Annotated in this window: 42 protein-coding genes; 22 read left to right on the top strand and 20 right to left on the bottom strand. The window is 71.9% G+C overall.

The genetic code is table 11. The features are described from left to right. Window positions 1–186: 186 nt before the first annotated feature. The 7 genes from VFW71_05155 to VFW71_05125 are packed head-to-tail and all read right to left on the bottom strand — an operon-like array spanning window position 187 to window position 9,087. On the bottom strand, window positions 187–2,601 hold the full coding sequence (locus VFW71_05155) for an FtsX-like permease family protein (GenBank protein ID HEU5002151.1): 2,415 nt from the start codon (window positions 2,599–2,601) through the stop codon (window positions 187–189). Continuing rightward, on the bottom strand, window positions 2,601–3,329 hold the full coding sequence (locus VFW71_05150) for an ABC transporter ATP-binding protein (GenBank protein ID HEU5002150.1): 729 nt from the start codon (window positions 3,327–3,329) through the stop codon (window positions 2,601–2,603). Before VFW71_05150 ends, VFW71_05155 begins: the two co-directional genes overlap by 1 nt. Then, window positions 3,326–3,928: a PadR family transcriptional regulator gene (locus tag VFW71_05145; GenBank protein ID HEU5002149.1), complete on the bottom strand. Its 603-nt coding sequence runs from the start codon at window positions 3,926–3,928 to the stop codon at window positions 3,326–3,328. The genes VFW71_05150 and VFW71_05145 overlap by 4 nt, the downstream gene beginning before the upstream one ends. 54 nt (window positions 3,929–3,982) lie before the next feature. After that, window positions 3,983–6,568, bottom strand: coding sequence for an FtsX-like permease family protein (locus VFW71_05140; GenBank protein HEU5002148.1), 2,586 nt, complete (start codon window positions 6,566–6,568; stop codon window positions 3,983–3,985). 25 nt (window positions 6,569–6,593) lie between these two features. Beyond that, entirely contained in the window at window positions 6,594–7,331 is a 738-nt protein-coding gene (locus tag VFW71_05135; protein HEU5002147.1) for an ABC transporter ATP-binding protein, read from the bottom strand. Next, window positions 7,328–8,260, bottom strand: coding sequence for a hypothetical protein (locus VFW71_05130; GenBank protein ID HEU5002146.1), 933 nt, complete (start codon window positions 8,258–8,260; stop codon window positions 7,328–7,330). The genes VFW71_05135 and VFW71_05130 overlap by 4 nt, the downstream gene beginning before the upstream one ends. A 14-nt stretch (window positions 8,261–8,274) precedes the next feature. Beyond that, the gene (locus VFW71_05125; protein ID HEU5002145.1) at window positions 8,275–9,087 is read right to left on the bottom strand and encodes a hypothetical protein; all 813 of its coding nucleotides are present in this window, start codon (window positions 9,085–9,087) and stop codon (window positions 8,275–8,277) included. Window positions 9,088–9,139: 52 nt separating this feature from the next. Here VFW71_05125 and VFW71_05120 point away from each other — a divergent pair, with 52 nt between their 5' ends. The 4 genes from VFW71_05120 to VFW71_05105 all read left to right on the top strand — a co-directional run bounded on the left by VFW71_05120 (window position 9,140) and on the right by VFW71_05105 (window position 13,147). Beyond that, a complete protein-coding gene (locus VFW71_05120; GenBank protein ID HEU5002144.1) occupies window positions 9,140–10,297 on the top strand; it encodes an acyl-CoA dehydrogenase family protein in 1,158 nt (385 codons plus the stop codon). Between the two features lie 176 nt (window positions 10,298–10,473). Next, window positions 10,474–10,803, top strand: a complete 330-nt coding sequence (locus VFW71_05115) for a DUF4193 family protein (GenBank protein ID HEU5002143.1) — start codon at window positions 10,474–10,476, stop codon at window positions 10,801–10,803. Continuing rightward, window positions 10,725–12,380 carry an apolipoprotein N-acyltransferase gene (lnt, locus tag VFW71_05110; protein ID HEU5002142.1) on the top strand — a complete coding sequence of 552 codons (1,656 nt, stop codon included), beginning with the start codon at window positions 10,725–10,727 and terminating at the stop codon, window positions 12,378–12,380. The genes VFW71_05115 and lnt overlap by 79 nt, the downstream gene beginning before the upstream one ends. Next, window positions 12,377–13,147, top strand: coding sequence for a polyprenol monophosphomannose synthase (locus VFW71_05105; protein HEU5002141.1), 771 nt, complete (start codon window positions 12,377–12,379; stop codon window positions 13,145–13,147). The genes lnt and VFW71_05105 overlap by 4 nt, the downstream gene beginning before the upstream one ends. 24 nt (window positions 13,148–13,171) lie before the next feature. Here VFW71_05105 and VFW71_05100 read toward each other — a convergent pair whose 3' ends face one another. Beyond that, entirely contained in the window at window positions 13,172–13,606 is a 435-nt protein-coding gene (locus VFW71_05100; GenBank protein HEU5002140.1) for a plastocyanin/azurin family copper-binding protein, read from the bottom strand. Between the two features lie 64 nt (window positions 13,607–13,670). Beyond that, window positions 13,671–14,936 (bottom strand): hypothetical protein, encoded by a 1,266-nt coding sequence (locus tag VFW71_05095; protein HEU5002139.1) that lies wholly within the window; start codon window positions 14,934–14,936, stop codon window positions 13,671–13,673. Window positions 14,937–15,323: 387 nt separating this feature from the next. Here VFW71_05095 and VFW71_05090 point away from each other — a divergent pair, with 387 nt between their 5' ends. The 3 genes from VFW71_05090 to VFW71_05080 all read left to right on the top strand — a co-directional run bounded on the left by VFW71_05090 (window position 15,324) and on the right by VFW71_05080 (window position 17,322). Next, window positions 15,324–15,824, top strand: coding sequence for a hypothetical protein (locus tag VFW71_05090; protein ID HEU5002138.1), 501 nt, complete (start codon window positions 15,324–15,326; stop codon window positions 15,822–15,824). Between the two features lie 26 nt (window positions 15,825–15,850). Next, on the top strand, window positions 15,851–16,171 hold the full coding sequence (locus VFW71_05085) for a hypothetical protein (GenBank protein ID HEU5002137.1): 321 nt from the start codon (window positions 15,851–15,853) through the stop codon (window positions 16,169–16,171). A 116-nt stretch (window positions 16,172–16,287) separates the two neighbouring features. Then, window positions 16,288–17,322, top strand: coding sequence for an ATP-dependent 6-phosphofructokinase (locus VFW71_05080; GenBank protein ID HEU5002136.1), 1,035 nt, complete (start codon window positions 16,288–16,290; stop codon window positions 17,320–17,322). Window positions 17,323–17,337: 15 nt separating this feature from the next. On the opposite strand, the gene VFW71_05075 is transcribed toward VFW71_05080, so the two are convergent. Then, entirely contained in the window at window positions 17,338–18,735 is a 1,398-nt protein-coding gene (locus VFW71_05075; GenBank protein ID HEU5002135.1) for a VTT domain-containing protein, read from the bottom strand. A 73-nt stretch (window positions 18,736–18,808) separates the two neighbouring features. On the opposite strand from VFW71_05075, the gene VFW71_05070 reads away from it, so the two are divergent. Beyond that, window positions 18,809–19,720, top strand: a complete 912-nt coding sequence (locus tag VFW71_05070; protein HEU5002134.1) for a 5'-3' exonuclease — start codon at window positions 18,809–18,811, stop codon at window positions 19,718–19,720. A 20-nt stretch (window positions 19,721–19,740) separates the two neighbouring features. On the opposite strand, the gene VFW71_05065 is transcribed toward VFW71_05070, so the two are convergent. The 3 genes from VFW71_05065 to tatC all read right to left on the bottom strand — a co-directional run bounded on the left by VFW71_05065 (window position 19,741) and on the right by tatC (window position 24,402). Then, window positions 19,741–22,290, bottom strand: coding sequence for a transglycosylase domain-containing protein (locus VFW71_05065; GenBank protein ID HEU5002133.1), 2,550 nt, complete (start codon window positions 22,288–22,290; stop codon window positions 19,741–19,743). 101 nt (window positions 22,291–22,391) lie between these two features. Beyond that, on the bottom strand, window positions 22,392–23,426 hold the full coding sequence (locus tag VFW71_05060; GenBank protein ID HEU5002132.1) for a DUF3048 domain-containing protein: 1,035 nt from the start codon (window positions 23,424–23,426) through the stop codon (window positions 22,392–22,394). 151 nt (window positions 23,427–23,577) lie between these two features. Next, the gene (tatC, locus tag VFW71_05055; GenBank protein HEU5002131.1) at window positions 23,578–24,402 is read right to left on the bottom strand and encodes a twin-arginine translocase subunit TatC; all 825 of its coding nucleotides are present in this window, start codon (window positions 24,400–24,402) and stop codon (window positions 23,578–23,580) included. A gap of 11 nt (window positions 24,403–24,413) precedes the next feature. Between tatC and VFW71_05050 the strand changes: the two genes are divergently transcribed. Beyond that, the gene (locus VFW71_05050; GenBank protein HEU5002130.1) at window positions 24,414–25,340 is read left to right on the top strand and encodes a ribonuclease Z; all 927 of its coding nucleotides are present in this window, start codon (window positions 24,414–24,416) and stop codon (window positions 25,338–25,340) included. Between the two features lie 91 nt (window positions 25,341–25,431). Here the strand turns inward: VFW71_05050 and VFW71_05045 are convergent, their stop codons facing one another. Both VFW71_05045 and VFW71_05040 read right to left on the bottom strand, forming a co-directional pair. Further along, on the bottom strand, window positions 25,432–26,691 hold the full coding sequence (locus VFW71_05045; protein ID HEU5002129.1) for a serine/threonine-protein kinase: 1,260 nt from the start codon (window positions 26,689–26,691) through the stop codon (window positions 25,432–25,434). Window positions 26,692–26,776: 85 nt separating this feature from the next. Next, window positions 26,777–27,457 carry a hypothetical protein gene (locus VFW71_05040; GenBank protein HEU5002128.1) on the bottom strand — a complete coding sequence of 227 codons (681 nt, stop codon included), beginning with the start codon at window positions 27,455–27,457 and terminating at the stop codon, window positions 26,777–26,779. Window positions 27,458–27,546: 89 nt separating this feature from the next. Between VFW71_05040 and VFW71_05035 the strand changes: the two genes are divergently transcribed. After that, window positions 27,547–27,837 (top strand): hypothetical protein, encoded by a 291-nt coding sequence (locus VFW71_05035; GenBank protein HEU5002127.1) that lies wholly within the window; start codon window positions 27,547–27,549, stop codon window positions 27,835–27,837. Between the two features lie 28 nt (window positions 27,838–27,865). On the opposite strand, the gene VFW71_05030 is transcribed toward VFW71_05035, so the two are convergent. Further along, window positions 27,866–29,410: a L,D-transpeptidase family protein gene (locus tag VFW71_05030; protein ID HEU5002126.1), complete on the bottom strand. Its 1,545-nt coding sequence runs from the start codon at window positions 29,408–29,410 to the stop codon at window positions 27,866–27,868. A gap of 241 nt (window positions 29,411–29,651) precedes the next feature. Here VFW71_05030 and VFW71_05025 point away from each other — a divergent pair, with 241 nt between their 5' ends. From VFW71_05025 to VFW71_05010, 4 genes are read left to right on the top strand one after another with little or no spacing between them, the layout of a single operon-like run. After that, a complete protein-coding gene (locus VFW71_05025) occupies window positions 29,652–30,434 on the top strand; it encodes a PspA/IM30 family protein (GenBank protein HEU5002125.1) in 783 nt (260 codons plus the stop codon). Then, on the top strand, window positions 30,435–30,722 hold the full coding sequence (locus tag VFW71_05020; protein ID HEU5002124.1) for a hypothetical protein: 288 nt from the start codon (window positions 30,435–30,437) through the stop codon (window positions 30,720–30,722). It begins immediately after the preceding gene. Beyond that, window positions 30,722–31,645 (top strand): zinc metalloprotease HtpX, encoded by a 924-nt coding sequence (htpX, locus tag VFW71_05015; protein ID HEU5002123.1) that lies wholly within the window; start codon window positions 30,722–30,724, stop codon window positions 31,643–31,645. The genes VFW71_05020 and htpX overlap by 1 nt, the downstream gene beginning before the upstream one ends. Before the next feature lie 7 nt (window positions 31,646–31,652). After that, complete coding sequence (locus tag VFW71_05010) at window positions 31,653–32,237, top strand: hypothetical protein (GenBank protein HEU5002122.1); 585 nt, start codon at window positions 31,653–31,655, stop codon at window positions 32,235–32,237. Window positions 32,238–32,277: 40 nt separating this feature from the next. Here the strand turns inward: VFW71_05010 and VFW71_05005 are convergent, their stop codons facing one another. Further along, window positions 32,278–32,424, bottom strand: a complete 147-nt coding sequence (locus tag VFW71_05005; protein HEU5002121.1) for a hypothetical protein — start codon at window positions 32,422–32,424, stop codon at window positions 32,278–32,280. 329 nt (window positions 32,425–32,753) lie between these two features. On the opposite strand from VFW71_05005, the gene VFW71_05000 reads away from it, so the two are divergent. The 3 genes from VFW71_05000 to VFW71_04990 all read left to right on the top strand — a co-directional run bounded on the left by VFW71_05000 (window position 32,754) and on the right by VFW71_04990 (window position 35,219). Then, a complete protein-coding gene (locus VFW71_05000; protein HEU5002120.1) occupies window positions 32,754–33,104 on the top strand; it encodes a thioredoxin family protein in 351 nt (116 codons plus the stop codon). A gap of 31 nt (window positions 33,105–33,135) precedes the next feature. Continuing rightward, window positions 33,136–34,845: a SulP family inorganic anion transporter gene (locus VFW71_04995; GenBank protein ID HEU5002119.1), complete on the top strand. Its 1,710-nt coding sequence runs from the start codon at window positions 33,136–33,138 to the stop codon at window positions 34,843–34,845. A gap of 197 nt (window positions 34,846–35,042) precedes the next feature. After that, window positions 35,043–35,219, top strand: a complete 177-nt coding sequence (locus VFW71_04990; GenBank protein ID HEU5002118.1) for a hypothetical protein — start codon at window positions 35,043–35,045, stop codon at window positions 35,217–35,219. Between the two features lie 20 nt (window positions 35,220–35,239). Here the strand turns inward: VFW71_04990 and VFW71_04985 are convergent, their stop codons facing one another. Then, window positions 35,240–35,803 carry a hypothetical protein gene (locus VFW71_04985; protein ID HEU5002117.1) on the bottom strand — a complete coding sequence of 188 codons (564 nt, stop codon included), beginning with the start codon at window positions 35,801–35,803 and terminating at the stop codon, window positions 35,240–35,242. Between the two features lie 158 nt (window positions 35,804–35,961). Between VFW71_04985 and VFW71_04980 the strand changes: the two genes are divergently transcribed. Together VFW71_04980 and VFW71_04975 are read left to right on the top strand one after the other, a co-directional pair. Then, a complete protein-coding gene (locus VFW71_04980) occupies window positions 35,962–36,960 on the top strand; it encodes a DUF6183 family protein (GenBank protein HEU5002116.1) in 999 nt (332 codons plus the stop codon). A 19-nt stretch (window positions 36,961–36,979) separates the two neighbouring features. Further along, on the top strand, window positions 36,980–37,723 hold the full coding sequence (locus VFW71_04975; GenBank protein HEU5002115.1) for a biosynthetic peptidoglycan transglycosylase: 744 nt from the start codon (window positions 36,980–36,982) through the stop codon (window positions 37,721–37,723). A gap of 85 nt (window positions 37,724–37,808) precedes the next feature. Here the strand turns inward: VFW71_04975 and VFW71_04970 are convergent, their stop codons facing one another. Together VFW71_04970 and VFW71_04965 are read right to left on the bottom strand one after the other, a co-directional pair. Next, on the bottom strand, window positions 37,809–37,955 hold the full coding sequence (locus VFW71_04970; GenBank protein HEU5002114.1) for a hypothetical protein: 147 nt from the start codon (window positions 37,953–37,955) through the stop codon (window positions 37,809–37,811). Between the two features lie 124 nt (window positions 37,956–38,079). Then, window positions 38,080–39,132 carry a tyrosine-type recombinase/integrase gene (locus VFW71_04965; GenBank protein HEU5002113.1) on the bottom strand — a complete coding sequence of 351 codons (1,053 nt, stop codon included), beginning with the start codon at window positions 39,130–39,132 and terminating at the stop codon, window positions 38,080–38,082. Between the two features lie 933 nt (window positions 39,133–40,065). On the opposite strand from VFW71_04965, the gene VFW71_04960 reads away from it, so the two are divergent. The 3 genes from VFW71_04960 to VFW71_04950 are packed head-to-tail and all read left to right on the top strand — an operon-like array spanning window position 40,066 to window position 41,908. Continuing rightward, window positions 40,066–40,647, top strand: a complete 582-nt coding sequence (locus tag VFW71_04960) for a dihydrofolate reductase family protein (GenBank protein HEU5002112.1) — start codon at window positions 40,066–40,068, stop codon at window positions 40,645–40,647. Window positions 40,648–40,691: 44 nt separating this feature from the next. Further along, window positions 40,692–41,336, top strand: a complete 645-nt coding sequence (locus VFW71_04955; GenBank protein HEU5002111.1) for a hypothetical protein — start codon at window positions 40,692–40,694, stop codon at window positions 41,334–41,336. 11 nt (window positions 41,337–41,347) lie between these two features. After that, window positions 41,348–41,908: a TIGR03086 family metal-binding protein gene (locus tag VFW71_04950; GenBank protein ID HEU5002110.1), complete on the top strand. Its 561-nt coding sequence runs from the start codon at window positions 41,348–41,350 to the stop codon at window positions 41,906–41,908. Window positions 41,909–42,393 lie beyond the last annotated feature (485 nt).

The raw sequence follows: 42,393 nt of genomic DNA, 5'->3' as shown, positions 1-42,393 counted from the left end.
GCCGTGGTCGCCCAGGTGCTGGCGGAGGGCATGCCGGTTGGGCTGCACGTGGAGGCGGGCAACCCGGCCCGAGCACTGTACGAGCGCCTCGGCTTCCAGGTAGTGGCAGAGGCCTACCCGTACGTAGAGATGGAGTGGCGCCCTCATGCTCATCCTGGGATTGAGGTTTAGTTCTCTAGCTGTGGCCTACTCGAAGCGGGCGTTCTGGGGCAGGGTCATCCGGCCGAGCAGCGGCAGGGTCAGCAGGATGATGCCCATCGAGGCCCCGAGCCCCGAGCCGAGCAACAGGTAGTAGATGCCGCCCGGATGTGCCCCGTGGACCAGCGCGGCCGCGGGGCCGAGCTGGTGGACCAGGGCGTCCACCAGCGCGGTGACCACCCCCAGCCCGACCAGGGCGGATACGACCGCGGCGATCACCAGCGGGACCCCGGACTCCAGGAACACCGCCCGGTAGAGGGTGCCGGTCGACGTGCCCGCCACCCGCATGAGCGAGAAGGGCCGCTTGCGGTCCACCAGGCTCCCGCCGATGGCCACCGCCAGGCTGCAGCCCGCCACCAGGATGGTCAGGGCCGTGCCGAGCAGCACCACCTTGTTGATGTTGTTGTCATCGTCGTTGCGCACGGCGGCGACCTCAGCGAAGGTCTGCGGCTCCAGTTCGCCCATCTGCCAGGCGGTGAGGGAGTCGCCGGCTTTCGGGCCGAAGCTCTGGCCCCCGGTGGCGTTGAACACCGTGAGCACGGTCCGCGCCCGCTCCAGGCCCGCGGCCGAGGTGGCCTTCACCAGCAGGGCCGTGACCTCGAGGGTCGAGACGTCGCCCGCCGCCACCGGGCTCTGGGCGGTGACCAGGGGGAGGGCCTTGTTGATCTCGAGGGGATTGTCGGTGAACAGCTCCTGGGTCTCCAGCTGCACCGCCGTGGCCCCGGCCGGGCAGGCGCCCAGGGCGGTCAGGCCCGCCAGGCTGGCGCAGGTGACGATGTTGCTGGGCGGAGGCGGGTTCTGGTCCGGGTTCTGCGCGGGGTCCACCCGGCTGCCGCCGCTCGGGCCCGTACCCGGTCCGGGAGGCGGGTTCGCCGCCAGGAAGGCGGCCAGCGCCGGGTTCACGTAGACCGGGATCACGCTCACGCCGCCGATGGACTGCAGCTGGGCGATCAGCCCCGCCTCCTCCTGGGGGGAAAGACCGTCACCCGGCCCCCGGACAAACTGCATACGCAGGACCTGGTTGAGGGCGGCATAGTTGCCGGTGCTCTGGGCGGCGATGTCCGCCGGGGCCAGGCCGGCGATCGCCGTGCCGACGAACACCGCCAGCACCAGCCCGCTGACCGCCCGGAAGGCGCCCTTCGGGTTGTCGGCCAGGCGGCGGGCGGCGAGCAGCGTCGACCCCCCCTTGGCGACCCTGGCCATGGCCTTGGCGGCCCACATGGTGAGCCAGGAGCCGCCGAGGACCAGCCCGCTCATGACGAGGATGAGGCCGAGGAAGACCGCCGGGGTGGGCGGCTTCGAGTCCGTGCGTCCCGCCGCCTTGGCGATCGAGTAGACGATGAGGGGCACGCCGACGGCCAGCGGGATGAGGCGCCACGCCCGGGGGGGCGGCGGGGTCACCCGGCGGGCCACGCCGAGCGGGGTGATGCGGACCCGGCGCAACGACCAGAGCGACGCCGCGGCCGAGGCGAGCGGGACCCCGACGATCATCCCGGCGTAGCCCGCCGCGGTGGGCGTCACCGTGTCGGTGAAGAAGCGGGCGCCGGACAGCGAGACGTTCGCCAGGGCGGGCCGGATCAGCAGGAAGATGCCGCACCCGACCACCGCCCCCAGGAGTGCCGAGACCACGGCGTCCACCGAGGCGATCACATTGATCTGGTGCGGGGTCGCCCCCACCAAGCGCATGGCGGCGTAGCGCTCCTCCCGGCGGGCGGTCGCCAGGCGGGTGGCGGTGCCCACCAGGATCAGCAGCGGGAAGAGGAGCAGCACGGCCCCGATGGCGAACGCGAACCGGTAGATCTGGGTGGTCCCCTGCAGGTGGGGCGCGTTGACGATGTGGGTGACGACAACAGTATCGGGCAGCGCCTGGAGCTGGGCGGGCGTATAGCCGACCACGATGGCGAGGGCCGTCGGCCCGGGCAGGGCCGCCTCCCCCAGGGTGCCTGCCTGCCGGGCGCCCCCCGGGAAGGCGGCGAAGAACCGGTCGCCCAACTGGTTCGCGGGCACGGTCCTCAGCAGGGAAGCGAGCGCCGGCGAGGGGACGTACTCACCCGGGCCGGGCAGGGTCGCCAGGCCGGGGATCGTGGGCGCATCGGGTCCGAGGGCAGCGACGTCGAGGGTCTCGATGAAGCGGCCCTGGTAGATGCTCTCGCTGAAATTCCACAGCTCGGCGCGCGAGGTTGCGGCGGGCAGGGGCCCGGTCCCTGTGGTCCCCGTGGTCCCCGTGGTCCCTGTGGTCGACTCCCACGAGGGCCGCCGGCTGGTGGCCTGGTAGGCGTGGTAGTCGGCCAGCACCGAGAGGAGCACGGCGACGCCGATGGCCACCGCGGCCATGGTAATCAGCAGCCGGACGGCGGCCTCCCGGCCGCTGCGCAGCGTGAGGCGGAGCCCGAGGCGGGACATCAGTTCCCCACCTCGACCTGAGCCAGGTGGACCGGGTTGCCCAGAGTCACGCGGCCGTCCCGGACCAGCACCTCACGGTCGGCGTAGGCGGCCACCCGGGCATCGTGGGTGACGAGCACCACCGTGCTGCCCTCGGCCCGGGCGGTGTCCACCAGCAGGTTCATGACCTGCTCGCTGGTGAGCGAGTCGAGCGAGCCGGTGGGTTCATCGGCGAACACCAGCTGGGGCCGGGTCACCAGGGCCCGGGCCAGTGCCACCCGCTGCGCCTGGCCCCCGGACAGCTCGCCGGTGCGCCGGCCGCCGAGGCCCTCCAGGCCGAGGCGCTCCAGCCAGGACTCCGCCTTCCGGTAGGCCTCCTTGCGCTTGACCTTGCCGAGCAGCAGCGGCAGGGCGACGTTGTCGGCGGTGGTGAGCTCGGGCACCAGCTGGCCGAACTGGAACACGAAGCCGAACGCGGTGCGCCGCAGCGTGCTGCGCGCCCGCTCGTCGAGGCGGTCGAGGTGCCGGCCATTGAAGATGATCTCGCCCTTGTCCGGGAGGAAGATCCCCGCCAGGCAGTGCAGCAGCGTGGACTTGCCCGACCCGCTCGGGCCCATGATCGCCACGATCTCGCCCTGGCCCACCGAGAAGTCCGCCCCCTGGAGTGCGGGCGTGGGGCCGAACGATTTGTAGACGTCCACGGCCTGCAGCAGGATCGGGGAGGGACCCTGGGAGGGGGTGACGCTCATGACCGAGCTCCTTTTCTCGGGGGGCTGCCCTGGGTACTGGGGGTGCCGGGTGCTTGCAGTGCCGCGGTGCGCTCCACCGGGTCCATCGCCTTCAGCAGGGCGGAGAGGCGGGCGGAGGTGGTCTCGATCCAGCGGAGGTCGGCCTCGAGGTGGAACAGGCCGTGGTCGGCCAGCAGGCCCTCCACGACGTCGCCGGTGCGCTTGAGTTCGGTCAGCTCCCGCATCCGGTGCAGGTGGGCGGCCCGCTGGGCGTCCAGGTACCCCTCGGCGTCCCGGCCCAGCATCAAGGAGAGGGCGACCTTGACGAACAGCACGGTCTGCAGGTGGGGCTCGGGCTCGACCGGCTCGGCCAGCCACTCCTCGACCTCCTGGCGGCCCGCCTCGGTGATGGCGTAGCGCTTGCGGTCGGGGCCGGCGCCGGGCTCGGCGTCACCCGCCACCACCTTGCCGTCCCGCAGCAGCCGGGCGAGGGTGGCGTAGACCTGGCCGTAGGGGAGCGGCTTGCCCCGCCCGAAGTAGGTGTCGTAGTCCCGCTTCAGGTCGTAGCCGTGGCTCGGTTCCCGGTCGAGGAGGCCCAGGAGGGCGAAGGGGACGCTCATGGGACGAGAATACACTCGGTGTATACACCTCGTCAATAGGCGCTGCGGGCGGCGCTACTCGTACTGCAGGGCGTCGGTGACGTCGAGGCTCGCCGCCCGCTGAGCGGGGTAGATCGCCGCCCCCACGGCCGCCCCGAGGCCGAGCGCGAGGACCGCCAGGTAGGCCAGCGGCTGGATGACCGTGGCGATGCGCAGGCCGGTCTGGATCTCGGTGATCTTGTGGGCGAACAGGCCCACGCCGGTGCCGACCGCCCAGGCGAGCACCACCCCGAGGCCGCCGAGCAGCACGGACTCCATCACCACCATGCGCCGCAGCTGCCGGCGGTTCATCCCCACCGCCCGGAGGATCCCGAGGTCCCGGCGGCGCTCGAACGTGGAGATGAGCAGCGTGTTGGCCACCCCGAGGGCGGCGACCAGCACCGCCACCACCTGCACGCTGCCGATGAGGCGCTGCAGGCTGGAGACGATGGCGGCGAGGCGCGAGATGAACTGCTCCCGGGTGTCGGGCTCCAGGCCGTAGCGGGCGCCGAGGGCCCGGGAGATCTCCGACGCCACCCCGGGCGAGGTGGCCCCGGGTTTCAGGAAGACGTCGATGACGTCGGCCACGTCGAGCCCCCAGCCGGCGGCGGCGTCCTCGTAGGTGACATAGAAGGTGGGGAGCACGGCCGAGGGGTCGTCGTACACGCCCACGACCCGGAAGCGCTCCGGGCCGCCCGGAGGGTGCAGGGTCACGGTGTCGCCCGCGTGCAGGCCGAACCGGTCCCGGGCCGACGCCGAGATCAGCATGGAGCCCGGCACCACCGCGGCGTTGATCGCCCGGTCGTACGCCGACACCTTGGGGTCGGTGCCGTAGCGCTGGTAGCCCTGCTCCGAGATGGCCAGCAGCGGGGTGATGTGGCCCTGGTAGGTGGTCAGCATCGTCTTGGACGGGTAGGCGGCCGCCACGCCGGGCAGGGCGGCGATCTGGGTGGCGACCCCGGCGTCCAGGCCCACCCCGGCGCCATAGGGCGCCCAGTCCCGGGAGCGGACGATGAGGTCCGCCTGGATCAGCCGGCCGAGGCCCTCCTGGAAGGCGGCCTGGAACGAGGCGATGTCCACCTGCACCCCGACGACGAGCGCGAGGGCGAGCACGACCGCGCCCACCGTGTAGGCGGTGCGGGCGGGGGAGCGCTGCAGCTCGCCCGCCGCCAGGCGCAGGGTGGCCCGGGCCCTCCGGGCGGGGCGGAGCACCCGGTCGGCGAGCGCGGGGACCAACGGCCGGACGAGGACGGCGACCCCGGCCACGAACAGGAACATCGCCCCGGTGGGCAGGGTCAGGCTGGCGGTGGGGGCGTGGACCCAGTAGCCGGCCACCACCGCGCCGACCGCGGTGATGGCCAGGCCCACCGGGACCGGGCGCCAACCACCCACCCCGGCGGGCTCCTCGAAGGCGGCCCGGGGGCCGAGGTTGGCGGCGGCGTCGGCCCGGGCGACCCGGCGGGCGGGGCCGGCGGCAGCCAGCATGGAGGCCACCACCCCGCCCACCCCGGCCAGGACCAGGTTGGGCCAGGAGAGCACCAGGCGGTCGACGCTGATCGGCAGGAGAGTCTCCAGCCCGGCCCCCCGGATGGCGAGCAGCAGGCGGGCCAGCCCCAGCCCCCCGGCCAGCCCGACCACCGAGCCGGCGGCGCCGAGCAGGGCGCCCTCGCTCACCAGCAGCCAGAACGTCTGGCGGCGCCTGGCGCCCACCGCCCGCAGGATGGCGGCCTCGCCCGCCCGCTCAACCGAGGCCATGGACATGGTGTTGTAGACCAGGAACGCCCCCACGAACAGGGCCACGATGGCGGCGACGTTGAGCACGACACTCACGGTGGCGGTGATCTGGCGCACGTCGTCGGCTCGCAGGGCCAGCGGCCCGATGCGCACGGAGGGGCCGAGGCGGCGGGTGAGCCCGGGCAGGGCGGAGGGCGGGGCGTTGACGTACAGGGCGTCGATGCGCCCGGCCCGCCCCAGGAGCGTCTGGGCGGTGAGGAGCCCGGTGGCCACCGCCTGGGCGGAGCCGGGGTTGGGCGGCAGCGTGCCCCCGAGATGGGTGGTCTGCCACCCGGTGGGCGTGTACACCTGCAGGGGCGCCCGCCCGCTGATCCCCAGCTCCCGCTGGATGGCGCCCGGGACGAGGAGCCCCGTGGGGTCGGCAGCCCCGAGATCGGCCCCCTGCAAGCTGCGGGGCGAGAGGGCGAAGATGCCCGGTTCGAAGCCGATGAGCGCGACGCTGTACTCGCTGGTCCCCGGCCCGCGCCGGAGGTAGGTCGTCGCCTCGATCGTGCCGGCGGCGGAGCGGACGCCGGGGGTCCCACGGGCGGCATCGAGCAGCGAGGCCGGCATCGGGACCTGGGTGACCGGCCGGATCTCGTAGGTCGCACCGGCGGCCACCGCCTGCGAGGCGTCCTTCAGGGCGGCGTTGATCGAGCTGGTCAGGCCCCCGACCGCGACCGCGAGCGCCACCCCGGAGGCGATCCCCATGATCGACAGGCCCAGGCGCAGGCGGTGGGCGACCAGGTGGCGGCCGTTGAGTGCCCAGTTCAGCCGCAGGGCCGCCCGCAGCCGGGAGCGCCCGCCCCGGCGGGGGGCGGGCCGTGGGGGCCGGACCGCGGTGCTCACTGGTGGGAGGTCATGCGGCGGGCAGTCAACGGGCGATCGAAGCGGTCTCGATCACGCCGTCGCGCATGAAGACGGTGCGTTCGCCGGGGAGGGCGGCGTCCGGCTGGTGGGTCACCAGCACCACCGCGGCACCATAGGAGGCCGGTGCCTCCCGGAGGATGCGCAGGATGTCGGCGCCTGAGGCCGAGTCGAGGTTGCCGGTGGGCTCGTCGGCCAGGATGAGGGTGGGGCGGATGACGAGCGCCCGGGCGATGGCGACGCGCTGCTGCTCGCCGCCTGACATCTCCCGGGGCCGGTGCGCCGCCCGGTGGGCCAGGCCCACCTCGGCCAGGGCACGGGCGGCCGCATCGTGGACCATGCCGGTCGGCTGGCCGTCGAGGAGCAAGGGGAGCCCGATGTTGTCCAGGGCGGACAGGGTCGGGAGCAGGTGGAAGAACTGGAAGATGAAGCCGATCGACCGCCGGCGGCGCTCGGTGAGATCGTCGTCCGACATTCCCGACAAGGCGATGCCGTCGAGGAGCACCTCGCCCGAGGAGGGCCGGTCCAGGCCCGCCATGATGTGCAGCAGGGTGGACTTGCCCGACCCGGAAGGCCCGGTGACGACCAGGAAATCGCCCGCCTCGACACTCAGCGAGACGCCCCGCAGGGCCTGGACCGCCTCGTCGCCGCGCCAGTAGGTGCGGGCGACGTCACGGAGCTCGACGAGCGGCCGGGCCCCCTCCTGCCCGGGGAGGGTCCCGGACGGGGTCCCGGCGGGGGTCACGGAGCGCTGAGCAGGGTGGTCACCTGGTGGTTCTGGAAGGGGCTCCCGGCGACCGTGCCGGTGGTGGTGGCATCGCTGGTGATCACGGTTCCGAGGCTGGGGGCGAAGGTGGTGGTGCTGGTGACGGTGACGTTGACGCTGGACTGGGCCTGGTAGTGCAGGACGGTGTGCACCGTCCAAACGTCCCACGTCTTCCCGGCGGCGGCGATGGTGCTGGCGCCCTGGACCGTGACCGCGACATCGCCCGAGCACTGCGCCGTGGACCACGACGAGCCGGGCAGGGCGCCGGCAACGATCGGGTTGGGCAGGATCTCGGGCGGCGGCGAGAAGGTGCAGTCGTAGTTCGCCAAACCGGCCAGCGTCAGGGTGGAATCGGTCACCACCACCCGCGTGGGCTGGAAGATCCACGTGGTGGTGGTGGTGGCGTTGTCCGTGCTGGACGAGGCGGAGGCCTGGATCTCGGTACCGCCGCCCTGCGGTCCCTTGTTCGAGAACGTGATGGGGAGCTGGGCACCGGCGGGGTAGTTCTGGGTGGAGCCGAGCAGCGGGGTCTGGTAGGTGCCCGAGAGACCGTAGGTATACGTCCCCGCCACCGGCAGGCTGATCGCCGACGAGACCGCCGTCGGGCTGGGGGGGACCACGGCGTGGGTGGGGCTGGGCGGCGGGACCACGGCGTGGGTCGGACTGGGGCTTGGCCGCCGGGCGACCGGGGAGGGCGACGGCGAGGGGCTGGGCGGGGGGGAGGCCACAACGGTGGCGGTCAGCGCCGGGACCTGGCTCTCCGACCCGGTGGGCGAGGGCGTGGCCGACGTCTTGGCCGCCGTCTTGGCCTTTGACGAACAGGCGGCAGCCATCATGCACAGGAGCAGGATCAGGATCCCGAGCCCACGGCTCCTCGTCTGCGCGCGGGCGGTCCGGGGCTGGTTCATAGGACGTCCCCAGCTTACCCGGCCCTCTGCGGTAGCCGGATCACGCCGGGGTGGCGCCCGACGCAGCACCGGTCGAGGCGGAAGGCCTGGCTGCGGGCCAGCGCCCACAGCGCAGCCTCGCCCGGGTGGGCCGCCGGGTTGAGCACCCGGCCGATCACCACCACGCCGACCACGTGGGCCCCGGCCCCCTGGAGCGCGGAGGCCGCGCTCTGGACGCTGGCCCCCGTGGTCCAGGTGTCGTCCAGAACCACGAGCGACCGCCCCGCCACGTCCCGGGTGACGGTGAAGGCGTCCTCCCGGGCCCGGTTGTGCTCCGCCGGGTGGGCCGTGCGCAGGCCGCGGATGAGGCGCCGGCCCAGGCCGGGGCAGCGGCGGACCACCCGCTCCAGCGGGTAGCGCGTGGCCCGCGGGCGGGTGGAAGGCACCACCACCAGGCCCCAGTCGGGGGGCACGCCCGGCGCCACGCACGCCAGGTGGGAGCGGAAGAAGGGCCCCAGCAGGCGGGCGAGATCGCCCTGGGATGCCGCCCGGACCGCGGCATCGGGACCATCCTTGTAGCTGCGCAGCCGGCGCCAGAGCTGGTCGCCGGTGCGGAACAGGGAAATGGGCACGGCGCCCGGCGCCGGGCGGGACACCTGTCCGGCCGTGTGCAGGCAGGCCCGGCAGCGGAGGCAGCCGGGCGGGCACCAGGCGTGGCACCCGGCGCACACCCCGTCGCCGGCGGGCGGCACCCAGGTGCCGAATGGCGGCGCGGCGTCCAGCGGGGACAGGAGGCCCCTGACCACTTCCAACCCCCGGGTCACCGCCGGACCGGTCCACGCCCGCATGGCGCAAACGCTAGCGGCGGGGTACGACATTCCTGCCCGTACACTGGCGCGCGTGACCGAACTGCGACCCGACAATGTGGGCCTGGACGAGGATGACCGGGCGCTGCGGGATCTTGTGCGCACCTTCGCCGAGCGGGAGGTCCGGCCGGTGGTCGAGGCCCACGAGGCCGCCGCGAAGGACCCGGCTGCGGTCTACGCCGGGCTGGCCGCCCTCGGGGTCGCCGGCATCCCCTTCCCGGAGGAGTTCGGCGGGGCCGGGCGCCCCTACCGCAGTTACCTCCTGGTGATCGAGGAGCTCGCCCACGTCTGGGTCGCAGCCGCCGTCGGCCTGGGCGTGCACACGCTGGTGTGCGATGCGGTCCAGCGCTTCGCCGGCCCGGAGCTCAAAGAGGAACTGCTGCCCGCCCTGCTCGCCGGCGAGCGGCTGGGGGCCTACGCGCTCACCGAGTCGTCCTCGGGGTCGGACGCCGCCAGCCTGCAGACCCGGGCGGTGCCCGACGGGGGAGGCTACCGGCTCACCGGGCGCAAGCAGTTCTGTACGCGCGGTGCCGAGGCCGACGTCCTCCTGGTGATGGCGCGCACCGGCGCCGAAGGGGCCAAAGGCATCAGCGCGTTCCTGGTGGACCAGGGGGCGCCCGGGTTCCGCCCGGCCAAGGTCGAACAGAAGATGGGGTTGCGGGCATCGCCCACCTGGGAGCTCCTCTTCGAGGACTGCCCGGTCCCGGCCGGCCGCCGCCTGGGGGCCGAAGGCACCGGGTTCAGCGTCGCCCTGACCGCCCTGGACTCCGGGCGCCTGGGCATCGCCGCGGTTGCCATCGGCCTGGCGCAGGCGGCCCTGGACGCCGCGGTCGCCTACGCCCAGGGCCGGGAGCAGTTCGGGGGGCCGATCGCCGGCCTGCAGGGCATCGAGTTCCTCCTCGCCGACATGGCCACCGGCATCGCCGCCGGGCGGGCGCTGTACCGCCGCGCCGCCGACCTGAAGGACGCCGGTGCCCCGTTCAGCACCGAGGCGTCGATGGCCAAGCTGTTCTGCAGCGACGTCGCCATGCGGGTGACCATCGACGCCGTCCAGGTCCACGGTGGGTACGGCTACATCGAGGACTACCCGGTGGAGCGCTACCTCCGGGAGGCCAAGGCCCTGCAGATCGTCGAGGGGACGAACCAGATCCAACGCCTGGTGATCGGCCGGCGGCTGGTGGCCCGTCCCTGAGCCGGCAGACTCCCAGGAAACGCCCAGCGGAGCCTCAGGGGAGGAACCGATTGCATCGCTACGCTGGAGGTGCATAATCACGCATCCACGCGTGGCCGGCACGGCTACCGGGTGGACGGGGAGGGCGAACGGAGCCACCAGTCGGGACCAGGCTGGGGCGCAGCGGGAAGGACGTCATGAGCGAGATTTTTGAAGAGCCAGAATCAGACGAAGAAGACGAGGAAGAGGACCTCGAGGGCGACGAGGAGGAAGAGGACCTCGCCGAGCCGGGTTCGTTGGGCGAGGCCAGCCTCGAGGAGATCCTCTCCAAGCGCGGGGATATCGCCGAGGTCGAGGAGGAGGAGGACTCGCTGCTCGACCTGACGCCCGACGAGCGGATGGAGACGCTGTCGATCCGCCCGGTTCCCCGCCAGGCCAACGAGTTCGTGTGCGCCAGCTGCCACCTGGTGAAGTACCAGAGCCAGCTCGCCGACCCCGCGCGCCAGCTCTGCCGGGACTGCGTCTGAGCCACCGGTTCGGCAGTTCCGCGGCCGGCGCCCCGCCCTCGCCTCCCTCGCCGCCCTCGCCTCCGTGGCCTGCGCTGGCTGCGGGGGCGGCCGGCGCCGCCAGCGGTATCGCCACCGCCCTGGCCTTCCCGCCCACCGACTGGGGCCCCCTCGCGTTCGTATCCCTGGTCCCGCTCGCCCTGGTGTTCGGCCGCGCCCGGCGGGGCGGCGTGGCGGCCGCCGGGGCCGGGTTCGGGCTGGCGTTCTTCGGGTTGCTGTTCCCCTGGATCCACCTGTTCGGCCTGGCCGCCTACCTGCTGCTGGTGGGCCTGGAGAGCGCCTTCGTCGCTGCCTTCCTCACGCTCGGGACGGTGCTGCGTGATGCCCTGCCCCGCCGGGGCCGGCTGCTGGCCTTCCCCGTGGCGATGCTGGCAGGGGAGTACGTGCGCTCCCGGTTCCCCCTGGGCGGGTTCCCCTGGGGCGGCCTGGGCTACAGCCAGCACAACGACCGGCTGGTGCTCCACCTGGCCGCCTACGGCGGCGTCTGGGCGGTCAGCCTCCTGGTGGCCCTGGTGAACGCCGTGCTGGCCGCGGCGGCCGCTGCCCTCCGGGAGAGCCCGGCCTACGCCGGGGCGGCGGTGCTGGCGGCGGCCGTGCTGGTGGTCGCCCCGGCGGCGCTGCCCGTGCCGACGCCCGCCGGCCCGCAGGCGACGATCGCCCTGGTGCAGGGCAACGCCCCGCAGCAGGACCCCGCCCACCCGCACGCCCTCGACCAGGAGGCCCTCGACAGCCAGGTGCGCGAGACCGGCGCCCTGCTGGGCCGCCACGTCGACCTGGTGGTGTGGCCGGAGAGCTCGGTCGGGCACGACCCGTTCTCCGATGCCAACCTGCTCGGGCCGCTGCAGGCCACGATCCGCCAGGTGGGCGCCCCCTTCCTGGTAGGTGCCACCATCGGGGTGCCGGGCACGCCCGGGGCGGACGGCGGCGCGGCGCGCTTTCGCAACGAGAGCCTCTACTTCAGCGCCGCGGGGACCCTGGTCGCTCGGTACGTCAAGATGCACCTGGTGCCCTTCGGCGAGTACGTCCCCGCCCGCCGGCAGCTGGCGGGCTGGATCAAGGAGCTGAACCGGGTGCCCGCCGACGGCATCCCGGGCCACGTCCCGACCGTCTTCGCCCTGCCGCACGGTAAGTTTGCCTCCGTGATCTGCTACGAGACCGCGTACGCCGAGTCGGTCCGGTCCTTCGTGGCCCGGGGGGCGCGCATGATCGTGGTCTCGACCGACAACTCGTCGTACCGGCGGACCGCCGCCAGCGCGCAGATGGTGGCGATGAGCCAGCTCCGGGCGGCCGAGGAGCGGGTGTGGGTGGCCCAGGCCGCCATCACCGGGATTTCGGCGGTCATCGCCCCGGACGGCCACGTCGAGCAGCGCACGGGCCTCTTCGAGCCCGCGCTTCTCACCCCGACGGTGCGCTTCGCCACCACCACGACGCTGTATGCCCGCTTCGGCGACTGGCTGCCCTTCACCGTGCTGGCGCTGGGGGTCCTGGGAACCGTCGGGGCAGTGGCGCCCCGGGTGCGCCGGGCGGTGGCGGCATGAGCACCGGCAAGGGTGCCCTGGTGGTGGTGCCCACCTACAACGAGGCCCAGAACATCGAGGCGATCCTGAAGGCGGTGGCCGCCTCCGTCCCGGACGCCGGGATCCTCGTGGTGGACGATGGGTCGCCGGATGGCACCGGGGACCTCGTCGAGGCCGCCGGGCACGACAACCCCCAGATCCACCTGCTCCGCCGGGAAGCCAAGCAGGGCCTGGGCCGGGCCTACGTCGCCGGGTTCGGGTGGGGACTCGAGCGGGGCTACCGCTACTTCGTGGAGATGGACGCCGACTTCTCGCACGACCCGGGGGCCATCCCCGGCCTCCTGGACGCCGCCGCTCTGGGCGACGTGGGCGTCGGGTCCCGCTACATGCCGGGCGGCGGGGTCGAGGGATGGTCGCAGGCCCGCCACCTGCTGTCGCTCGGGGGCAACCTGTACGCCCGCATCATCCTGGGCTTCGGCGTGAAGGATGCCACCAGCGGCTTCCGGTGCTACCGCGCCCGGGTGCTCCGGGCGATCGAGCTGGGCGAGGTGCGCTCCAACGGGTACGCCTTCCAGATCGACATGACCTACCGGGCCTGGAAGCTGGGCTACACCATCACCGAGGTGCCGATCACCTTCCGGGAGCGGTCCCTGGGCGCCTCGAAGATGTCCCGCTCGATCGTGAGCGAGGCCCTGGTGGCGGTGGCCAAGTGGGGTCTGCGCGACCTCCCCCGGCGCCGCCGGGTGCGCGCCCCCCGGCCCGAGCTCCCCCCGGACGAGGAGCTGTAGGGCCGGGCGGCGCGGCCTGGCGCGCTACTGGACGACCACCGTCCCGTGCATCTGCGGGTGGATCGCGCAGTGGTAGGGGTAGCTCCCGGCGGTCGCGAAGGTGTGGGTGTAGGTCTGCCCATTGGCGAAGCCGTCTGCGACGCCGCCCGAGCTGAAGCTGTTGTCATCGGCGGTCACGGTGTGGGGGATCGGGCCCTCGAAGACCCACTTCACGGTCTGGCCGGCGGAGACGGTCACCGTCGGCGGGCTGTAGGCCCCGATGGTGTTGGGGTCCGCCACGATCTGGACGGTGGTGGCGGCCGCCTGCTGCGAGGCAGCGGGGGTGCTGGGCGCCGTGCCGGCGGTGGTCTTGCCCGAGCACGCGCCCAGCACGCCCAACACCAGCACCGCGAGCGCCGGCGTGACGAACAGGCGGGCGAACGACCGGCTCTGGTGTGGGCAGGCTGGGTGCTCTTTCATGGCTTTCTCCTCGAGTTTCCGTCAGCGGTTCGGTAGCGGTCCGGTCAGCGGTTCCTGGGTGGCTTTAGCCCTGGAACTTCGCCGGCTGGCTGTTGACGATGGCCTTGGCGAGCGGGTCGCCGATCATCTCCATGTGCTTGCCGGCCATACGGTCGGCGGTGGCGATGGCCGAGGCGGTGGCGGCGGTGGAGGTCTTGGCGTCAGCACCCTGGGCGTCGACGACGGCCTTGGTAGTCGTGATGTGGTCGCTGATCAGCGAGGTCAGCGTGGCGGTCGGGACTCCGGTGGGCGTCGCCAGGAAGCTGGCGAACTGCGGGAGATACTGCGTGGTCAGCAGGTTGACGGCGTCGGCCTGCTTGGCGCTGTCGCCGGCCGCCAGGCCCTGGGTGTACTCGACGAAGTCGGCGTTGTGGGCGCTCCAGATGCCATTGAAGGCGGTCTGCGCCGAGGCGCCGTAGATCTGGCCGATGGCGGAACCCAGGTCGGTGCCGTTGGTGTTGAGGGCGTTGCCGAGCGCCATGAACTCGGCGCTGTTGCCGATCAGGGCGTCCTGGGTGGCCGAGGTCGCCAGGTAGACGTGCTCCTGCAGCAGGTTGTTCAGGGCCACCCGGAAGCTGACGCCGGCGTTCTTGGGATCACCGGGGAAGGTGCCGGCGTGCTGGGCGGCGATCGCCTCGGCGAGCGGGTCGGCGATCATCTCCATGTGGGCGTAGGCCTTGCGCAGGTCGGTGGCGGCCTGGGTGTAGTTCTTGGCGCCGAGATCGTCGACGACCGCCTTGGTGGTCATGATGTGGTCGGTGATCAGGCTGGTCACCGTGGCCGTCGGCAGTCCGGTGGCGCCCGCGACCAGGTTGGAGAACTGCGGGATGTACTGGGTGGTCAGCAGGTTGACCGCGTCGGCCTTCTTGGCGCTGTCGTTGGCGGCCAGACCCTGGGTGTACTCGACGAAGTCGCCGTCGTGGGCGCTCCAGATGCCGTTGCACGACGTGCCGGCATCGGCGCCGTAGACCTGGCCGATCAGGCCGCAGATGTCGGTGCCGTTGGTGTTCAGCTGCGTGCCATAGGCCATGAAGTCCTGGGTGCGGCCGTTGAGGGCGGCATCCACCGCCTTGACGGCGAGGCTGATGTGCTCACCGAGGAGGAGGTTGACCGTCACCCGGAGGTTGGCGGCCGCGCTGTCGACCACCGGGGCGGTGCCCGACCCCGGCGCCGACGCCGAGGCGGCGGGCGTGGGGGTGGTGCTGGAGCCCGACGAGGTGTTGGTGCTCGTGGAACAGGCGGCGAGGACCAGCGTCCCGGCGGCCAGTGTGGCGATGAACGGTCTGACCATGCGATGGCCTGCGAGGGGACGTGCGAGGGGAGACAAGGGCGCGCTCCTTTTCTATGCGTGAGCGCGAGGGCGCTCGCTTCGTGAGTGGGTAGCCGGCTGCCGAGCCAGTGGCCGTCCCCGGGGTTGCCGGCCACTGCCTTCCCGACCGCTAGCCATTCGTCGCGCCCCGCCCCGCCGTATTGGCCGGGAAGGATCTTCCGCCCTTGACACGACCAGCTACGCCCATATGATTCATCATCGAAGGTAGGGAAGGAATCTATCGGATCGTCAGAAACCGACGGGGTCTTCTCCTCTCAGCAGATGCGGGTTCGCCACTACCAATCGGGAGGCGTGATGGGAACTTCACAGATTACCGAGATTTATAACAACTCCAATGACACATACTTCATGTACGTCTGGGATGAGATGCACGAAGGCCGGTACGCGGTCTACCCCAAGGTCACGGAGTGGACCTATCCCGACGAGGGGAAGTGGTTCCGGATCCCCCCGAAGTCACGGGTGGTGGCCCAGGACTGCGGCATCCCCGACGGCGGCAAGAGCGCCGGCATCGACCGGAGCCGGGTCATCTTCAAAGCGGAGCGGCCGGACGAGCCGACCGGCCAGGGCGAGCCCCGCCGGGGCCTGCGGATAAACCGGGTGGGCGAGGGGGACAATGACGCCCTCCAGTTCCGGGACAACGAGAACGGGATGGAGCTGAAAACCCCAGGAGGGAACCGGGTCAAGCTGCCCAGCAACATCGACCAGCGGTTGTCGCTGCACATCGACGAAACGGGTGCCCAGTTCCAGGAGAACGACGTCACGCAGGCCCCCGATGTCCTGGCGATCCTTGAGGCCGTCGGCAAGGTGATGCTCGAGCTCGCCCCGCTCCTGCTGCAGGCGATGGCCTAACGCGTCTGTCTAGTAGCCTCCTGAGGGTGCAGGCCCTCCTCGTGGTGAACGATCTTCTCGCCCGGTCCCGGATCGCGGCGGCTGCGGAGGCGGCGGGCTACGAGGTGGTGGCCCGCCGCCAGATGCCGCCTCCGGGCGCTGACGAACATCCGGCCGTCATTGTCGTGGATCTCGACCTGCCCGGCGCCCTGGACGGTGCCGCCGCCTGGCGGGAGCAGCGCCCGGAGGTGAAGGTGGTGGGCTTTGCCTTCCACACCGAGACCGACCTCATCGCCGGAGCCCGGGCGGCGGGCATCGATGTCCGGCCCCACGGCGCGACCGCCCGCCCGGCGACGCTGTTCACGTAGGGACCGCCCTGCCTGAGCCCCCCGCTTCCCGGTAATCTTGCGCCCGGACTCTTGAGCCCGAGCGCGAGCAGCAGCGCGTTCCCCGGTTGGTTCGATCTCACACGGAGGTGGAGGCAATGGCGATGAAGGTCGGCGTGCTCACAGGCGGGGGCGACTGCCCGGGCCTCAACCCGGCGATCCGGGGCCTGGTGTACCGGGGGATCGACCACGGCTTTGAGTTCGTCGGCCTGCAGGACGGCTGGCGGGGCCTGGTCGAGGGCATCACGACACCCCTGGGGCTTCCCGAGGTCAAGGAGATCATCAACAAGGGCGGCACGATCCTGGGCACCTCCCGGACGAATCCCTTCAAGAAGGAGGGATTTGTCGACAAGTGCCTGGCCACCTGGGAGCGCCTCGGCCTCGACGCCCTGGTGGCGATGGGCGGCGAGGACACCCTGGGGGTGGCCACGAAGTTCTACACCCAGCACCAGCTGCACGTGGTGGGCGTGCCCAAGACGATGGACAACGACCTGTCCGCCACCGACTTCACCTTCGGCTTCGACACCTCGGTGACCCTGGCGATGGAGGCCGCCGAGCGCCTGGTGGACACCGGGCGCAGCCACCGGCGGATCATGATCCTGGAGGTCATGGGCCGCCACGCCGGCTGGGTGGCGCTCTACACCGGCCTCGGGGCGGGAGCGGACTGGACCCTGCTGCCCGAGACCCCGGACATCGATGTGCGGGCGATGTGCGACCACCTGAAGGCGGTCCACGCCCGCAACAAGGTGGCCCTGGTGATCGCCTCGGAGGGCATCAAGGTGCCGGGCACCGAGGACGCCGCCGAGGAGCTGGACGACTTCGGCCACATGATCCTGCGCAACCGGGGGGTGGGCGAGCAGCTCACCGCCCTCATCGAGAAGGAGACCGGCATCGAGACCCGCTTCGCCGTCATCGGCCACATGCAGCGGGGTGGGGCGCCGACCCTCTTCGACCGCATCCTGGGCCTGCGGGTGGGCGTCAAGGCCGCCGACCTGGTGGCCGAGGGCAAGTTCGGCCAGATGTCGGCGCTGCGGGGCAACGACGTGGTGGGGGTGCCGCTCGAGGAGGCGACCGCCCAGCTCAAGATCGTGCCGCCCGAGTGGGAAGACTTCATGAACGTCTTCTTCAAGTAGGCGCTGCAGAGCCCGTCACAACCCCTGCTCCACCGACACCGCCGTAGCCCGGGGCTGGCTGCGCACCCGCTCCCACGTGCGCCAGCCGGTGGCGCACACGGCCAGCCAGGCGGCGCCCAGCGCCGCACCGCCGGCGACGTCGGAGGGGTGGGCCACCGCCAGGTAGACGGCGCACAGGCCCACCAGGAGGACGCCGAACGCGGCGGCGGCCCACAGCCAGACCCGCAGGCTCCAGCGCGCCGGGGGGAGGGAGAGCGCGAAGGCGACCGCGCCCAGCAGGGTCGCCGCCACCACTGTGTGGCCGGAGGGGAATGCGGTCCCGGGCGGCGCGATGAGCCAGCCGGTGGGAGCCGGGCGCCCCACGAGCGCGCCCACCGCCAGCCGGAGGACCTCGCCCCCGGCCACCGACACGACGACGAAGCCTGCCGGGCGCACCGAGCGGGCGAGGCGCCCGGTCACCGCCGCCGCCGCCGCGACCAGGCCCACGACCACTGGTGCCCTCCCCAGGAACGCCAGGGCCTTCATCACCCCGGTCAGGTCCTCGCTGCGGTGGGACAGGACGAAGCGGTGCAGCGGGAGGTCGACCACAACGAGACGTTGGTTGCTCAGGATGTCGTACATCGCGGACCCGAAGGCCCAGCCGGCCGCCACGCTCAGCACCAGGCCGATGGTCAGGTACAGGCCCAAGGCCTCCTTGGGGTCCAGCCGGCGGTACAGGAAGCGGATCTGCCCGGCATAGCGCTCCCGGAGGGCGGCGACGCGGGGACGCTCGGCCAATGCCTGGAGCCATTCCCGGATCCGCTCCTCGTTGGCGCTGATCCGCCGCGTGGCAATGACCGCGCCCACCACCAGGACCGCCAGGATGCCCACCAGCAGGCTGGCACGCGCGGCGAGGTGCTCGACCCGGCGCCAGGCGTCGCCCGCCGCGTAGCCGAGCACCGTGAACGCCCCGGCCCAGAGCACACCGCCCACCACGCTGGCGGCCAGGAAGCGCCGGTAGGGCACCCGGGCCATGCCGGCGAGCCCGGGGACCATCACCCGGAGGACGGCGGTGAACCGGCCCAGGATCACCGCCGACATCCCCCGCCGCCGGAGGGCGTCCTCGGCCTTCTGCCGGCGCTCCGGGCGCACCAGGCGCCGCAGCAGGCGGGTACGGAACAGCGCATGGCCCCAGCGGGCCCCCACCAGGTACCCGATGCTGTCGCCCACGATCGCCCCGGCGATGGCCACGGCGCCGATCCCGACCAGCGACACCCGGCCCTGGAACGCCAGGACGCCACCGAGCACGACCGCGAGCTCGCCCGGGACGAGGAAGCCCAGGAAGGCGCTGGCCTCGAGGCCGGGCAGGGCGAAGATCAGGGCATAGGCGGCGGCACCGTGGAGCCGGAGGATGACCTCGACCAGGCGGGACATGGCTTCATTGTGGCGCCCGCGGCACGGGACCCGGTGGCCCCGGCCCCCGGCGGGCGCGGCTAGCATCCCGGCCATGGCCGCCGAGCCCCTGACCCTGCTGGTCGATGCCCCGAGCCTGCTGTACCGGGCCCTCTTCTCCACGCCGGACACGGTGCGGTCGCCCTCCGGTACCCCGATCAACGCGGTCTACGGGTTCCTCAACATGCTGGCCGGGCTGGTGGCGGGCCAGCGGCCGGACTTCCTCGCCTGCGCCGACGACGCCGACTGGCGCCCCGCCTGGCGGGTGGCCCTCATCGAGTCCTACAAGTTCCACCGCACCGTCGCGGGAAGCCCGGCGGTGGAGGCGGAGCACAAGCTGGCCCCCCAGGTGCCGGTGCTCCAGGAGGTGATGGCGGCGTGCGGGGTGCCCCTCATCGGGTGCCCCGGCTTCGAGGCCGAGGACGTCATCGGGACACTGGCCGCCCGGACCACCGGGCGGGTGGGGATCTTCTCCGGCGACCGGGACCTGTTCCAGCTGGTCGAGGACCCCAACGTCCGGGTCCTGTACCCCCGGCGGGGCACCAGTGACCTGATCTTCGTCGACGAGGCCTACCTCGCCCAGACCTACGGCATCCCGCCCCGGGCCTACGGCGACTTCGCCATCCTGCGGGGCGACGCCTCGGACGGCCTGCCCGGGGTCAGGGGCATCGGGGAGAAGTCGGCTGCCGCCCTGGTGTCCCGCTACGGGAGCCTGGCGGCCATCCTCGAGGCGGTGGAGGCGGCCGGCGAGCGGGCGGCGGGGCCGCTGGGGCGGGTGCGGATGGACCGGGACTATGTGGGCCGGGCCGACCGGGTGGTGCGCATCCGGACCGACGCCCCGCTGGGCGACGTCACCGCCCGGCGGGTGGGCGGCGGGGCCGAGCCCATCGGCCCGGCGGTGTGGGGGATCGCCGAGCGCCACGGCCTGGGGGGCCCGGTCGGCCGGCTGATCGAAGCGCTGTCATAGAGGCTTCGCACGGCACGTCTTCAGCACAGCAGCGGGATCAGGCAGAGCCCTCCTGAGGGCGGGGTCGGCGAGGGCCCGAACCCCGAGCCCGGCTCGCCCGGGAACGGGCTGGGCTGGGTGGTGTCGGCCGGCGAGGGGGTCACGTCGGTCCCGGGCGTGGTGGTGGCGGTCGGGGCGACCGTCCCGCCGGGCGGCGGGGGCGGCGGCCCGGTGCCGCACACCAGGTACGGGTAGGCGTTGTAGACCGTCCCGGTGGTGGGGCTGGGCGGAGCCGACACCGCGGTGGTGGAGGGCAGCAGCGCGCAGCTCCCGGCGACCAGGTTGGTGGTGACCGACGAGGTCACGGTCTCGGTGCCCACCACCGTGGAGGTCACCGCCGCGGTGGGCGCGTTGACCAGCCCCAGGTCCTGGGCGTCGGCGGTCAGCTGGGCCGGCGTCGCGGGCGGGAGCGCGGCCTTCATGTAGCTGGCCCACAGCGAGGCGGGCAGCGTCCCGCCGGCCATCTGCGGGATGCCCTCGACGTTGAGCAGCGGCTTCTGGGCGTTGGGGTAGCCGACCCACACCGAGGTGGCCAGCTCGGGCGTGTAGCCGACGAACCAGGCGTTCAGGTAGTCCGAGGTGGTGCCGGTCTTGCCCGACTCCGGCCGGCCGATGTTGGCACCGGTGCCGGTCCCCATCGTCACGACCTCGTGGAGGATGCGGTCCACCGTGGTCACGATGTTGGGCTGGAGGGCCTGCACCGCCGGGGAGGGGCCGCTCTCCAGGACCTGGCCCTGGGCGTTGGTCACCTTGGTGACGAACTTCGGGGCGTGGTAGACGCCGTGGTCGGCCAGGGTGGCGTAGGCGCTGGCCATCTCGAGCGGGGAGACGTCGTTGCTGCCCAGGGCCAGCGACGGCTCGGCGATCAGGTGGACGGAGCAGTTCGGGCTGCCCACGGGCCGGCAGCCGGGCGTGGACGGCAGCAGCCAGCTGGGCCCCGGGATCCCCATGGCGTTCGCCACGTTGACGACGCTCTGCGGGCCGACCTGCATGATCAGCTGGGCGTAGACCGTGTTGACCGACTCGATGGTGGCGTATTCCAGGGTGATGGGGCCGAAGGATTCGTTGTTGTAGGTGCTGACCTCGCAGGTGGGCAGCCAGCCGGCCAGGCAGATCTGCGCCGGGCCGTTGTACACGGTCAGCGGCGAGATGCCCTTCTGCAGGGCGGCGATGAGCACGAAGGGCTTCATCGCCGAACCCGGTTGGCGCCGGCCCTGCGTGGCGAGGTTGAACTTGCTCGAGTTGAAGTCGGCTCCGCCGTACATGGCGGTGACGTAGCCGGTCTTGGGATCGACGGAAACAATGGCGGCGGAGGGGTCGCCGGCGTGGGGCAGCGCCTTGGGCACCGCCGCCTCGGCCGCCGCCTGCTGGGAGGGGACCAGGGTGGTCTGCACGGTGAGGCCGTCGCCCAGCACCGTCGCCTCGCCGTACTTCTGGAACAGGTACTGGCGGACGGTGTCCACGAAGTAGGGGTCGGCGTAGGCGATCGTGCTCGGCTCGGGCGGTGGGCTCAGCGTGGCGGCGTTCTGCTTGGCGCTGGTCTCCTGCTCGGAGGAGATGAACCCGGCGGCCGCCATCCGGGTCAGCACGTACTGGCGGCGGGACTCCGCCGCCTCCGGGTTGTTGTCCGGGTCGAAGGCGGTGGGGGACGCGATGACCCCGGCCAGCAGGCTGGCCTGGGAGACGGTGAGCTGGGACGCCGGCACGTTGTAGTACGTCAGGGCTGCCGCCTGCACGCCGTAGGCACCCCGGCCGAAGTAGACCGTGTTCAGGTAGCGCTCGAGGATCTGGTCCTTGGAGAGCCGGCGCTCGATCTGGTAGGCCAGCCGCGCCTCTTGGATCTTGCGCTTGAGCGTCCGGGCGGACCCGACGTAGACCAGCTTCACGTACTGCTGGGTGATGGTCGAGCCGCCCTCGACGTAGTGCCCGGCAAAGAAGTCCTTGACGCCCGCCCGGAGGATGGCCTTGAAGTCGAGCGCCTTCTCCTTGTAGAAGTTGGCGTCCTCGGCCGCCAGCACCGCGTTCTTTATGGCTGGGGACATCTGCTTCAGGGGCACCGACTGCCGGTTCACCGGCCCGTGGAGGTCGGCCAGCAGGGTGCCGTCGGCGGCGAGGATGTGCCCGGTCTCGGTGGCCGACCCGAGGATGGGGGTGGGGATGGGCACCGGCTTGGAGAGGTAGTCGTAGAGCTCGACCGCGGTGACGGTGACCGCCAGGGTCCCCACGACTAACACTGCGGCGACGGTGAAGTAGATCCACCGGGGCACGTCGAGCAGCCACAGCAGCGCTTCCTTCAGCCAGTCCGGCAGCGAGACCTCGCGGACCGCCTTCTTCCAGGAACGGGGCAGGGTCTTGTGCTTGGGCTCGGCGTCCTCATCTGTCGGGCGCCAGTCCCGCCAGCCGCCCGTGGAGGTGCCGCCCGTGGAGGTGCCGTTGGAGGACCGGATCGACGACCGGATCGAGAGCCGGGAGCGGGGCTTGGTGGCCGTCCCGGCCATCCGGTCCCGGTACGGGGGGACCTTCTCAGCCACGCTGGAATCCGTCAGCTGACTCCGCCCAGGCTCCGCTCTTTCCCCACGGCTCCGCCAAGGCTCCGCTCTTTCCCCACGGCTCCGCCCAGGCTCCGCCTGGTTTAGGTGACAAAGGCCGCCTCCGAGCTGGGCAGGATGTGGATCCAGGTGTTGCCGGGCAGCATCGGGATGGGGTTGTGGGACTTGTCCTGGAACTCGACGGGGGAGCCGGGATCGGCCCGGGACCACGTGCCGTCATGCTCCACCCCACCACTCAGCACCATGGCATTCCCCTGTCCGACAACGACCGGCTCCGGTGCCGCGTTCCCCGAAGCATCGGCCGCCTGGCTCTGGTTGATGGTGGTCCACAGGATGACGACATTGGTGACATGGAGTGCACCGCCTCCGTCGGTCAGCTGCGGGTGGCCATTCTCCAGGCGCTCGTACGACGTCGTCCCGGGATCGTATTCGTATCCCACGCGGGGGCCCAGGGTAAACGTCAGCGAGGCCGCCGTGGCGCTCACCCCGGTGTCGGACATCGCCGCCGTGGGGCTGACGAAGCTGAACTGCGGCTTCACGGCCGACAGCGGGGAGGCCACCTTGAGCCCCCAGATCGCCGAGGGGTCCACGAACAGGTTGTAGGGCGCCTGGCGGGTGTTGTCCCGGGAGTAGGCCGGCCCCTGGTGGTTGGCATCGACGTTGATGATGCCTGCGGTCGAGGTGATGCCCGCCGCGGTCGCCGCGCTGGTCCCGGCGTTGGCATAGAGGACCGGGGCGTACGGGAAGAGGATGCTCGGGTCCTCCACCTCGACCTCGCGGACCGGCCCGACCCGGGAGGGATTCCCGCACTGGAAGATGGCGAGGAACCAGTCCAGGCCCCCCTCGACCGGCTCGTCGAAGACGACGTCGGCGTCCTGGAGGCCCGACTGGGGGTCCGCCTGGGGGATGGAGTCGTCCACCTTGACCGCCAGCGGCGCCCGGGTGGCGGAGGCCCCCTGGGCGGGCGGGAGGTCGGTCAGCGGGCAGAGCCCGGGGCCGGGCGCGGTCGGTGAGGCGGCCGGGCTGGCTCGACCTTTGGGCTTGGCCGACGGGTGCGGGCCGGAGCAGGCGACCAGGGCGAGGACAGCCATGGCCGCGCCGAGGACCGCGTACCTCACCGATCGGCGCCGGACGGCCGCCGAGAACACCAACGCAGCTCACCCCCTTTCCCCGTGCAAGGGGCCCTGTGCAAGGGGTCGCCAAGTCTAGTGGCACTCCCGGGAACCGGTGCTGCGAGGGGCCTGTGGGCGGGCTCAGCGCTTCAGCGGCTCAGTGCTTCAGGAGCCGGGCGACGGCAATCGTGGCCTCGTAGAGGATCCCCAGCGGCACGGCCAGGGCGATGGGGGTGATGGGGTCGACGGTAGGCGTGACCACGACCGACACGACGAGCAGGACGAAGTAGGCCAGCCGCCGGCGGCGGCGCAGGCTCCGGGAGTCGATGACCCCGATGAAGATCAGGCCGAGCAGCACCATGGGGTACTCGAAGGTCAGCCCGAAGGCCACGATGAGCAGCAGCAGGAACGAGAGGTACGAGGAGGCCCGGGGCACCAGGACGATGTGGCTGCCGCCCAGGTACAGGAAGATCTTGAGCGCCGGGTAGACGAACAGGAAGGCGGCGAACCCGCCCGCGGCGAACAGCACCAGGGAGGACGCCACCAGGGCGAACGCCGCCCGGTTGGCCTTTTTCGCCTTGGCACCCGGTCCGGGCGGGCCGAGGAAGCGCCAGAGCTGCCACAGGACCACGGGCGAGGCGAGCAGGCCGCCCGAATAGGTCACGACCTTGACGCGGACGGCGAAGGCCTCGGTGGGCGAGGTGAACACCAGGTGGCCCCGGGCGACGATCTGGGTGGCCCCGGGCAGGTGCTGCAGCGGGATGACCAGCAGGTCCAGGATCGCCGGGTAGGCGATCCACGCCACGACCAGAGCGCCCAGGAAGGTCCCGGCGCAGGCGAAGAGGCGCCGGCGGAGCTCGCCCAGGCGCTCGAGCAGCGGCCGGTTGTGCAGGATGGCGGCGGCGAAGGAGGCGGCGATGCGGTCCGCCGGTGCCGGGTATTCCTGCTGGTCCGGGCTCTGGGTGGCCATGGGCGCCATCATGCACAGCAATCATGGCGGCGAGAGAGTTGGTGGTGCTGGGGACGGCGAGCCAGGCCCCCACGCGCGCCCGCAGCCACACCGCCTGCTTCCTGCGCTGGGACGCCGAGGGCATCCTGTTCGACCCGGGCGAGGGAACCCAGCGCCAGATGCTGCTGGCCGGCATCCCGGCGTCGGCGATCACCCGGGTCTGCCTCACCCACTTCCACGGGGACCACTGCCTGGGGCTGCCGGGCGTGATCCAGCGCCTGGCGCTGGACCGGGTGGCCCACCCGGTGCACCTCTACTACCCGGCGTCCGGGCAGGAGTTCCTCGACCGCCTGCGCACCGCCTCGATCTTCGACGACCACACCGACCTGCGCCTGCACCCCGTCGCCATGGACGCGGCGGGCGGCACGGTGGACGACTTCGGCGCGGTCCGGCTCGTCGCGGCGCCCTTGCGCCACCGGGTGGACGCCGTCGGGTGGCGCCTGGAGGAGCCGGAGGGCGTGCGGATGCTGCCGGCCCGCCTGGAGGCCCGGGGGATACGGGGGCCGGCGGTCGGCGAGCTCAGGGCGAGGGGCTCCCTGGCGGTGGGCGACCGGACCGTCGCCCTGGCGGAGGTGTCCGTGCGCCGGCCCGGGCAGGTGTTCGCCTTCGTGATGGACACCGCGGTGTGCGAGGGCGCCGACCGGCTGGCGGTGGGAGCCGACCTGCTGGTGGCCGAGTCCACCTTCTTGACCGCAGCCGGGGAGGATGCGCTGGCCGAGATCTCCGGTCACATGACCGCCCGGCAGGCGGCCGAACTCGCCGCCCGGGCGGGGGCCCGGCGCCTGGTGCTGACCCATTTCTCGCAGCGCCACCCCGACGAGGCGTCGTTCCGGGCAGAGGCGGAGCCGCGGTTTGCCGAGACTGTTGCCGCAACCGATCTGCTGCGGGTGCCGGTGCCGGCCCGGCGGTAGGCAAACTCCGGGACTTTTGTCCCGGAATCCGGGACGAAAGTCCTCCACCTCGGGCGGGCGGGTGGTCGAGGTCGCCGCCCGCAGCCGGGCGCTAGTGCCGGAGGACCACGCTGAGGAGGATGATCACGGCCACCAGGGCGATGAAACCCCCGGCGAGCAGGCCGACGAACCCCCAGAAGGCCCCCTTCGACTGGGGGGCGGGGAGCCGCCCGATGGGCTTTTCCGGGCCGAGGTCCCGGGCGGTGGCCCGGAGCGGGGCCGGAGGAGGCAGCGTGCGCCGCGTCGCTCCCGGCGGGCTCACCGGCGCCGGAGCGGCGTAGGTGGGCGCGGGGGCGCCCCCGCCGCTGGGCCGGAAGGACGTCGGGCCGGCCCCGGCGGATACCGGCGCCCCGCTCGAGCGCGCCGGGAGGCCGCCCAGCGGGCCGATCCCCGGGAAGGCGCTCGCCGGCGGCGCGGGCGGTGGCTCGGTACTTGCCGGGGCGACGGGGGACCGCGACGGCGCCGGGGGCGTGGCCCCAGCAGGCAGGCGGAGGGCGCGCAGGTCGCCCAGCAGCTCCCCGGCGGTCTGGTACCGGTTGTCCGCGTAGCGGCGCATAGCGGTGAGGACGACGGCCTCGAGGTCGGCGGGGACCTCGGGACGCACCTCCCGGATCGGCTGCGGGTGGCGCTGCAGATGCCCGGCCATGACCGCCAGGTAGTTGTCGCCCTGGAACGGGACGTGGCCGGTCAGGAACTCGTACATGAGGATGCCCCAGGCGTACAGGTCGCTACGCTGGTCGCCCCGCTCGCCCTGGATCTGCTCGGGGCTCATGTAGTCCGGCGTCCCGAGGGCTTCGGTCAGGTGGCGCCACGTGAGCCGGCGGGCGCCTTCCAACAGGGCGGTCCCGAAGTCGATGATCTTCAGGTGGCCGTCCCGGGTGACGATAAGGTTCTCCGGCTTCAGGTCGCGATGGACGATGTGGTGGCGGTGCAGGTAGTCGAGCGCCTCGGCCAGCTCCGTGCCCCAGCGCACCGCATCGGCGAGCGGCAACGGCGTCGGGTGGGCCCGCAGCCAGCGCCGGAGGTTTTCCCCCTCGATGTACTCCAGGGCCAGGTAGGGCTCGCTGCGGTGCTCGGCCAGGTCGATGCTGCGCTGCACACCGGGATGGTTGAGGCTCCGGGCGATCTCGGCCTCCCGGACGAAGCGCTGGTGGATCGCGGGGTCGGCGAAGAGCAGGGGGTTGGGGCTCTTGAGCAGGACGATCTGGCCGCTGGCGGTGTCCCGTGCCTTGTAGGTCTCGGCGTAGGCTCCTTCGCCGAGAGGCTCGATGATCTCGAAGCGATCAACATGATCGCCGGCCTTCAGCCGCATGGTTGCAGGGATGTTACCAGCGCATCGGCCGCTCCCAGCGGGAATGTCCGCACCGCTGCCGTCAAGAACGCGTCAATGGCCACCGTCAATGGAACGACGCCAGGATGGCGGCCGCCTGGGCGTCTTGGGTCGCCGGCACCACCACCTGGAGGACGCGGAATCCCCTGGGGTAGGGGGCGACGAGCACGGTGCCGCTCACGTGGACCGCCACCCCGCCGGTCGTGCCCGGGGCGCAGGTGTACACAAAACCCTTGTTCGGCACCACCGACAGCGACTGGAACTTGGAGCACGGGAACAGGCTGATGATGGCGGCCTCGATGCCAACCCGGTCCACGGTGTGGTCCGGGTAGTACGCGGTGGGCGACGTGTCCGACAGGTAGTCGAGCCGCCCGGGCCCCGAGGGTGCGGTGGCGGTGGCGGTGGTGGCCGCCGCGGTCCGCACGACCAGGCGGGACAGCGACCACGAAGCCGGATACGAGAACCCGTACGAGCTGGGCACCAGCTGGTTCCCGGACCCGGCCGCCGGGGCGGTGGGCGCCGGGGCCGTCGGCGGGGGGGCGGCGATCGGCGGCGGGGCGGTCGTGGGCGCGGGCGGGGAGGGTGTCGGGCTTGGGGACGGAGCGTGCGACGCGCTGGGGGTGGGCGTGGTGCGGGTCTTGGCCGCGGCGCTTTTGTGGTGGGTCAGGGCGAGCACCAGCACCACCACCAGGCCGGCGAGCACGACGGCTCCCCCTGCCAGCGCGATGAACCGCTTCTGGGTGTCCACCGGAGGAGCCTACCCGGGGCCCCAGTCGCCGGGGATCATTGCCGGGGATCATTGCCGGGGCCTGCCGGGGCCGGCAGTAGGATCCCTGCGTGAGCGGCCCGCAGAAACGTCGCCCCGCCCCCAAGGGCAAGCCCGGTGGCCGCCGGCCGCCTCCCGCTGCAGGCCGCGGCCCGCCGGTGGTGGGCAAGCACCCCTCGCCCCCGGGATTCCTCCTTGCCGTCGCGCTGGCCTGGTTCGCCGCTGCCATCGGGGCGCTCGTCATCCTGCACGCCGGGTGGAAGCTGATCCCGGTGGTGGTCTTCGCCGGCATTGGCCTGCTCTACCTGCGGGGGGCGATGAACTCCTACCTGCGCCGGCCGGGCCCACCGGAGAAGAAGTAAGGGGCCTCTGCCGCTCTTTGCGCCTTCGTTAGACGGGCGTCGTCCCGTGCACGATCACCGGGTCGCCCAGATTGTCGAAGTGCCAGAGGTACTCGGCGTCCGGGACCGCGTCCGGCCACTGGTGGTTGTCGGTGGGCGTCGAGATGTTGACGCAGCCGTGGCTCATCGGATGGCCGAAGTTGTTGTGCCACCAGGCGCCGTGCAGGGCGTCGCCGGCGTGGAAGTACTGCGTCCAGGGGACGTGCTTCACGTCGTAGTAGCCGGGGGCGAACTGGTTGTCGCCGCTCTTCATCTCGGCATCCCGGTCCCGCTCGTAGATGTAGAAGGTGCCGGTGGCGGTGGTGTCCTTGGGGGCGATGCCGCTGGAGATCAGGAACTGGTTGGCCATGGTGCCGTTCTGGCATGCGGAGAGGGTCTGGCTGCCGAGATCGACATCGATCACCCGCTTGTCGCCGGTGGTGAATGTGCGGTCCACCGAGCCGGTGAACCAGCTCCCGTCCTTGCCGGGCGCCCCGTCGACGTGGGCCGAGACCTCGATGGTGGCGTCGGGCGGCCAGTAGCCGTCGGCGGTCTTGGGCACCAGCTGCAGCTCGGTAGGGCTGTTCCACTGCGGGGCGACGCTGAGCACCGCCCCCGGGACGGGGGGCTGGTAGGTGCCGCACGGGTTCACGGCGGTGGCGGCCGCAGCGGGGGCGTAGGTCGGCGTGGGAACGGTGGCCGTGGCGGTGGCGGTGCCGGACACGCCCGGTACGGTGGCGGTGGCGGTCACCGAGAACAGGGCGGCGAAGGCAGCGGGGTTCTCCGGTGCCTCGCTGAGCCGGATGACCACCGGGTAGGCCACTCCCATGTTGGTGGCGCCCGGGGAGGGCGACAGCGACAGGGTCGGCCCGCCCAGGGCGCTGAAGTGCACGCTGCTGGCGGCCCCCTTGGTGCCGCCCTCGCTGGTGGCCGTCAGGGTGACGTCGAACGTGGCCCCCTGGTGGTAGTCGGTGGGGAACAGCGACACGCTGGTCCCGTCGGCATTGAGATCGGCGGTGGCGGGTCCGTCCACGGACACGGCGCGGGCAGGCGAGTCGAGCTGCACGACCGCCGCGCCCCCCGGCCCGACAACGGTGGGACTCACCGCCAGGATCTGGGGGGTGGTGACCGTGGAGAAGCTGACGGTCTCGGTCTGCAGGCGCACGGCCCCCGGCGACGCCGACCCCTGGGGGACCTGGACCACCGCGGTCACGGTGTAGGTGGCGTCCGGCCGCAGGGGGCCCGGGGCGCGGAAGCGGGACTGCCGGGTAAGTGTCCCGTCGATGCTGGCGGCGTCGGTCCCGGTGCCGGTGACCGTGACGGTCACCGACTGCAACTTGACGTCCGAGTACCGGGTTTGCACGAGCACGGGCTGCGACAGGGCCACCCCAGTGGCCCCCGAGCGGGGGGCGAAGACGAGGGCCCCCAGCGTGGTATGGGGCATGGCGGCGGCATCCGGGCCCTTCTGCGCCGACGAGCGCAGGCCGCACCCGGAGGCGACGAACGCCAGCGCCAGCAGCCCGGCGGCCAGCGACCGTGCTCTCCTTGCCCCCACGATCCCGTCCTCCCCTCGGCGCGCCCCGGAACAACATGCGGGGCGCGGGCGAACATTGTTTCCGGTTCGGTCCGCTCTCGCCAGCGGGTTGGCCGGCCGCTGGCACCCGGCTGTGGCCGTCGTTGGAACGTGGTGTGGATCGTGGTTTTTCCGTGCGAGTTGGCCGGAAGTCCCCCCGGTTCGGCCAAAGGGGAGGCTCCAGCGTGAAACAATTGAGGCACCACACACCGAGGAGCCAGCGATGAGCTTGACCAAACGCTTTTCGACCATCCTGAAGGCCAAGGCCAGCAAGGTCCTGGACAAGGCGGAGGACCCCCGGGAGACCCTCGACTACTCCTACCAGCGGATGCTGGACCAGTTGACCCAGGTCCGGCGGGGGGTCGCCGACGTCGCCACCTCGCGCAAGCGCCTCGAGCTCCAGGCCGCGACCCTGCAGCAGAGCGGTGCCAAGCTGGACGACCAGGCCCGCCAGGCCCTCGCCCAGGGCCGGGAGGACCTCGCCCGCGAGGCGTTGGCCCGCAAGGCATCCCTGGCGTCGCAGCTGCAGAGCCTGAAGACCCAGCACGACCAGCTCGACGCCCAGGAGTCGCAGCTCACCCAGGCCTCGCAGCGCCTGCAGGCCAAGGTGGAGAGCTTCCGCACGCAGAAGGAGACCATCAAGGCCACCTACACCGCCGCCCAGGCCAGCACCAAGATCAACGAGGCGGTGTCGGGGATCTCCGAGGAGATGGGCGACGTCGGCATGGCCATCCAGCGGGCGGAGGACAAGACCGCGCAGATGCAGGCCCGGGCCGGCGCCCTCGACGAGCTCATGGCCTCCGGCGCCCTGGACGACGTCACCACCGGCGGCACCGACCGCATCCAGGCCGAGCTGGACCGGGGGGCGATGACCAGCGGCGTCGACCTCGAGCTGGAGCGCCTGAAGGCCGAGCTGGGCCAGGGCTCCGCGCCCAAGGCCATCGAAGCCGGCGGCGCCGCCCCGGCGGCCAGCGCACCGGCACCCCAAGCCACCGAGGAGGCGTAGATGATCATCCGCATTCTGGGCGACGGGCAGTACGACATGGGCGACACCCTGGGCGCCGAGTTCGACGCCCTGGATGACGCGCTGGTGGGCCACGTGGAGGCGGGCGACGAGGACGCCTACCACCGGGACCTGGCGGCCCTGATCGAGCTGGTGCGCTCCACCGGGTCCGAGCTGCCCCACGACGAGCTGGCCCCCTCCGACCTGGTCCTCCCCGATCCTTCGGCGAGCCTGGAGGAGGTGCGGGCCTTGCTTGCCGAACACGCCGAGGAGGCGCAGCCCACCGCCTGATGGCCACCGAGCGGGGGTACCCGAAGGACCCGGGCCTGCAGGCCCGGATGGGGCTCACGATGTTCCTGCTGGGCCTGCTCTACGTCGTGTTCATCGGCGTGCTGATCGCGGTCGGCGTGTCCTACGGCCTCATCATCGTCATCGCCGGCGGGTTGCTGTTCGCCCAGTACTACTTCTCGGACAAGATCGCCCTGTTCTCCATGCACGCCCGGGAGGTGAGCCCGCAGGAGGCACCCGAGCTGCACGCCATCGTGGACCGGCTGTGTGCCCTGGCCGACATGCCCAAGCCCCGGGTGGCCATCGCCGAGACCGACATCCCCAACGCCTTCGCCACCGGCCGCAGCCCGAAGGCGGCGGTGGTATGCGCCACGACCGGCATCATGCGGCGCCTGGAGCCCCAGGAGCTGGAGGCGGTACTCAGCCACGAGCTGTCGCACGTCGCCCACCGCGACGTCGCCGTCATGACCTTCGCCAGCTTCCTGGGCGTGCTCGCCGGCATGATCACCCGCTTCACGCTCTACGCCGGGATGTTCGGCGGCGGCTACGGCGGCGGGGGGGACCGCGAGGACAATGGGGCCGGGGCAGTGGCGGCCATCATGCTGGTGTCGATCCTGGTGTACGCCATCAGCTTCCTGCTCACCCGGGCGCTGTCCCGGTACCGGGAGCTGTCGGCCGACCGCTCGGGGGCCCTGCTGATCGGGGCGCCGTCGGTGCTGGCCTCGGCGCTCACCAAGGTGACCGGCGTGATGGGCCAGATCCCGACCCGGGACCTGCGCAGCGCCGAGGCGTTCAACGCCTTCTTCTTCGCCCCGGCTCTGGCACCCGGCTTCAGCATCTCCACGCTGTTCTCGACCCACCCGTCGCTCGAGAAGCGCCTCGAGCAGCTGGCCCGGCTCGAGCAGCAGATGCGGCACCAGGGCTAGCTCCCGGGTGGGTTTCCTCGACTCGATCCTCGGCCGCTCCAAGCCGGTCCAGGCCAACCTGGACTCCCTGTTCGCCCTGCCCAGCGCAGCCATCACATTGCAGACCGAGGCCGGCCTGATGCCCACCGGCCAGGCGGGCGTGTGTTTCAAGCCGGTGATGGAGTCCACCTTCGAGTCCATGCAGGCCGAGGTGAGCAAGGTGCTGGGCATGCTGCGGGACCAGCACCAGATCGACATCGCCGAGCAGGATGACCAGCTGGGCTACCACTGGATGGTGATCACCGAGCCCGACATCGAGGGCCTGGTGGCCAACATCCACCTGGTGAACTCCAGCCTGCAGGAAGCCGGCTTCGGGCCGCAGCTGCTGTGCTCGATGTTCGGGTTCCGCTCGGCGCCCGACCAGGCCCATGCCCAGCACGCCTACCTGGTCTACCTGTTCAAGCGGGGGACCTTCTACCCGTTCGTGCCCCTGGGCGGCGAGAAGCGCGACAACACCCTGGAGATCCACCTGAAGGGCCTGCTGTCCAAGGACCTCAAGGTGGAGGACGACGTGACCCGCTGGTTCCCGGTCTGGGGCGCGCCGGTCTCCTAGGCCTTCGCCTGCGCCGTGCGGCGGGGGGCTGGTTTAGTTTCTAGTGGCAGTTCGAGTGGCCGCAGCCGCACTCGTGGGCCACGTGGCCCTCGTGGGTGCCGTGCCGCTGGCAGTACTCGGAGCAGTAGGTCTCGCCCTCGGCGACGGTGCAGTCGCAGCCTTCGTGCCCGCAGGTCTTCTCCGCCATGGGGTCCTCCTTCGGTTGGGGAAACAGTGATCCTCTGCGGGGAGTCTACCCAGGCCACGGTTCGACCTCGACCAGGTGGTCCTGCTGGCCGTGTGAGTCCGAATCTGCCAGCTCACCAGCATGTGCACGTTTCACCGCGCATTGCGCGGTTAACCATGCACAAAAGAGCGCACAGCGATGGCCTGCGGCAGGCGATGATTCTCTGCTTAGAAAACGGAGGGCATCAATCTCCGCAAGCATGGGGCGCCCGAAGCCCTCCCCGGGAGCGTGTCCCCGAGCGGATATCGTGGAGGCGCAAGAGAGCATTCGCGAGGCGAGCGAGGAGGACTATGGAAGGCATCGAGGAAGCCACCCGGGAGAACTTCCGGTCACTGGTGGCCGAAGGGCTCAAGCTGGTCGACGTCTGGGGGCCGGACTGCCGGCCGTGCATCGCACTGCTGCCGCACGTCCAGCGGATGGCCTCGGAGCGCCCGGAGCTGGGCGTGGTGAAGCTCGAGGCCCCCAAGGCCCGCCGCCTGTGCATCGAGATGCAGGTCCACGGCCTGCCCACGTTCCTGCTGTTCCGCGACGGGGTCGAGGTGTCCCGGATCTCGAAGTCCACCCTGTCGCCCGGAGAGCTGGAGGATTGGCTGGACGACGCCCTGCAGGGATCGGGTTCGGAGCAGCCGGCCAACGCTTGAGGATCCCGCGCAGGCGTAGGCTTGCGGGGCGATGGGGGAGGGAACGACCAAGCCGGGCGGGGGGAAGCCCGCCAGGCGCCTTCCGATCCTGCCCACCCTTCAGGGCTACCAGACCGCCTGGCTGACACCCGACTGCATCGCCGGTCTCACCCTGCTGGCCATCGCCGTCCCCGAGCAGATGGCCACCGCCCGCCTGGCGGTGATGCCCGCCATCACGGGGCTGTACGCCTTCGTGGCCGGGTCCCTGATGATCGCCGTCCTGGGGGGCAGCCGCCAGATGTCGGTGGGAGCGGACTCAACGATCGCCCCGGTCTTCGCCGCCGGAGTAGCGGCGGTGGCGGTGGCCGGGACCACCCAGTACCAGCACCTGGTGACCTTCCTGGCGCTGATCGTGGGGGCCGTGCTGCTGGCGGTCGGCCTGCTCCGGCTGGGCTGGATCGCCGACTTCATCTCGACGCCGGTGGTCACCGGCATCCTGGCCGGCATTGCGGTGGAGATCGTCGTGCGCCAGGTCCCCGCCGTGCTCGGGCTGCCCGGCGGGGGGACCACGACCATCGGCCGGGTGCGGCTGATCGCCCACCAGCTCTCGCACACCAACGGGTGGTCACTGGCGGTGGGGGCCCTGGTGCTGGCCATCATCCTGGCGGCCGAGAAGCTCGACCGGCGGGTCCCCGGCGCCCTCATCGGCCTGGTGGTGTCCGTCGGCGCGGTCGCCGCCCTGGGACTGAAAGCCCGGGGGGTGCACGTGCTGGGCACGATCCCCGCCGGCCTCCCCCCGCTGGGGCCGCCCGCGGTACCCGCCCACGACCTGGTGAAGCTGGCCGTCACCGCGGCCACCGTGGCGTTCGTGTGCGTGGTGCAGACCGCCGCCACCGCCCGGTCGCTCGGCTCCGACCAGAAGGCCACCCACACCCTCAACCGGGACCTCATCGGCCTGGGGGCGGGGAGCCTGCTGGCGGGGTGCGTGGGAGCCTTCCCGGTGGACTCCAGCCCGCCCCGCTCGGCGGTGGTCGAGGCGTCGGGGGGGCGCTCGCAGGTGGCCAGCCTGGTCGCCGCGGCCGGGGCGCTGGCGGTGATCGCGTTCGCCACCGGGCTCCTGGCCGACCTGCCGCAGGCCACGCTGGGCGCCATCCTTCTCTACGTGGCGACCCGGCTCCTGCACGTGCAGGACCTCCGGGCCATCCACCGGTTCGGGAGGGCCGAGTTCGGATTGACCGTGGTCACGATCGCCGCCGTGGCCTTCTTCGGCATCGAGACCGGCGTGCTGGTGGCGCTGGTGCTCTCCATCGCCGAGCGCACCCGGTTGGCCACCCGCCCCCAGGAGGTCCTCATGGGCCGGGAGCCCGGCACCGACCATTGGATCCCGGTGGACGCCAGCCATCCGACCGAGCACGTGCCCGGCGTGCTGGTGTACCTGCTCATGGCGCCATTGTGGTTCGCCAACGCGCAGTACCTGATCGAGCACCTGCGGGACCTCATCAACACCGCCCCGGAGCCGGTGCGCGTGCTGATCTTCGACGCTGCCGGGGTGCCGGATGTCGACTTCACGGGTGCTCAGGCGCTGGAGGGCCTCCTGAAGGAGCTCCAGGCCAAGGGCATCGCCGTGGGGGTGGCCCGGCCCGGGGAGGTCGTGCGCCGCAACCTGCGCCACAGCGACCTCCTGGCCACGATCGGGCGGGAGCATGTCTACGACGACGTCCAGTCGGCGGTGGTGGCCCTGACCGGCGCCACCCACGCCTGAGGCGGCCGCTGCGGTATCCTCGGGCCATGCTTCTTATCACGCCTGCCGCGCAGGGTTGGTGGCCGCACTAGCGGCCTGATGCTCCGCGCGCGGGAATGCGCAGGCCGCCCTTTCGGGCGGCCTTTTTTGTTGTCCTATTCGCAGCTCAGTCCGGTCCAGCTCCAGTTTCAGCTCCAGTGTTGAAGGAGGGAATTCGCATGAGACGCTTCCGCCGCCCCAGCCCGCCGGCATCCCCGCCGCACACCGAACCGCCTCCCGAGGAGCCCCCGAACCTCGACTACTACGCCCGGCCGCACCAGGACCGCAGGCCGGCGCGCACACCGCCGCCCGCGGTCCTGGTGGAAACCGCCCGGGCACGGACCCCCAGGAGTTAGTACCCGGCATCTAGTACCCGCTAGTACCCGCCGGAATTGCTGTTCGAGCTGGTGGTGGTCGCCGGGCCGGTCACCGGGGTGCCATTGGGCTTCATCGTCTCCCACGTCCCGCCGAAGCTCGTGATGTTCTGGCCGTGCGCCATGCCGTTGCCGCTGTCGCCGCTGAAGGTGTAGAGCGGGTAGCCGGCGTAGGTGACGTAGGAATCGCCGGTGGGGCCCTTGGTGGTGCTGAGCATCGAGGTCTGGATCCCACTGCCCGCAATGCCGGCCGTCATACCGGAGGGCAGCTCGGTGTCGGGCCAGGCCTTGGTGCAGTTGTTTGCGTCGGTGCAGGTGACCTTGCCGCCCGCCTCCGATGTGAGGATGTACAGGGTCCTGCCGTTGCCGTTCACCAGCACGGTCCCGACCCCGGGGACGTTGGTGGCCATCACGGTGATGTCGGCGTCGGGGTTGGAGGAGGAGGCGGACCCGGTCGCCCCCGTGGTCTTCTTCCCGCACGCCGCCAGGGCCAGCACCGCGGCGGCCCCCAGGCACCCGCCTACCAGCCACCGGCTTCTCCCCTTCGAACCCGCGCGCAGCGTCATCGTGACCTTCCTTCCTTGATCCGGCCGGGCTCTGGTGCCCGCTGATGCCGGTAGTACGGGGGAGACGGGCAACGGGATTTCGCTGGCTCCGCCGGTCAGTGCGCCGTCGAGCAGGCCGTGCGTCAGGGCGCCGGGGGCACGCTGGTAGCCTGGCGACGATGATGGATGCGGACCTTCCGGGAACCGCGTCGCTCGACGACCTCCTGGAGTCGGCCCAGCCCAACCCGCTGCTGCGCCGCGTCGACGGCCTGTGCGACCGCCGGGCCTGGGACGAGCTGGTGGAGTTGGCGGTGCGCTGCCGGGAGGCCTATGAGCGGGGCAAGCAGCTGTGGCCGATCGCCGAGCACATCGACTACCGGGTGGCCCTGGAAGCTCCCGCCCGCTATGCGGCTGCCGTGCTCACCCCGGCCGCCGGACGGTTCGCATTCGGCCCCCTCACCGAGGTGGCCGCCTCCACCCACTCCTTTGACGAGCTGGTGGCCTGGGCGCCCTCGCCCCAGGTCGCCGGGGTGCTGGCGGCCGAGCGGGTGCTGCGGGGCGAGGAGCTGACCGGCAGGCCGGAGGCACACGCCGAGGTCCTGGAGCTGGCCTTGCGCCTCGAGGCATGGGAGCCGGTCTACCCCCTGGCCACCTACAAGGCGCACGAGATGCAGGCACCGGCTCCTGCGCTGCGGCCCCTGGAGCTGCACTGGGAGCCCACTGCCGGTGAGCCCTTGGACGAGCCCGAGGTGCTGCGGGCATTGCTCGAGCTGGTCTCCCCGTGGGTCTCGGGATCCTCCGGTCGGGCGGAGGCCTCGGTCGTTGAGGGCTCGGCGCCCGCCGCGGTCGGCGCACTGGGCGTTGCTTCGGTGGCTGCCGGGGAGATCGAGGTGTCCGAAGCGCTGGCTCTCATGGGATGGGCGGCGGCGAGTGGCGGAGCCTACGGCCGGCGGCGGGGGGCGGCGGCCGGGCGGTCGGCGGCCTGGTGGTCGGCGGCTGTGCTGTGCGACCTCGACTGGCCGGTACATCCCGACGTTCTCGGAGCCGAGCTCGCCCGCCTGCGCTGGTACCGCTGGGAGCCCCCCGATCTCACCGGCGGGTGGAACCTCCATCTGGCGGTCGAGGATCCCGAGCAGGGATGGGCAGCAGCCATCCGGGCCGAGGACCGGGCGGGCTGAGCCCGCCGGCCACGGGCGCATGGCAACCCATCCGGACGGCGGCCGCGCGGCCCGGCCCCCCCTGTGGCGCTGGGGCCGCAGGATCCTCGTCGCCGTGCTGGTGCTGGCCATCCTCGCCGTGGGGTCGGTGGGCATCCTCTGGACACTGACACCCTCCGTAGCGGACGCCCCCCAACGCGTGTCGGCGGTGCTGGCCGCACACCACGCCCCGGCGCTCGCGGCGCTGCCGTCGCCCAACCCGGTGGGCGAGGCGATCATCGCCACCGAGAACAGCCGCTTCTCCTCCGATTTCGGGCTCGACCCCATCAGCGTGCTGCGCACCGCGGTGACGACCCTCACCGGCAGCCAGGACCAGGGGGCGGCCACCCTGGAGATCCAGATGGGCAAGAACCTCTACACGCCGCACCGGCGGGGCCTCACGTCGAAGGTCGAGCAGGTGGAGCTGGCCTTCAAGCTGGACGCCTCCTTCACCAAGGATCAGATCCTGCTCATGTACCTGAACGCCGCCTACTTCGGCCATGGGTTCTACGGCCTGGCGGCCGCGGCCGAGGGCTACTTCGCCACGGCGCCGACCGAGCTCAGCTGGGCGCAGGCAAGCCTGCTGGCCGGCCTGGTGCAGGCTCCGTCGGTGTACGACCCGTTCCGGAACCTGGGTTTGGCGCAGAGCCGCCAGCACCACGTGCTGGACCGCCTGGTGTCCACCGGCGTGCTCACAAAGTCCGAAGCGCAGGCCGCCGCGACCGCGCCCCTCAACCTGCGGTAGGGGCTGCGCGCACGGGCAACGAATCCACAGGAGGGTTCCTTCCGGTGCCCCGGCGGTTACTGCAGGCTGGTGGAGCGGGGGCGGCTCAGCTCTCCTGCTCGCGCTCGGCCCGCTCCCGGGCCCGCTCCTGGCGCTGGCGCCGAGCGCCGGCCACCATGAGGAAGTAGAAACTGCCCACTGCGGCGAGTGAGCCCCACACGGTCCAGTTCATGACCGCGCCCGATGTGATCACGGTGGTTTCCCCCTATCGGACGACCCTGGGCCCCGATCGCCTACGTTGATTCGCGTAGTCACAAGATACCAACCCGGTGTGGGGATCAACCGGGAATTGGCGCCCCCAATCGCGACGAGCCTGCCTACTTTGGGTCGTAAGGGGGTACCGCGGCGGCGGAGTGGCCGGCCAGGAAGCGCCGGAGGGGCAGGACCAGGGCGGCTTCGTGCAGTTCGGCGCCGGTCATCCGCAGGTAGCGGGAGGTGGTGGTCAGGCTGGCGTGCCCGAGCAACTGCTGGACCTGGGGGAGCGGCACGCCCATCTGGACCAGGTGGACGGCGTAGGTGTGGCGGAAGGCGTGGGCGAGCTCGCCCGGCCGGAGCGATACCCCCGCCCGGCGCAGCCACTTGCCCACCAGGTAGTCGAGGGACTGGCGGTTGAACGGGCGCCCGTCCGCCCGGACGAACAGCCGGTCCGAGGCCCCGGCGGCCCCCAGGCGGGTCTCCCGGGTCACGAGGTAGCGCCGGACGGTGGCGACTACCTCGGGGGCCACCGGGATGGTCCGGCGCTTGCCGCCCTTGCCCACGACGTGGAAGGTGTCGCTGTCGTTCTCGGTGCGCAGGGCCCCGACGCGGGCCTCGATGACCTCCGACGCCCGGGCGCCGGCGCCGCCCAGCAGCGCCACCAGGGCGAGGTCCCGCTCGGGCCACGGCTCGCCCTCCCGCTCGTCGGGCAGGGCCACCACCTCGACGATGCGGGCCAGCTCGCCCGGGCTGAAGTAGATGTCGGCATCGCCCGCCACCGCCCTCGCCGCCGGGGTCTCGAGCGCGGTCGTCGGGTCGACGCTCAGGTGCCCGCTGCGGGCGAGCCACCGGCACCAGCCCCGCCAGGCGGACAGCATGCGGGCCCGGCTGGATGCGGCGTAGCCCTCCTCCACCAGGGCGGCGAAGGCGTCGCCGAGGGCGTCCTCGGTGAGGTCCTCCAGGCCGAGGCGCGTGAGGGGATCTGCGGCGCCTGCGCCGGCGTCGCCCTTGGGCTCGGGTACCGGCTTCCCCAGGTCGTCGGCGACCCGCCGGGCAATGGCCGCCAGGTCCGACCGGTAGGCCGCCTCGGAGGCGACCGACAGGCCCCGCCGGGTCCGGGTGCGCTTGAAGCGGATCCAGTCATCGGCCAGGGCGGGCAGGGTCGGAGCGTCCACGGTTCCGACCTTATTACGGCGGCGGCGTGGGTTCGGGGAACCTCGGTGGCCGAGCAGCGGGGGCTCGCCGAGACGGACTCGCTCGGCGAGCTTGCTGCTGTCTGCTGGTGCGGGACGCGGGCACGGCCCAAGTGCCCGGGTCGGTGGACACCCATACAGCCGTCCTGGCAGGCTGGAGGTGGGCGGGGGATTTTTGGAGATGACGCGGAACTCGGGCGGCTGCCCCCCGTCTGCGTCTTCGACGGGGTGGCGACCGAGGAGCGGATCAGCGTCTCGCGCACCGTCGGGGCGGCCGGGCTCGGCCTGGCGTGGCTCCTGCTGTTCTTCGGGCCGGCCGGCTGGGTGCTCCTCGTGATCATCGCAAGCCTCCGGAGCCGTGGCGAGACGCTCACCATCCGGGTGCCCTGCTCCGCCGCCGCCCGAGAGCGAAGCGCCGGATTGCACCGGGCGTGGTCCCGCGACATCTTCGCCCTGATCGGCCTGCTGCTGGCTGCGGCGGTCCTCCTGGTGGCCGCCGGCCGGCTGGGCATGCACGGGCCTCCCCGCATGGGCTGCTGCAGCACGTCTCGGCGCGCTCGCCCTGGTGGCGGGCGCTCTCGGGATGCTGGTCCGGGTGGCGCGACCTTGTTCAGCGGGGGAGCGCCTGCGGACACCCTCTCCTGGGCGGCTGCGCCGAGTGGGTGGTCGAGCGCCCGACGATCGAGGGCCGGCTGGCCCGGTGAGGCACTGGAGGCGGGCTCGGGCTACGCGGTGGACATGCGGGGGGAGTCCGGGATCATCTCGTGCGGGAAGCTGGAAAACGGCGTCGCTGGTCCAGTGCCAGTGCTGGGAGTACGAGTAAGGCGACGGGAAACAGCACCCGACCGACGAGAAATGGTCTCCGGGCACGTCTACCCAAGGCGTACGACCTCGGATTGACCGAAGGAGGTAGCGATGGCCACGTCCGTGCTCTACATGGCGATGTCGCTGGATGGCTACATCGCCGGCCCCAACGATGCACCGGGCAATCCCGGGGGCGACGGCTTCGGCCGCCTCCATGAGTGGTTCGTGAACGGCGACGACGAGATCTTCCGGCCCTCCGGGCCGGCGGGGGAGCTGATCGACTGGGTCAATACCTGCGGTGCAGTGCTTGCCGGTCGGCGGACCGTCGAGCAAGTGGACCACTGGGAAGGCAACCACCACGGGGTCCCGATCTTCGTGCCCAGCCACCGGCCCCCCGGGCCCTCGGTGGCGGGCTACCCGCTGGTCACCTACGTGCTCGATGGGATCGGGAGCGCGATGGCGCAGGCCAAGGCTGCGGCCGGGGACCGGGATGTGCTGGTGCACGGGGCGTACACAGCGCAGCGGGCTTTGGAGGCCGGGGTGCTGGACGAGCTGCTGATCTCCCATGTCCCGGTGCTGTTTGGCAGTGGCCGCAGGATGTTCGACGTTCTGCCGTCGCGCATCGAGCTGGAGATCGCCCGGGTGATCGACACGCCGGAGGCGACCCATATCCGCTACCGGGTACGTAGGTGACCCGCAAGGGACAGCGGAGGCCTTCCCGGTGCGAAGATGAGCCAATGGGTACCGAGCTGACCCCGCGGCTCCTGGCCGACCTCAACGTCGCGATGAACGAGAGCAGGCTTCACGATGTCACGGTGAGGGCAGACCGGGGGGAGGCCGCAGTTCTCCTCAGTGTCCTGACTCTGCCCGAGGCCGGCCCGGAGCCGGAGGACCCGCGGTTGCTCCTGCTGCTCTCCGGCGTCGCCCGGGTGGCGGCCTCCCTCCGGCCAGGCCACTGGAACGACGAAGGCGCTCCAGCGGAGCCCCTCGAGCTCGATCAATTGGGCGACGTGGTCTCCAGCTTTGGGGGGCAGCCGATCTACGGCTGGGAATTCCTCGACAGCCGCAGCAGCTGGGACCACTGGCGAGGCCGGTTCAGCCTCGACGTGCACCTCGGAGCATGCGAAGGCCTCCACGTCCTCGACCTGTTCCAGGAGAGCCTGGGCGGTCCGCTTCGCCATCTGGACCTGCGCATCTGGTTCCAGAGACTTGCGGCGTTCGACTATGACTGGAGGCCCCGGGACCTCACGGAGGTGGCTGCCGGGGGACGGCGCTGGTGGGAGGCCTTCAACCAGGGCGATCCACGCACAAGGGGGCACAGAATGGTTCCAGCGGGGGAATGGAAACTTCCGAGTGCGACTAAGGGAACCCAACCGCGATAACGGAGTGCACTATGGACCGCTTCGCCGCCCTCTACGCCGCCGGGAACTTCTTGGCGGCCCATCTGGACAGGGTGGGTCCTGCGCACTGGACGTTGGTCACGCCCTGTCCCGAGTGGGACGTGCGGGCCCTCCTCAACCACGTCATCGGCGGCGACTATCGCTACGCGCTCATGCTGCACGGGGCGGGCCCGGAGGACCTGGCCGCCTCCCGCGCCGAGGATCACGTCGGCGACGACCCCGTGCGTGCGTTCCGGCGCAGCCGGGCGCAGGTGGCTGCGACGTTCGCTGAACCGGGGGCGCTCGACCGGGTGATCCAGCACCGGGCCGGCGAGCGGACGGGAGCCCATCTCCTGGGCATGCGCACCGTCGACTATGCCGCCCACGGCTGGGACCTGGCCCGCACCCTGGAGGTCGTCGCCGCCCCGGACCCGGAGCTGGTAGCCCACCTGATGACCCTGCAACCACTGCTGGAGTGGGGCCGGGAGCGCGGCTTCTACGCGCCCCCGCCTCCGCTGCCACCCGGCGCCGGGGACTGGGAGGTCTGGCTCAGCCTGACGGGCCGCTCACCCTGAGCCGACCGTTGTCCCGGGCGGGCACCGCCGGGGGAGTGCCGAACGGCCGGATATCGGGCAGCTCCTCTCGATGAGCTGGACGCCGCCCCCGCCTCTCGATCCCGGTCGGGATGCCCGGCGGCAGGCATTCCTGCCTACGCGCCCGGGCGGCTGCAGCAATCGGGATTCTCGTTGGGGCGGCCGCCGAAATGCCGGTGCTCGTGGATCTCACCACCGGGCACCTCCACTACCTCCAGAAGACGCCGATGTGGGAGGCGACTACCGCGCCGTCCGCCAACTGATTGCCGAGACGCTGGGCCCGGCCTGAGTCCGCCTGAGTCCGCCTGAGTCCGCCTGAGTCCGGTTGTCAATGGCCAAGTCGCGCGCCCCACTGGTGGCCAACTAAAAGTCCCCACCTCCTGAGCATCTACGGGGGTCAGGGCTTGGCGGGAGCGATCACCTCCTCCTTCACTGGAGCCCCCACCTGGGCGCGGGCTTTGGCCTCC

This window comes from Actinomycetota bacterium, from assembly GCA_035765775.1.
Classification (GTDB): Bacteria; Actinomycetota; CADDZG01; order JAHWKV01; family JAOPZY01; genus DASTWV01.
Note: the sequence above shows the minus strand (reverse complement) of the source record. Positions and strands in the feature narration are given on the sequence as shown.

Excerpts from the sequence above, each read along its gene's own strand:
- VFW71_05145 (HEU5002149.1), bottom strand. The coding sequence starts at position 3,928 with ATGAGCGTCCCCTTCGCCCTCCTGGGCCTCCTCGACCGGGAACCGAGC.
- VFW71_05125 (HEU5002145.1), bottom strand. The coding sequence starts at position 9,087 with ATGCGGGCGTGGACCGGTCCGGCGGTGACCCGGGGGTTGGAAGTGGTC.
- VFW71_05095 (HEU5002139.1), bottom strand. The coding sequence starts at position 14,936 with ATGGTCAGACCGTTCATCGCCACACTGGCCGCCGGGACGCTGGTCCTC.
- VFW71_05150 (HEU5002150.1), bottom strand. The coding sequence starts at position 3,329 with ATGAGCGTCACCCCCTCCCAGGGTCCCTCCCCGATCCTGCTGCAGGCC.
- VFW71_05155 (HEU5002151.1), bottom strand. The coding sequence starts at position 2,601 with ATGTCCCGCCTCGGGCTCCGCCTCACGCTGCGCAGCGGCCGGGAGGCC.
- VFW71_05090 (HEU5002138.1), top strand. The coding sequence starts at position 15,324 with ATGTACGTCTGGGATGAGATGCACGAAGGCCGGTACGCGGTCTACCCC.
- VFW71_04950 (HEU5002110.1), top strand. The coding sequence starts at position 41,348 with ATGGACCGCTTCGCCGCCCTCTACGCCGCCGGGAACTTCTTGGCGGCC.
- VFW71_05075 (HEU5002135.1), bottom strand. The coding sequence starts at position 18,735 with ATGTCCCGCCTGGTCGAGGTCATCCTCCGGCTCCACGGTGCCGCCGCC.
- VFW71_05070 (HEU5002134.1), top strand. The coding sequence starts at position 18,809 with ATGGCCGCCGAGCCCCTGACCCTGCTGGTCGATGCCCCGAGCCTGCTG.
- VFW71_05005 (HEU5002121.1), bottom strand. The coding sequence starts at position 32,424 with ATGGCGGAGAAGACCTGCGGGCACGAAGGCTGCGACTGCACCGTCGCC.
- VFW71_05000 (HEU5002120.1), top strand. The coding sequence starts at position 32,754 with ATGGAAGGCATCGAGGAAGCCACCCGGGAGAACTTCCGGTCACTGGTG.
- VFW71_04955 (HEU5002111.1), top strand. The coding sequence starts at position 40,692 with ATGGGTACCGAGCTGACCCCGCGGCTCCTGGCCGACCTCAACGTCGCG.
- VFW71_05080 (HEU5002136.1), top strand. The coding sequence starts at position 16,288 with ATGGCGATGAAGGTCGGCGTGCTCACAGGCGGGGGCGACTGCCCGGGC.
- VFW71_04995 (HEU5002119.1), top strand. The coding sequence starts at position 33,136 with ATGGGGGAGGGAACGACCAAGCCGGGCGGGGGGAAGCCCGCCAGGCGC.
- htpX (HEU5002123.1), top strand. The coding sequence starts at position 30,722 with ATGGCCACCGAGCGGGGGTACCCGAAGGACCCGGGCCTGCAGGCCCGG.
- VFW71_05020 (HEU5002124.1), top strand. The coding sequence starts at position 30,435 with ATGATCATCCGCATTCTGGGCGACGGGCAGTACGACATGGGCGACACC.
- VFW71_05100 (HEU5002140.1), bottom strand. The coding sequence starts at position 13,606 with ATGAAAGAGCACCCAGCCTGCCCACACCAGAGCCGGTCGTTCGCCCGC.
- VFW71_04975 (HEU5002115.1), top strand. The coding sequence starts at position 36,980 with ATGGCAACCCATCCGGACGGCGGCCGCGCGGCCCGGCCCCCCCTGTGG.
- VFW71_04985 (HEU5002117.1), bottom strand. The coding sequence starts at position 35,803 with ATGACGCTGCGCGCGGGTTCGAAGGGGAGAAGCCGGTGGCTGGTAGGC.
- VFW71_04990 (HEU5002118.1), top strand. The coding sequence starts at position 35,043 with ATGAGACGCTTCCGCCGCCCCAGCCCGCCGGCATCCCCGCCGCACACC.
- VFW71_05115 (HEU5002143.1), top strand. The coding sequence starts at position 10,474 with ATGAGCGAGATTTTTGAAGAGCCAGAATCAGACGAAGAAGACGAGGAA.
- VFW71_04980 (HEU5002116.1), top strand. The coding sequence starts at position 35,962 with ATGATGGATGCGGACCTTCCGGGAACCGCGTCGCTCGACGACCTCCTG.
- VFW71_05050 (HEU5002130.1), top strand. The coding sequence starts at position 24,414 with ATGGCGGCGAGAGAGTTGGTGGTGCTGGGGACGGCGAGCCAGGCCCCC.
- VFW71_04960 (HEU5002112.1), top strand. The coding sequence starts at position 40,066 with ATGGCCACGTCCGTGCTCTACATGGCGATGTCGCTGGATGGCTACATC.
- VFW71_05105 (HEU5002141.1), top strand. The coding sequence starts at position 12,377 with ATGAGCACCGGCAAGGGTGCCCTGGTGGTGGTGCCCACCTACAACGAG.
- VFW71_05045 (HEU5002129.1), bottom strand. The coding sequence starts at position 26,691 with ATGCGGCTGAAGGCCGGCGATCATGTTGATCGCTTCGAGATCATCGAG.
- tatC (HEU5002131.1), bottom strand. The coding sequence starts at position 24,402 with ATGATGGCGCCCATGGCCACCCAGAGCCCGGACCAGCAGGAATACCCG.
- VFW71_05025 (HEU5002125.1), top strand. The coding sequence starts at position 29,652 with ATGAGCTTGACCAAACGCTTTTCGACCATCCTGAAGGCCAAGGCCAGC.
- VFW71_05130 (HEU5002146.1), bottom strand. The coding sequence starts at position 8,260 with ATGAACCAGCCCCGGACCGCCCGCGCGCAGACGAGGAGCCGTGGGCTC.